The 51,821-nt window shown below is 69.2% G+C and carries 43 protein-coding genes, 2 pseudogenes and 1 riboswitch; of the genes and pseudogenes, 26 read left to right on the forward strand and 19 right to left on the reverse strand.

Features of this window, described 5'->3' with window-relative positions; genetic code table 11:
- Positions 1-239: pseudogene (locus tag Q0C41_RS07400) on the reverse strand (hypothetical protein); the annotation flags it as partial.
- Between the two features lie 32 nt (positions 240-271).
- Positions 272-1,216, reverse strand: a complete 945-nt coding sequence (locus Q0C41_RS07405) for a VWA domain-containing protein (protein ID WP_291982383.1) — start codon at positions 1,214-1,216, stop codon at positions 272-274.
- 292 nt (positions 1,217-1,508) lie between these two features.
- Between Q0C41_RS07405 and Q0C41_RS07410 the strand changes: the two genes are divergently transcribed.
- The 6 genes from Q0C41_RS07410 (at position 1,509) to Q0C41_RS07435 (ending at position 8,592) form a co-directional block, all read left to right on the forward strand.
- Positions 1,509-2,726, forward strand: coding sequence for an aminotransferase class I/II-fold pyridoxal phosphate-dependent enzyme (locus Q0C41_RS07410; RefSeq protein WP_291982385.1), 1,218 nt, complete (start codon positions 1,509-1,511; stop codon positions 2,724-2,726).
- 86 nt (positions 2,727-2,812) lie between these two features.
- Positions 2,813-4,786 (forward strand): hypothetical protein, encoded by a 1,974-nt coding sequence (locus tag Q0C41_RS07415; protein ID WP_291982387.1) that lies wholly within the window; start codon positions 2,813-2,815, stop codon positions 4,784-4,786.
- A gap of 31 nt (positions 4,787-4,817) precedes the next feature.
- The gene (locus tag Q0C41_RS07420; RefSeq protein WP_291982389.1) at positions 4,818-5,945 is read left to right on the forward strand and encodes a PAS domain-containing sensor histidine kinase; all 1,128 of its coding nucleotides are present in this window, start codon (positions 4,818-4,820) and stop codon (positions 5,943-5,945) included.
- The gene (locus Q0C41_RS07425) at positions 5,942-6,568 is read left to right on the forward strand and encodes a response regulator transcription factor (protein WP_291982391.1); all 627 of its coding nucleotides are present in this window, start codon (positions 5,942-5,944) and stop codon (positions 6,566-6,568) included. The genes Q0C41_RS07420 and Q0C41_RS07425 overlap by 4 nt, the downstream gene beginning before the upstream one ends.
- Positions 6,569-7,020: 452 nt before the next feature.
- Positions 7,021-7,356 carry a DUF5658 family protein gene (locus Q0C41_RS07430; RefSeq protein WP_291982393.1) on the forward strand — a complete coding sequence of 112 codons (336 nt, stop codon included), beginning with the start codon at positions 7,021-7,023 and terminating at the stop codon, positions 7,354-7,356.
- Between the two features lie 54 nt (positions 7,357-7,410).
- A complete protein-coding gene (locus tag Q0C41_RS07435; RefSeq protein WP_291982395.1) occupies positions 7,411-8,592 on the forward strand; it encodes a glycine C-acetyltransferase in 1,182 nt (393 codons plus the stop codon).
- Here Q0C41_RS07435 and Q0C41_RS07440 read toward each other — a convergent pair.
- Entirely contained in the window at positions 8,589-8,948 is a 360-nt protein-coding gene (locus tag Q0C41_RS07440) for a hypothetical protein (protein WP_291982397.1), read from the reverse strand. The genes Q0C41_RS07435 and Q0C41_RS07440 overlap by 4 nt on opposite strands.
- 78 nt (positions 8,949-9,026) lie before the next feature.
- Here Q0C41_RS07440 and Q0C41_RS07445 point away from each other — a divergent pair, with 78 nt between their 5' ends.
- The 4 genes from Q0C41_RS07445 to Q0C41_RS07460 all read left to right on the forward strand — a co-directional run bounded on the left by Q0C41_RS07445 (position 9,027) and on the right by Q0C41_RS07460 (position 15,937).
- Complete coding sequence (locus Q0C41_RS07445) at positions 9,027-10,190, forward strand: PP2C family protein-serine/threonine phosphatase (RefSeq protein ID WP_291982399.1); 1,164 nt, start codon at positions 9,027-9,029, stop codon at positions 10,188-10,190.
- A 173-nt stretch (positions 10,191-10,363) separates the two neighbouring features.
- On the forward strand, positions 10,364-13,090 hold the full coding sequence (locus tag Q0C41_RS07450; protein ID WP_291982401.1) for a M1 family aminopeptidase: 2,727 nt from the start codon (positions 10,364-10,366) through the stop codon (positions 13,088-13,090).
- A 70-nt stretch (positions 13,091-13,160) separates the two neighbouring features.
- A complete protein-coding gene (locus Q0C41_RS07455) occupies positions 13,161-14,942 on the forward strand; it encodes a molybdopterin-dependent oxidoreductase (RefSeq protein ID WP_291982403.1) in 1,782 nt (593 codons plus the stop codon).
- Between the two features lie 80 nt (positions 14,943-15,022).
- On the forward strand, positions 15,023-15,937 hold the full coding sequence (locus Q0C41_RS07460; protein ID WP_291982406.1) for a hypothetical protein: 915 nt from the start codon (positions 15,023-15,025) through the stop codon (positions 15,935-15,937).
- On the opposite strand, the gene Q0C41_RS07465 is transcribed toward Q0C41_RS07460, so the two are convergent.
- On the reverse strand, positions 15,934-16,824 hold the full coding sequence (locus Q0C41_RS07465; protein ID WP_291982408.1) for a diacylglycerol kinase family protein: 891 nt from the start codon (positions 16,822-16,824) through the stop codon (positions 15,934-15,936). The genes Q0C41_RS07460 and Q0C41_RS07465 overlap by 4 nt on opposite strands.
- Positions 16,825-16,920: 96 nt before the next feature.
- Here Q0C41_RS07465 and Q0C41_RS07470 point away from each other — a divergent pair, with 96 nt between their 5' ends.
- Positions 16,921-18,159: a GAF domain-containing protein gene (locus Q0C41_RS07470; RefSeq protein WP_291982410.1), complete on the forward strand. Its 1,239-nt coding sequence runs from the start codon at positions 16,921-16,923 to the stop codon at positions 18,157-18,159.
- Here Q0C41_RS07470 and Q0C41_RS07475 read toward each other — a convergent pair.
- Positions 18,137-18,451: a hypothetical protein gene (locus Q0C41_RS07475; protein WP_291982411.1), complete on the reverse strand. Its 315-nt coding sequence runs from the start codon at positions 18,449-18,451 to the stop codon at positions 18,137-18,139. The genes Q0C41_RS07470 and Q0C41_RS07475 overlap by 23 nt on opposite strands.
- 82 nt (positions 18,452-18,533) lie before the next feature.
- Entirely contained in the window at positions 18,534-19,520 is a 987-nt protein-coding gene (locus tag Q0C41_RS07480) for a PDZ domain-containing protein (protein ID WP_291982412.1), read from the reverse strand.
- A gap of 203 nt (positions 19,521-19,723) precedes the next feature.
- Between Q0C41_RS07480 and glnA the strand changes: the two genes are divergently transcribed.
- Both glnA and Q0C41_RS07490 read left to right on the forward strand, forming a co-directional pair.
- Positions 19,724-21,031: a type I glutamate--ammonia ligase gene (gene glnA, locus Q0C41_RS07485; protein WP_367079175.1), complete on the forward strand. Its 1,308-nt coding sequence runs from the start codon at positions 19,724-19,726 to the stop codon at positions 21,029-21,031.
- A 261-nt stretch (positions 21,032-21,292) separates the two neighbouring features.
- Positions 21,293-21,667, forward strand: a complete 375-nt coding sequence (locus tag Q0C41_RS07490) for a response regulator (RefSeq protein ID WP_291982416.1) — start codon at positions 21,293-21,295, stop codon at positions 21,665-21,667.
- 72 nt (positions 21,668-21,739) lie between these two features.
- Here Q0C41_RS07490 and Q0C41_RS07495 read toward each other — a convergent pair whose 3' ends face one another.
- On the reverse strand, positions 21,740-22,798 hold the full coding sequence (locus Q0C41_RS07495; protein ID WP_291982418.1) for an LD-carboxypeptidase: 1,059 nt from the start codon (positions 22,796-22,798) through the stop codon (positions 21,740-21,742).
- 23 nt (positions 22,799-22,821) lie between these two features.
- Between Q0C41_RS07495 and Q0C41_RS07500 the strand changes: the two genes are divergently transcribed.
- Complete coding sequence (locus tag Q0C41_RS07500) at positions 22,822-24,489, forward strand: hypothetical protein (protein WP_291982420.1); 1,668 nt, start codon at positions 22,822-22,824, stop codon at positions 24,487-24,489.
- Between the two features lie 27 nt (positions 24,490-24,516).
- A complete protein-coding gene (locus tag Q0C41_RS07505; RefSeq protein ID WP_291982422.1) occupies positions 24,517-26,127 on the forward strand; it encodes a hypothetical protein in 1,611 nt (536 codons plus the stop codon).
- 148 nt (positions 26,128-26,275) lie between these two features.
- On the opposite strand, the gene Q0C41_RS07510 is transcribed toward Q0C41_RS07505, so the two are convergent.
- From Q0C41_RS07510 to Q0C41_RS07525, 4 genes are all read right to left on the reverse strand, one after another.
- Entirely contained in the window at positions 26,276-26,938 is a 663-nt protein-coding gene (locus Q0C41_RS07510) for a hypothetical protein (protein ID WP_291982425.1), read from the reverse strand.
- A 107-nt stretch (positions 26,939-27,045) separates the two neighbouring features.
- The gene (locus Q0C41_RS07515) at positions 27,046-29,934 is read right to left on the reverse strand and encodes a UPF0182 family protein (protein ID WP_291982427.1); all 2,889 of its coding nucleotides are present in this window, start codon (positions 29,932-29,934) and stop codon (positions 27,046-27,048) included.
- A gap of 9 nt (positions 29,935-29,943) precedes the next feature.
- On the reverse strand, positions 29,944-30,534 hold the full coding sequence (locus Q0C41_RS07520) for a GNAT family N-acetyltransferase (protein WP_291982429.1): 591 nt from the start codon (positions 30,532-30,534) through the stop codon (positions 29,944-29,946).
- Positions 30,535-30,588: 54 nt separating this feature from the next.
- Positions 30,589-31,509, reverse strand: coding sequence for a sugar phosphate isomerase/epimerase (locus tag Q0C41_RS07525; RefSeq protein ID WP_291982430.1), 921 nt, complete (start codon positions 31,507-31,509; stop codon positions 30,589-30,591).
- A gap of 192 nt (positions 31,510-31,701) precedes the next feature.
- Between Q0C41_RS07525 and Q0C41_RS07530 the strand changes: the two genes are divergently transcribed.
- The 4 genes from Q0C41_RS07530 (at position 31,702) to Q0C41_RS07545 (ending at position 35,493) form a co-directional block, all read left to right on the forward strand.
- Entirely contained in the window at positions 31,702-32,868 is a 1,167-nt protein-coding gene (locus tag Q0C41_RS07530; protein ID WP_291982432.1) for a porin, read from the forward strand.
- 184 nt (positions 32,869-33,052) lie between these two features.
- Positions 33,053-33,553, forward strand: coding sequence for a hypothetical protein (locus tag Q0C41_RS07535; protein ID WP_291982434.1), 501 nt, complete (start codon positions 33,053-33,055; stop codon positions 33,551-33,553).
- An 84-nt stretch (positions 33,554-33,637) separates the two neighbouring features.
- Positions 33,638-33,759: riboswitch (SAM-I-IV-variant riboswitch) on the forward strand.
- Between the two features lie 52 nt (positions 33,760-33,811).
- A complete protein-coding gene (locus Q0C41_RS07540) occupies positions 33,812-34,021 on the forward strand; it encodes a hypothetical protein (protein WP_291982435.1) in 210 nt (69 codons plus the stop codon).
- Positions 34,022-34,071: 50 nt separating this feature from the next.
- The gene (locus Q0C41_RS07545; protein WP_291982437.1) at positions 34,072-35,493 is read left to right on the forward strand and encodes a hypothetical protein; all 1,422 of its coding nucleotides are present in this window, start codon (positions 34,072-34,074) and stop codon (positions 35,491-35,493) included.
- Here the strand turns inward: Q0C41_RS07545 and Q0C41_RS07550 are convergent.
- Together Q0C41_RS07550 and Q0C41_RS07555 are read right to left on the reverse strand one after the other, a co-directional pair.
- Positions 35,456-35,974 carry a hypothetical protein gene (locus Q0C41_RS07550; RefSeq protein WP_291982439.1) on the reverse strand — a complete coding sequence of 173 codons (519 nt, stop codon included), beginning with the start codon at positions 35,972-35,974 and terminating at the stop codon, positions 35,456-35,458. The two genes, Q0C41_RS07545 and Q0C41_RS07550, sit on opposite strands and share 38 nt — an antisense overlap.
- Before the next feature lie 35 nt (positions 35,975-36,009).
- A complete protein-coding gene (locus Q0C41_RS07555; RefSeq protein ID WP_291982441.1) occupies positions 36,010-37,146 on the reverse strand; it encodes an AI-2E family transporter in 1,137 nt (378 codons plus the stop codon).
- 4 nt (positions 37,147-37,150) lie between these two features.
- Between Q0C41_RS07555 and Q0C41_RS07560 the strand changes: the two genes are divergently transcribed.
- The 4 genes from Q0C41_RS07560 to Q0C41_RS07575 all read left to right on the forward strand — a co-directional run bounded on the left by Q0C41_RS07560 (position 37,151) and on the right by Q0C41_RS07575 (position 42,545).
- Entirely contained in the window at positions 37,151-39,814 is a 2,664-nt protein-coding gene (locus tag Q0C41_RS07560; RefSeq protein ID WP_291982442.1) for a hypothetical protein, read from the forward strand.
- Positions 39,815-39,954: 140 nt separating this feature from the next.
- A complete protein-coding gene (locus Q0C41_RS07565) occupies positions 39,955-41,733 on the forward strand; it encodes a DEAD/DEAH box helicase (protein ID WP_291982444.1) in 1,779 nt (592 codons plus the stop codon).
- Positions 41,734-41,997: 264 nt separating this feature from the next.
- Entirely contained in the window at positions 41,998-42,198 is a 201-nt protein-coding gene (locus Q0C41_RS07570) for a type II toxin-antitoxin system VapB family antitoxin (RefSeq protein WP_367079172.1), read from the forward strand.
- Entirely contained in the window at positions 42,195-42,545 is a 351-nt protein-coding gene (locus Q0C41_RS07575) for a PIN domain-containing protein (RefSeq protein ID WP_291982448.1), read from the forward strand. The genes Q0C41_RS07570 and Q0C41_RS07575 overlap by 4 nt, the downstream gene beginning before the upstream one ends.
- A gap of 48 nt (positions 42,546-42,593) precedes the next feature.
- On the opposite strand, the gene Q0C41_RS07580 is transcribed toward Q0C41_RS07575, so the two are convergent.
- Positions 42,594-43,979, reverse strand: a complete 1,386-nt coding sequence (locus Q0C41_RS07580; protein ID WP_291982450.1) for a sodium:solute symporter family protein — start codon at positions 43,977-43,979, stop codon at positions 42,594-42,596.
- Between the two features lie 49 nt (positions 43,980-44,028).
- Positions 44,029-44,493 carry a DNA mismatch endonuclease Vsr gene (vsr, locus tag Q0C41_RS31370; RefSeq protein ID WP_367079174.1) on the reverse strand — a complete coding sequence of 155 codons (465 nt, stop codon included), beginning with the start codon at positions 44,491-44,493 and terminating at the stop codon, positions 44,029-44,031.
- 130 nt (positions 44,494-44,623) lie between these two features.
- Here vsr and dcm point away from each other — a divergent pair, with 130 nt between their 5' ends.
- Positions 44,624-45,634 carry a DNA (cytosine-5-)-methyltransferase gene (gene dcm / locus Q0C41_RS07585; RefSeq protein WP_367079177.1) on the forward strand — a complete coding sequence of 337 codons (1,011 nt, stop codon included), beginning with the start codon at positions 44,624-44,626 and terminating at the stop codon, positions 45,632-45,634.
- 4 nt (positions 45,635-45,638) lie between these two features.
- Positions 45,639-46,865: a type II restriction endonuclease gene (locus Q0C41_RS07590; protein WP_291982454.1), complete on the forward strand. Its 1,227-nt coding sequence runs from the start codon at positions 45,639-45,641 to the stop codon at positions 46,863-46,865.
- Positions 46,866-47,077: 212 nt separating this feature from the next.
- Here Q0C41_RS07590 and Q0C41_RS07595 read toward each other — a convergent pair whose 3' ends face one another.
- From Q0C41_RS07595 to Q0C41_RS07605, 3 genes are read right to left on the reverse strand one after another with little or no spacing between them, the layout of a single operon-like run.
- The gene (locus Q0C41_RS07595; protein ID WP_291982456.1) at positions 47,078-47,827 is read right to left on the reverse strand and encodes a DUF6339 family protein; all 750 of its coding nucleotides are present in this window, start codon (positions 47,825-47,827) and stop codon (positions 47,078-47,080) included.
- 2 nt (positions 47,828-47,829) lie between these two features.
- Positions 47,830-48,669: a hypothetical protein gene (locus Q0C41_RS07600; protein WP_291982458.1), complete on the reverse strand. Its 840-nt coding sequence runs from the start codon at positions 48,667-48,669 to the stop codon at positions 47,830-47,832.
- Complete coding sequence (locus tag Q0C41_RS07605; protein WP_291982459.1) at positions 48,669-50,411, reverse strand: hypothetical protein; 1,743 nt, start codon at positions 50,409-50,411, stop codon at positions 48,669-48,671. The genes Q0C41_RS07600 and Q0C41_RS07605 overlap by 1 nt, the downstream gene beginning before the upstream one ends.
- Positions 50,412-51,158: 747 nt before the next feature.
- Between Q0C41_RS07605 and Q0C41_RS07610 the strand changes: the two genes are divergently transcribed.
- Positions 51,159-51,428 carry a hypothetical protein gene (locus tag Q0C41_RS07610; protein ID WP_291982461.1) on the forward strand — a complete coding sequence of 90 codons (270 nt, stop codon included), beginning with the start codon at positions 51,159-51,161 and terminating at the stop codon, positions 51,426-51,428.
- A gap of 168 nt (positions 51,429-51,596) precedes the next feature.
- Here the strand turns inward: Q0C41_RS07610 and Q0C41_RS07615 are convergent.
- Positions 51,597-51,821, reverse strand: a pseudogene (locus Q0C41_RS07615) (hypothetical protein); the annotation flags it as partial.

Below are 51,821 nucleotides of genomic sequence, written 5' to 3' on the forward strand. Positions count from 1 at the left end.
GCTTCCCCGGCCGCGGCGGCGCGGGCATCAGCGGCCCTGGCGGCGTCACCGGCGGCGCCGGCCTTCTGGTCGACCTCGTTGATGCGCTGCTGGTTCTTCTCGAGGTCGCCCGAGAGGGTCGTGACCTTGCCGTCGACTTCGCCGACGCGCGTGTTGACGAACTTCTTGGTGGCGCACGCGCTCGTGCCGGTCACGGCCAGGGTGCTCACGGTCAGGGCAATCAATGCTCGCTTCAACATGACGTTCCTCCTCGATATGTAGACACAGACGATCAATTGCCGTTGGTCGACGGCTGGGCAAAATACCCGGAGCGCGCCCGGACCTGCAGGTCCGGATTGCGCGTGCGCACGGCCACCTGATGCCAGCCCGCGCGTGTGGACGACTCGAACGCCAGCTGGTACTGATGGCGCAGGTCGATGACGAGACCGCGCGCGATCACGCTGGTCTCAGCGGGAGTCGACGCGATCAACATGTCCCCGCCGGTCCAGTAGGCGAGGTTGGCGAGCCGGGTCGTGATCGGCTCCCCGTTCGTGCGCAGCAGCGACCCGCCGTGCTGCGGATTGTTCGACGGCGACATCACCACCACGACGTAGACGGGGACGTCGATCGCGCTGGCCATGCCGGACACGTCCTCGACCGTCTTGCTGCTCGCGGTGTCGAGGCCATCGGTGACCACGATGACGGCGCGTCGGGGCGTCGGCCGGGTCTCGAGCCGCGCCGCCGTCTCGGCAATCGCGTCGTAGAGCGCCGTGGTGCCGTACGCCGACAGCCGGGGCAGGGCATCGGCCACCTGCCTCGCGTCGGTCGTGAAGGGCTGGACCTCCCGCAGCTGCTTGTCGAAGGCAAACAGCGCCACTTCGTCCTTGCCGGCATCGAACCAGGCCAGCAGGTGACGAATGACCTCGCGGGCGGCGTCGAGGTTGTTGGACAGCGTCATGCTGCCGCTCTGGTCCACGAGCACGCCGAAGGACACCGGGCCCTGGTCCGAGACGTCGAAGTCGACGATCGGACGATGCGCGCCGTTCTCGAGAATCTGGAAGTCGTTGCGCGTCAGGTTCCGCACCGGCTTGCCGCGCCGGTCCTTCACCACGGCATTCACGGAAACGAGGCTGACGCTGCTGCGGAACGTGGGGACGGGCTCCTGGCCGCGCACCGAGGCCGCCACGAGTGTGGAGGCGAGGACGCTCACGAGGCCGGTCACCAGCAGATTCCGCATGACGGTTCCCTTCACATCAAGATGTTTGCCAGCGTCGATCGCCGCCAAATGGCCCTTGATCGGGACAGATTTGCCCCAAGCCACGGCGAGATCGTGTAAGAACGTCACCTGGCCATGTAATTGTTACGCTTCGTGGACGGTTGCCTGCCCGATACGTGACGACTCGCGCGGAGAGCGCCCGTTCCAGCTCGACTGGCCCACACACCTCGACCGCTCTGCCGGCCGCAACGCGGACCGGTCCGCCACGTTTGTCGTCGTCACGCGCCGGAACCTGTAGGGCTACAATCCGGCCATGGCGCTCACGAGTACGCCGCTGCCCGTTGCCGACCGTGTGAACGGCTTCAGCTATGCGATCCGCAACATCGTCGTGGAGGCCCGGAAGGTCGAAGCGGCCGGCCGCAAGGTGGCCTACCTGAACATCGGCGACCCGATCCCGTTCGGGTTCGTCACGCCGCCGCACCTCGTCGAGGCGATCGCGCAGGCGATGCGGGAGGGCCACAACGGCTATACCCCGTCCCCCGGCATCCTGGAGGCGCGGACGGCGGTGGCCGAGGACTTCGCCAGCCGGGGCCTCGACGTCGATCCCGACCGCGTGTTCCTCACCTCGGGCACGTCGGAGGGCATCGAGCTGACCCTGACGGCCCTGCTCAACGCCGGCGACGAGGTCCTCGTGCCGACGCCGACCTATCCCCTGTACACGGCGGTCATCGCCAAGCTGGGGGCGGTCGAGTGCTACTACCGGACGGATCCGTCCCGCGGCTGGTTGCCCGATCTCGACCACCTGGCCACCCTGGTCACGCCACGGACCCGCGCCCTCGTGGTGATCGATCCGAACAACCCGACCGGCGCGGTCTATCCGGCCGACGTCCGACGGGCGCTGGTCGAGTTCTCGGAGCGCCACGGGCTGCTCCTGATCGCCGACGAGGTCTACGCCGACCTGGCCTACGACGGCCCGGTCGAGCCGCTCGGCCTGATCAATCCCGACGCCGCGATCATTTCGTACTCGTCGCTGTCGAAGGCCTACCTCGCGCCGGGCTGGCGCGCAGGCTGGATGGCGGTGGGCCGCACTCCGCGCCTCGATGGCCTCCTCGGTGGCCTGCGCAAGCTCGCCGATGGCCGGCTGTGCAGCCCCGGGCCGATGCAGTACGCCATCACGGCGGCCCTCCGGGGCGACCGGTCGTTCCAGACTGCCCTGCGCGATCAGCTCCGCGAGCGGGCCGAGATCACCGCGACGCGCCTGAACGCCATCCCCGGCATGCGCTGCGTGCCGGCCCAGGGCGCGTTCTACGCCATGCCGCAGGTCGACCTGCCGTCCGGCAAGACGGACGTCGACTACGTCCTCGGGTTGTTGCGCGCCACCGGCGTGCTGACCGTCTTCGGATCCGGCTTCGGCACCGATCCGGCCATGGGCGCCTTCCGCGTGGTCTTCCTGGCGCCGCCGGCCGAACTGCACCGCATCTACGACCTCGTCGCCGAGTACACGGGCGAGTTCCTCGCCGGCAGGGGGTAGGGTCCCCCGTGAGGAGGACGGAGGACAGAGGAGGGAGGACGGAGGTAGGGCAGAGGGAGGAAAGATCGAAGGGCAAAGGGTTCCGCGTGTCGGGCCCCGCCGCCGCCGCGGTCTACACCCTGCTCGCGATCGCCTGGACCTGGCCGCTCTCCGCCGGTCTCACCACCGACCTGCCCTGGGATCTCGGCGACTCGCTCCTCAACTGCTGGATCCTTGCCTGGCACTTCCATCAGGCCGGTCGGGTCCTGCATGGCGACCTCGGGGCCTTCGCCGACTGGTGGCATCCCAACATCTTCCATCCGGCGCCGTACGGTCTCGGGCAGTCGGAACTCCTCGTCGCCCAGGCCCTGCAGGGGGCCCCCGTCTACGCCGCGACGGGCAACATCCTGCTGACCTACAACCTGCTGTTCCTGTCCTCCTTCGTGGTGTCGGCGCTGGGCGCCTTCCTGCTGGTGCGCAGCCTCACCCGCAACGGGACGGCCGGGTTCGTGGCCGGACTCCTCTACGGCTTCGCCCTGTATCGCGTCAATCAGGGGCCGCACCTGCAGGTGCTGTCCTCGCAGTGGTTCCCGTTCGTCCTCTGGGGCCTGCATGCCTGGTGGCAGGACGGACGGCTGCGCCACGCCTGGCTCGCCGGGGGCGCCCTTGCCCTGCAGAACCTCTCGAACGGCTACTTCCTCATCTACGCCGCCCTCTGGCTGCCGCCCTACGTCCTCGCCCAGATCGCCCTGCGCGGCCGGCTGCGTGACCGTCGCGCCTGGCTCGGGCCGGTCATCGCCGCCGCCATCGGCATCGTCATCACGGCGCCCTTCCTCGTGCCGTATCTGCAGCTGCGCCGCCTGGGCCAGCCGGCGCGGCCCATGGCGGCCGTGGTGCAGTACAGCGCCGACACCTGGGCCTGGCTGACCGCCAACGACCAGCTGCGGCTGTGGGGCAGTCATCTGCAGACCTTCGTGCGTCCCGAGGGGGACCTGTTCCCGGGCCTGATCCCGCTGCTGCTCGCGCTGGTCGCCGTGGGGTTCGCCTGGGCGGAGCGCTGGCCTGGCGGTCAGCCGACGCGACCCGGGGTCCGGTCCTGGCTCGCGACGATCCTGGCGCTTGCCGCCATCGGCCACGTCGTGGCCATCGGGCTCGCGCTGTTCGCGGGCCTCCAGCGCCTGCACCTCGGGCCCCTGACCCTCAGCATCACCGATGGGAGGCGCCTGCTGACCGGGCTCGCGATCGCCCTGGTGGGCCTGCTGGCCACCTCGCCGCGCGCACGCCGCCTGCTGCGCGACGACCCCCAGCGGCCCGTCGTGCTGTGGGTGGGGCTCGCCGCGGTCACGGTGTGGCTCTCGTTCGGCCCCGTGGTGCACATCGGCGGGCGCACCGCCCGTACCTGGCCGTCGCTGTACGCGGTGATCTACGACCTCGTGCCCGGCGGCGACGCCCTGCGTGTGCCACCCCGCATCGCCATGGTCACGGCGCTCGCCCTGAGTGTGCTCGGCGGGTTGGCCGCCGCGTCGCTGCTGCGCCGACGCCAGGGCACGCTCGTCACCGGCGTGCTCGCCGTGGCATTCGTCGCAGAGAGCTGGCCGGCGCCGGTCCCGGTCAACCTGCGCATCGACCCGGCGCCCCTCCGCCCACTCACCGAGCCGCTGCCTCCCCGACCCGCCGATCATCCGCTGGCCAGGGCCCTGGCCGCCTTGCCACCCGAGGCCGTCATCCTCGACCTGCCGCTCGGCGCGCTGCCCTACGAGGTGTGGTGGCAGTACCTGTCGATCGGGCATTGGCGCGCGCGCCTCAACGGCTTCAGCGGCGATGCGCCGCCGGCGTTCCTCGCCCTCGTCCAGCGTCTCGCGCCCTTTCCGGACGCCCTCGCGGCCGGCACCCTCGATGAGGCCGAACAGGCAGCGGTGCTGGCGACAATCCGTGCGCACGGCGCGACGCACGTCCTCGTGCATGCGGGCGCGTGGCCCTCGCCCGCACCCGCGGCGGCACTGCGCACGTGGCTCCAGCGAGCCGGGGCCTCGCCCCTCTCGACGGTCGGCGCCACCGAGATCTGGCGTCTTCCGCCTTGAGTGAACGGCAGCAGACGTTTATGCTCCCGCCATGCTGCCGCCAGGGCACGGCCCGGATGTCAGGCCGGATGCCACGCACATCGCCGCGATCGTCGAGTCCGCCATGGACGCGATCATCACCATCGATCACGATCAACGCGTCGTGCTGTTCAATCCCGCGGCCGAACGCATGTTCGGGGTCCCGGCGGCCGATGCCCTCGGACACACGCTGGACCGCTTCCTGCCCGATCGCTTCCGGGCGTCGCACCATCAGCACGTCACGGCCTTTGCCGAGACCAACGTCACGCGCCGGACCATGGGGGCCCTGCGGACGCTGATGGCCCTGCGCGCCGATGGCACCGAGTTTCCGATCGAAGCCTCCATCTCGCAGGTGCGGGCGCCGGAGGGACGTACGCTGACGGTCATCCTCCGTGACGTCTCCGAGCGCGTCCGGGCCGACGTGCTGGTCGCGGAGTACACCAGAGAACTCGAACACTCGCGCAGCGAGCTCCGAGCGCTCTCGGCCAAGCTGCAGGAAACCCGCGAGACCGAGCGCGCCAGCATCGCCCGCGAAGTCCACGACCGGCTCGGGCAGTCCCTGACCGCGCTGAGCCTCGGCCTCGACCGGCTCTACCAGGACCTCGACCGGCCGGGGCCGGCCACCCTCGCGGTCGCCCGCAAGGAGTGCCAGTCGCTGGCGGCCCTGGTGCAGGACGCCATCAAGGGGTCGCGCCGCCTGGCGTCTGAACTGCACCCCGCCGTGCTGGATCACCTCGGCCTCGCCGCCGCCGTCGAGTGGCAGGTGCAGGAGTTCGGCGCCCGTTCCGGTCTGGTCTGCCACGTCGATGTCGACAGCGGGCTGGCGATCCCCCGCGAAGTCGAACTTCCGTTGTTCCGCGTCCTTCAGGAGGCACTGACCAACATCGCGCGTCACGCCGAGGCCCGCACCGCCATCGTCTCGCTGCAGTTGGACGACGACACCCTCGCGCTGGTGGTGGAAGACGATGGCCGGGGGGTGGTGGAGACGAGTGCTCGACCGGTCGGCCTGGGGCTGCTCGGCATGCGGGAGCGCCTCGTCGACTTCGGAGGCCGGGTCACGCTCTCGGACCGCCCCGCCGTCAAGGGCGCGCGCCTCGACGTGCGCGTGCCCTGGCCCGTCACCCGCCGGGAGGCGCGATGATCCGCCTGCTGATTGCCGACGACCATCCGATCGTGCGGCACGGTCTGGTGCAGATCGTCTCTCGTGAGGTCGACATGCAGGTCGTGGCCGAGGCCGGGGATTCAGCCCAGGCCCTCGACGCCGGGCAGCGCACCGAGGTCGACGTCGCCGTGCTCGACCTCGCGATGCCCGGCCGGGGCGGCCTCGACGTGCTGCGTGAACTCAAGCGCGTGCGGCCGGCCCTGCCCGTGCTGATCCTCAGCATGTACGGCGAGGACGTCTTCGCCATGCGAGCGCTGAAGGCCGGCGCCCACGGCTATCTCACCAAGGAGAGCGCGGCCGGCGAACTGGTCCAGGCCGTGCGCACCGTGATGGCGGGCCGCCGCTACGTCACCACCGCGCTGGCCGAGCGCCTGGCCGCGCTGGTCGGCGGCGCGATGACGCCCAATCCGCACGAGCAACTCTCCGACCGCGAGATGGCCGTCTTCCGTCTGCTCGCCGGCGGCCACACCGTGACCCAGGCGGCCGACGACCTCGCCCTCAGCGTCAAGACCGTCAGCACCTACCGGGCCCGACTGCTCCGCAAGCTGAATCTCCGCACGACCGCCGACCTGGTGCGCTACGCCGTCGATCACGGCATCTGAGCAATTCAGAATTCAGAATTCAGAATGAAGCGCGGGGCCGACACGGTCGGCTCTGCCGAACCATACGGCTCTCAGGTCGTTCTGCGAGTGCGTTGCCGCACCACGACTGGTGTCTGTGCCCCCGCGGAGCCTGGCGATGTCAGCTGCGCGCGACATCTTGAATCTTGAAGTCTGAATTGTGTCTATCCGACAGCTGAGCCGGGCCGCCCGTCAGACCACCGTGGCCGCAGCCGACATGCAGACCGCCGCGGCGCCCTTTCTCGTTTCCCCCCCGCGCGTTCCACTCCCTCCTGGCGCGTCCTGTGCGGTCATGGCACACTGAGCGCCAGTGTGCGGGTGCGGTCACCGCACACCGCGACTCCCTCGAGGCGTGATTGCCCCGGTTTCCGGCCTCGTGGTGACGGCACCAGACTTGTACTGACCAAGGTGGGTCCCGCAGGGCCCAGAACGCCATGGCCATACTGCTGCGCAGGTTCTGGACGCGTGATCTGACGAAGGGCGAGCTCGCCATCCTCGCCTTCTTCGTCGTGCAGGCCCTGGACGCCGCCTTCACCTACTGGGGCGTCGCCGCGCACGGCCGCGGCATCGAGGCCAACCCCCTCATCGCCTCGCTGATGTGGTCGATGGGCGAGGGGCCGGCGCTTGCCTCGGCCAAGCTGGCGGCCGCCGGCTGCGGCATGTTCCTCCACCTGACGCAGGTCCACCGCATCGTGGCGATCCTCACGGCCTTCTACGTCTGCGCCGCCCTGCTTCCCTGGGTCTGGGTGCTCACGGCCCTCCGCCCGTAGCCCGCCTGAGCCCTGAGCCCTCGCCCTGAGCCTGTTGGTACACTGGCCAGCGGCATGCGTACCGATCCGCTCGCGTATCTCGGCGACCAACTCGACGACCTGAAGGCGCAGGGACTCTATCGCTCCCTCCGCGTGCTCGAAGGGGAGGCCAGGGCGACCTCGGTCTACGACGGCACCTCCGTCGTCAACCTCTCCTCGAACAACTACCTCGGGCTCACCACCCATCCGAAACTCAAGCAGAAGGCCATCGAGGCCATCGAGCAGTTCGGCGTCGGGTCCGGGGCCGTCCGCAGCATCTCGGGGACGATGGCGATGCACCTCGAGCTCGAGCGTCGCCTGGCGGAGTTCAAGCACACCGAGGCCGTGGTCGTCTTCCAGAGCGGCTTCACGTCCAACGCCGGCACCGTCTCGTCGATCCTCACCCGCGAGGATGCGATCGTCTCCGACGAGCTGAACCACGCCAGCATCATCGACGGCGCCCGTCTCAGTCGCGCCACCATCAAGGTCTTCCCGCACGGGGATGCCGACGCCGCGCGCCGCATCCTCAGCGAACTGCCGTCCTCGCAGCGAAAGCTCCTGATTACCGATGGCGTCTTCAGCATGGACGGCGACCTCGGTCCCCTGCCGGCCCTGTGCGACGCCGCCGAGGCCTACGGCGCCATCATGATGGTGGACGATGCGCATGCCAGCGGCGTGTTCGGCCGCAACGGGCGTGGCACGGTCGACCACTTCGGAATGCACGGGCGCGTCGACGTGCAGGTCGGCACGCTGTCGAAGGCGTTCGGGTCGCTGGGCGGCTACGTCGCCGGCAACCGCAACCTGATCGAGTTCCTGTACCACCGCGCCCGGCCGTTCCTGTTCTCGACCTCGCACCCGCCCTCGGTCACCGCCAGCTGCCTGGCGGCGCTCGATCTGCTGCTCGAGGAACCCCAGTTGATCGAGCAACTGTGGGACAACACCCGCTTCTTCAAGGCCGGCCTGCAGGGCCTCGGCTTCGACACCGGGATCAGCGAGAGCCCGATCACGCCGGTGATGGTGGGCGAAGGGGCCAGGGCGATGGCGTTCTCCGACCGCCTCTTCAAGGAGGGCGTGTTCGCGATGGGCATCGCCTTCCCCACCGTGGCCCGCGACAAGGCGCGCGTGCGCACCATCGTCTCGGCGGCGCACACCCGAGAGGAACTCCAGTTCGCCCTCGACGTATTTGGAAAAGTCGGGCGGGAGATGGGGATCGTCTAGCGTCGGCCGGGGCGGCCTGACAGGGCCACCTTCGCGGGGTCGGCGGGGTCGATGGCGACGGCCAGGGTCGCCCCCGGTTGCACCTGGGGAATGTCGAGCCGCGAGATCAGGGCGCGGGCCGTGGCCGTGTAGGTGGTGCCATCGCCGCGACGCACCTCGAGGTGGAGGACGACCACCGGGTCGTCGTTGAGGGTCACGCCGGTGTCCGAGATGTCCAGCACCACCGCTTCGCCGCGCTGTCCGACCCGCCGGATGCGATCGGCGTCCCCTTCGCCCGTGATCCGGTCGATCGTGGCCCCGCAGCCTGCCAGCAGGGCCGCCAGGGCCAGGGCCGCCATCCGGAGTGTCGTGCGCATGGGCGTCGCGTCGTCCTCTCCTCACCCCAACGTCGGCACGCACGCGACCGCACGGGGCGCCGGCGGGAGCGTCGACCGATGAGCAGGCGCACGCGCCCGATCGCCGACCGTGCCCGCGCCTTCATCGACGACTACACCCGCGACCTGACCGCGCGCGACCTGCAGCGCGTCTTCACGCGCGAGACCCGCGACATGGTCTCGTTCTTCACCCAGGGCACCAGCCAGGCCGAGGCCACCCAGAAGGAACTGCTGCGCCATCCGTTCCGCAACGCCCGGCAGTTCTTCCTGGCCTTCGCGATGCGGCTCACCGCGGCGCGGCGCATGCTCTACGCCGGTGCGATCGTGCTCTTCGTGTTCGGTCTCGTCGACGGACTCTCGCCCGATCCCGGCGAGCCGCTCTGGGACAACGGCCTCGTCAAGCTCCTGCTCGCCTTCGGCCTGATCCACCTCATCCTGCTGCTCGAGGTGGCCGACCGCCTCACGCTGAAGCACGAGCTGAACGTGGCCCGCGACATCCAGCGCGCGATGCTCCCGGCCGGCACGCTGATGGTCGGCACGGTCGAAGCCCATGGCGAGACGCAGCCGGCCAACACCGTCGGCGGCGACTTCTACGACATCCTGCCGCGCGCCGACGGTCACGTCCTGGTCATCCTGGGCGACGTCGCCGGCAAGGGCACCCCGGCGGCCCTGCTGATGGCCCTGTTCCTGGCCATGACCCGCACCCTGCTCGACGAAGCGCTGCCGCCGGCTGGTCTGGCCCTGCGCCTCAACGAGCAGCTGATGCGCCACTCGCCCCGATCGCGGTTCATCACCGCCTTCATCGGCCTGTTCGACCCGCGCACGGGCGAGGTCCGCTATGTCAACGCCGGCCAGAACCCGCCGATGGTGCGGCGCGCCTCGGGGCGGCTCGAATGGCTGGCGCCCACCGGCATGGCGCTGGGGCTGTCGCGCAAGGCGTCCTACGACGAAGCCACGGTCACGCTGTCGGCCGGCGACGTCCTCCTGGCGTACAGCGACGGCATCACCGAGGCCGAGTCCCCCAACGGCGCGTCCTTCGAGGAGGATGGCCTCCGGGTGCTCGCCGACCAGATGGACGGCATGCGCGCCGGCGACATCGCCCGTGTCGTCATCGACGCGGTCAAGACCCACACCGACGACACGACCCTGTTCGACGACCTCACGGTGCTGGTCTGCCGCCGCGTGCCCGACGTCCCGCCGCCCCCGCCGCTCCCGATCGGGTAAGTCGGCACGCGGGACGGGCGGCGCCGGGTGCCCGGCTGTCGGTTCCCGGTTCCCGGTTCCCGGTTCCCGACTCTCGACTCCCGACTCCCGACTCCCGACTCCCGGTTCTTTTCAGGTCTATGATCGACCCACGGTCACTCACGCCGCGTCCCCCCGGGGCCGGCCCCGTCGCCATGCGAGCTTGCGCGGGGGTTCTCATCGTCGTCGCGCTGTGGTGGGCGGACCCCGCTGCGGCGCAATCGGTCGGCCCCGTCGACGCGCTGCTCGTGCGCATGGAGCAGGTGTTGTCTGCCGGCGGCGATGCGTCGGCGCTCGCCCCCCTGTTTGCCGAGGGGGCCGACCGCGCGCAGCTCGACGCCGTGGCCGGGGAGTCGGCGAGTGAGCGCACCACGCGCGCCGTGGTCCGCGAACGCGATCGCCAGGACCTGCCCGATGGCGCCACGCGCGTCATCGCGGACGTCCTCGTCGAGACCGCCGCGATGGCGCACCTCTCGACCTGGCGCTTCGACCTCGAGCCTGGCGCGACCCCTGAGGCGCCGGCGCTGATCCGCGCCGCGGCCCGGCTCAGCATCGTCGACGGCCTGGTGCGCCTCAGCCTGGCCGAACGCCAGTACGCCGTCCGCGATCTGCGGATCACCGCCGAGGACCTGCAGATCACCATCCCCTCGGGTGTGGCCTACGCCGCCGAGATCCGGGGCCTGCTCACCGCGCTCGTGGTGATTGGCGACGGCGATGTGGTGTTCTCACCGCAACCCGAGATGGAGAAGGGGCAACTGCGTCTGGTGACGGGAGACGACGTGCTGCGGACGAAGGTGTCGCGGCTGTTTCTCCGGGTCAATCCCGCCGACGCCGCGCAACGCCTCGCGTTGCAGGCCCTGAGCCCGGCCCCCACCGATCGCGGGATGTTCGACCGCGCCCGCAAGCTGTTCGCCGAGCAGGTCACGCAGTCCTACAGCCTCGACCTCAGCGATCTCAGCCGCGACAACTGGAACCTGGTGCCTCCGATCGGCGACCTGCTGGTCGACATGGATCTGGCCCGCTACGGGCAGCTCTCGTATGCGCGCAGCGGCGCGGAGTCGGAGGACATCTCGCTGTTCGACCGCAAGCGGCGCAAGAACCTGTCGGTCTACACGTCGGCCCGGAACCTCGAGTTGCGCGGCACGCGCCGGTACAACGAGGAGGAGCGCCTCGAGTACCACATCGATCACTACAGCGTGGACGTGGCCTTCGATCCGAACCGCGTGTGGCTGGAGGGCCGCGCCGATCTCGACCTCCGCATCACGGGGGCGGCCGTGCAGACCCTCACGCTGCGGCTGGCCGAGCCGCTGACGCTGCGTGCGGTCACCTCCGACGAGTTCGGCCGCCTGCTCGCACTGCGCGTCCGCGGCCAGAACAGCATCGTGGTGAACCTGCCCGATACGTTGCGGCGGGGTCAGACGCTGCGGCTCCGCGTGGCGTACGGCGGACGCCTGCCGCCGATCCCACCCGAGCGCGAGGCCGTCGCCCTCGGGCAGAACCTGGTGTCGGAACTGGCGCTCGAGCCCGAGCCGCGCTTCGTCTACAGCTTCCGGTCCTACTGGTACCCGCAGAGCAGCGTGCCGGCGTTCGCCACGGCGCGCATCCGGGTGACCGTGCCGCCGGACTTCGCGGTGCTCGGCAGCGGCATCCCGGACCCCCCGACTCCGGTGACGGGACCGCCGCCCGACGCCCGGACGCGCCGCGCCTTCGTCTTTCGCGCCCTGCAGCCGGTGCGCTACCTGTCGATCGCCGTCAGCCGGTTCGTGCAGGTGGTGACGGCGACGGTGTCGCGCGAGGTGGCCCCGGCGGCGAGCGGGGGGACCGCCGAGGCGGAACCGCGACTGTCGCGTGCGGGGCCTGGCGTCTTCTACGACTCCGCCACGGTGGAGATGTGGAGCCAGCCCAGGCAGACCGGCCGCGCCAGGGACCTGCTCGACACCACCACCGACATGCTCCGGTTCTACGGGGACCTCGTGGACGACCTGCCGTTCCCGTCGTTCAGGCTCGCGCTGGCCGAGGACGTGGTGCCCGGCGGACACAGCCCCGGCTACTTCGCGATCCTCCACCAACCCCTGCCCGGCACGCCCTTCACGTGGACGCGCGACCCGGTCGCGTTCGAGGGCTTCCCGCAGTTCTTCCTGGCCCACGAACTCGCGCACCAGTTCTGGGGACAGGCTGTTGCCGGCGAGAACTACCACGAGCAGTGGATCAGCGAGGGCTTCGCACAATATTTTGCGTTGCTGTACGCGCAGGAGACGCGGCCACCGGATGCCGTCGACGGCGTCTTCCGCCAGATGTACCGCTCGGCCGTGGACGTGAGCGACCAGGGCCCCATCTGGCTCGGCTATCGCCTGGGACACATGAAGGGGGACAGCCGCGTCTTCCGATCCACGGTCTACAACAAGAGCGCCCTGGTGCTGCACATGCTGCGGCGCCTCATCGGCCCCGTGGCCTTCTCGCGCGGCCTGCAGCGGTTCTACGGGCAGAGCCGCTTCCGCCGGGTGGGGACCGACGATGTCAGGGCGGCGATGGAAACTGAGTCCGGGACGTCCCTCGAGCGTTTCTTCGAGCGATGGGTGTATGGCTCGGACATCCCCGTCGTCCGGCCCCACTGGGTGCAGGAGGACGCCGCGACGGCCGGCGCCGATGGCCAGGCACCCGGTGGGGGGCTCCTGCGTCTCATCCTGGAGCAGGGTGTGCGCGTCCACGACATCCCGCTGACGGCCACGGTCGTCTACGTGGACGGCCGCACGGAGCAGGTGCTCGTCGTGGCCAGGGATGCCGTCACCGAGGTGCAGGTGCCGGTGACCGGGCGGGTCCGGGACGTCCGCTTCAACGAGGATTTCGGGGCCCTCGTGAAAATCGACCGCTCGCGCCGCTAGGGTCGCCGCGCCGCTCTGCTATGATCCGCGGTTGCGGGTCACCTCATTTTCTCGCGAGATTCCTGAGCATATGGATACAGTCACCCTCACCATCGACGGCCGCCAAATCAGTGTTGCCAAGGGCACCACCGTGCTGCAGGCCGCGATCGAGAGCGGGATCAACGTGCCGTACTACTGCTATCACCCCGGACTCGGGGTCGATGGCAACTGTCGCGTATGTCTCGTCAAGATCGAGAAGATGCCGAAGCTGCAGGTGTCGTGCTCGATTACCGCGAGCGACGGCATGGTGGTGCACACGGGCACGCCCGACGTCGTCAAGGCGCGCGCCGGCGTGTTCGAGTTCCTGCTGCTGAACCATCCACTGGACTGCCCGGTGTGCGACAAGGGCGGCGAGTGCCCGCTGCAGGACTTCTCGTACAGCTTCGGTCCCGACGCCAGCCGCAACGAGTTCCCGCGCCGCGTGTTCGACGGCGAGGGCGTCAAGGCCGACGTCGACTTCGGGCCCACGCTCATGCTCAACCGGAACCGCTGCATCATGTGCACGCGCTGCATCCGGTTCATGCGCGAGATCGATGGCGATGCCCAGATCGGCGTGCTCACCCGCGGCAACTCGAGCGAGATCGCGACCTTCGAGGAGAAGGGCATCCACTCGATCCTCTCGGGCAACCTGATGGACGTGTGCCCGGTGGGCGCCATCACGACCCGCGACTACCGCTTCAAGTCGCGACCCTGGGACAACCCGAGCGCGGTCGACACCATCTGCACGCAGTGCGAGAAGGGCTGCAACACGACGGCGTGGCTGCGCGCCAAGCCCGAGTGGGCCAAGGGGGCGCAACTGGTGCGCTTCACGCCCCGCCTCAACGCCGACGTCAACCAGTTCTGGATGTGCGACATCGGCCGCTTCACTTACCACTGGATCGAGAGCGATCAGCGGCTGACGCGCCCGATCGTGTCCGACGGGCAGGGGCAGCAGGCCGCCAGCTGGAACCAGGCCCTCGACCGCCTGCGCGACGTGCTCAACGGCGCCGGCGATCAGGTGCGCTTCCTGCTCTCCGCCCACGCGAGTCACGAGGAGCTCTTCGTCTTCGCCAAGCTCGGCCAGGCCCTGCTCGGCGACAAGGCGCAGCACGCGTTCGACGTCGCCTGGACCGTCTCGGCCAAGGCCCAGCCGGCCAACACGAAGTTCGTGGTGCCGCCGGTGGATGCCCCCAACGTCGCGGGCGCGAAGATGCTCGGGCTAGTGGGTGAAGTCGAGGGCGCGCCGACGCTGGCCGGGCTGCAGCAGGCCGTGAGCGCCAGCGTCAAGGTCCTGTACGTGTTCGACCCGGGGCCCGCGGGTTCGCTCGGCGACACGAGCTGGATCATCGCGGCCAGGAAGGCCGGACAGATCGGCACGCTCATCGTTCAGGGCGTGCTGATGACCGACCTCGCGGCTGCCGCCGACATCGTGCTTCCGGGCGCGGCCTTCATCGAGAAGGACGCCTCGTACACCAACCACCAGGGCCGCCTGCAGTTCGCCTCGCGTGCCTTCCCGGCCCCCGGGGAAGCGCTCGACGACACGGCCATCGTCCTGAAGGTGGCCAAGGCCACCGGACGCGACCTCGGCTATGCCTCCGGTGCCGCGGTGCGGGCCGCCATTGCCGAGACGCTGCCCGGCGAGGCCGGTGTCGCCGGCATCGCCGACGCCACGTTCGGGGACGCGCGCCACGCGTCGCACTGGCTGCAGTCGAGCAACGCGTCCGAGCGGGTCAAGTGGGACACGCTGTTCCAGGACCTGCCGCCGGTGAAGTTCGCCGACATGCTGAAGCCGAAGCCTGCCGGCGACGTGATCCCGCTCCGCAAGGTCGACTGACGGGGGAGGGGCCGGGGTCGGCCCCTCTTGGCCCCGTGCTTGCAGTTCCTTCTCGCATGAACGACCGCAGAGGAGGACACGTGAGCACCTACTTCCGTCTCGACCACCTGGCCACGGCCGCGCTGGCATTCGCGACACTCGGGCTGGGCGCCAGCCCAGCCCTCGCCCAGGGATCCGACGATGTCACGGTGATGCTGCGATCCGGGGAACGGGTCAGCGGTCGCCTCGAAGATCTCGAGAGCGGCACGCTCTTCGTCCGCGTCAGCCAGAACGACCAGCGCAAACTTCCGGTCGGCCAGGTCGCGCTCATCGACTACGTCGGTGGCGCGCAGGGCCTGCCTGACACCGAGACCGGCCCCGCGCGAGGCGCCGACCACGTGCTGGTCATGCGGAACAGCCAGCTGATCCAGGGGCGACTGGTCGACATCGAAGGCGGCGTCGGCTCGAACCGGCCGGACGACCGTCGGGTGTACGTCTTCAGGACAAGCGCCGGGGAAGAGCGTCGGGTCGCGGCCGAGCAGATCGGACGCGTCTACCTCGGTCAGTACCCGGGCGGGTCGACCCCGGCCGCCGGTGCGGCCGCCGGTGCGGCCACCACCGGCCTGACCATGCCCGCCTCCGCTTCGGGCGTCCGCGTGGCGGCTAATCAGCCGTGGACGTCGACGGGCATCCGCGTGACCGAGGGCCAGACAGTCATCTTCTCGGTGCAGGGTGAGGTGCAGCTGAGCACGGCTGGTGACGACCGCGCCTCGGCCGCGGGCGCGGCCAACAACCGTCGGGCCGCCGATCGCGCGCCCTTGCCGAGTGCCCTCGCCGGCGCGTTGATCGGCCGCATCGGCAACGGCGCGCCGTTCGGGATCGGCAACCAGGTCGTCGTCCCGATGCCGGCCACCGGCGAACTCTTCCTCGGGGTCAATGACGACGAGGTGGGGGACAACAGTGGCGGCTTCGTGGTCGACCTGAAGCCGCAGGCCGTGCCGCGGCGCCGTCGCTAGGGACAGGACACGCGGAGGCTGCGCGGACGCACGTCGAACGTCCGCGTCGTCTCCGCGCCGATCACCTCGCCATCCAGATGAATCGGGAGGGCCGTCGCCTGCGAGATCGCGACGCGACGGGCCCGACCAGTGAACACGCCGGGCACCGACGGCAGCGTGCCGTTGAAGAGCCGCCACCCATGGCGCACCATCCGTCCCAGCGTCACGTGGGGCACGGCGACGACGTCGAGCAGGCCATCGTCGAAGGCGGCGGCGGGTGCGACACGCGCGCCATGTCCGTACTGCTGGCCGTTGCAGACGACGACGAGATGCGCCTCCATCTCGAGGGGCAGCGCGTCGTCCAGGCGAAGGCTGAACCTGTGGGGCTCGGCGGTGCGCCATTCCATGAGAATCGACGTGATGTAGGGCACCAGGCCGCGACGGAGGTTGCGCGTGTTGAAGCGCGCCGCCACCGAAGCATCGAGGCCGACGCCGGCGACGTTGAGGAAGGCGTGCCCATCGACGCGTCCGGTGTCGACGTCGCGCGGTTTGCCGCGCATCGCGACCTCCACGGCGGTCTGGACGTCCAGGGGGAGGCCCAGGCCCCGCGCGAAGCCGTTGCCTGACCCTCCCGGGATGATGCCGAGGGCGACACCGGTGTCGAGCAGGCCCGCGGCGACCTCGTTCAGCGTACCGTCGCCTCCCCAGACCACCAGACGGTCGGTGCCGGCCTCCAGGGCGGCGCGAACGGCGCGGGTGCCGTCGCCCTGGCCGCGCGTCTCCGTCGCCCGGATGGTCGTGGCGCCGTGCGTCCGCAACAGATGGCTTACGAAGCGGACGCGATCGGCGCGCGGCACGCGCCTGACGGCAGGTCCAGACGCGGGGTTGACAATGAGGTCGACGGTCAAGGTGGTGAGAGTACCAGCCCCGGTAACTTGTTATAGTACCGACCGAATGCATCCGAATGCGTGGTCTGGCCGGAGCGACACGGGAGTCCTGCACACATGACACGCCCGGCGGTCCGGATTGCGCTGGTGTTGCTGCTGGTGGTCGGCGTGGCTGCGGCGGCCTGGCAGCTGCAGGCGCTCGAGAATCGTCGCCTCGACGGAGTGCGCCAGCAGGACACGCTGGATGCGGTCCGGGATCAGATCGGCCACGCCATCGACGACTCCCGCACCGCGCAGCAGGCCTATCTTGCGCAGGGCCAGGGCCTCGATTTCTGGGAAGCGAAGTTCGCGGAGGCGATGGCCAGTCTCACGCAGGGTCTCGCCGCCTTGCGCGCGCAGGCCAACGAGCAGCCCGCCGCCATCGAGGCGCTCGACGCCGCCGATCGTGCGCTCAAGGTCTACGAGGGTGTGGACCGTCGGATCCGCAGCTTCGTGGTCAACGGCACCGACCTGATGGCGGCCGATGCCGTCTATGAGGACGGCCTGAAGACGGCCGGGGTCATCCGCACGAGCGTCGAGCAGGCACACGCCGCGCTGGTCGGGCCCGCCCGCACCGGCTACGACGAGCGGCGACTGCAGTACATCATCGCGGGCGCCGCGGCCGGTGCCGGCATTCTCGTGTCGTTGCTGCTCCTGCCGACCGGCCGCAAGGACGACCCCGAGGTCGAACTGCACGCCCCCGAGGGGTCGCTGCACCTGAACGAGCGCCCGGGCCGCCTGGACCCCGTGGCGGTGGCCGCGCCCGCGGTCGACCTGGTCACCCCGGCTCCCATCGCCGCGGTCCCCGCCGTGGTGGAAGCGTCACGCCGCGCGACCCCCGTGGCCGTGGCGGCCTCGGCGGGGCTCTCCGACGAGACGCTCGACGCCGCGGCCCGGGTCTGCACAGACCTGGCGCGCGTCAAGGACGCCGACGAACTCCGCGATGCGCTGGGCCGGGCGGCGCGCCTGCTCGACGCCTCCGGGGTGATCGTGTGGGTGACCGATGCGGCCGGCAAGTCACTGAAGCCGTTGCTGACGTACGGCTATCCCGAAGAAGCGCTGCGCAGGATTCCCACCCTCACGCGGGAGACCGACAACCCGACGACGGCGGCATGGCGCGGGGCGGTCACCGAGTTCGTCGACGCGACGGACACGGCGCCGGGCGCCATTGCGGTGCCCCTGCTGGTGCCGCAGGGCTGTGTCGGCGTGCTCGCGGCCGAGATTCGTCACGGCCGGGAAGCGGCCGTCGCCACCCGCGCGCTCGCGCAGATCGTGGCGGCGCAGCTCGCCGTGCTCATCCCCACCGAGTCGGCCTAGCCGACGCGACGGGCGCGTCAGGCCCCGAGGTGGCCTGACGGCGATCCGTCGCCCGACGCGGCTCGTCCGGGTCGCACCCGCGCACCGGCTGCGGCTTGATGATCAGCCGCATCTGCGTGACGTCCGGCCGCGCCACCTGCGGCGGTGGCGGCGGCACGGGGAGGTCGATTGCAGCGGTCCCGAGCGGGCCGATGTCCCCGAAGGGCAAGGTCATCGGTGTCGCGGCGTGCGTGCTGGTGGACACCGCCAGCAGACAGGCGCCGATTCCCACGCGCAAGACGGAACACGTCACGGCCACTCTCCTCGAACAAGACACTTCACCGATGTCGAAGGTAGACGGACGGACGGGGACGGAAGTTCGCCCGTCGTGAGTCCTATGCCGTGAACCGCAGCACGCGCGCCGCCGGACGGCTGCCGGACGTGGCCGCCGGTGGCGTCAATGTGACCGACATCGTGCGCGCCCGCTTGTCGCGCACCACCGTCACCGGCACGACCGCGCCATCGTCGAGGCCCTGGAGATGCTGGAGGATGTCGCTGGTGTCGCCCACGGGCTTGCCGTTGACCTCGGTGATCACGTCTCCGGCCGTGATGCCGGCCGTGGCCGCCGCGGAGGCCGGCGTCACCTGCGTCACCAGCACGCCGGTCTTCGCTCCGAAGAACGAGGCGAGCTGATCGGTCAGCGGCTGCACCATGATGCCGAGCCGACCGCGCCCGCCGCGCCACCGGACGTCGGGCCCGGACCGGAAGGAGAACGCCCGGGGCTCGGGGCGGGGCAGCGCACGTGCCGTCCGCAGCTCGGGCGTCACGGTGACGGTCTGCGTCGAGGTGCCGCGGACGTAGCCGAGCGTCAGCGGGCGTCCCTCGGGGGACTCGGCGACCACCCGCGCGAGCTGTCGCGCGCTGCGGATCGTCTCGCCGTCCACGGTCACGATGATGTCCCCGGACTGCAGCCCGGCCTTGCCCGCGGCCGACGCGGCCGGGGCCTCGAGGACGCGCGCGCCGGTGATGCCGGTCAGCCCCGCGGCCTTGGCCTCGTCGGCGGTCACGTCCCGCGTCTGCACCCCGAGGCGGGGCTGGCCACCGAGCAGCGCCAGGTCGGGCACGCCCTGCATCGCGTCGGCGACGAGCACCTCGACGTCGATGTCCTTGACCGCGTCCTGCGCCGTCTGCACGGCCTCGCGGATCTCTCTGGCGAGCGCCTCGTGGTCGAGCAGGGCGTCGGACTCGGGCGGTGGGCCGGAGCGCTGGGGGGCCGTGGCCTGCGGGGCCTGGCCGTGGAGGGAGATGGTGCCCGCGACGAGGGCGCCAGTCGCCGCGAGGGCGACGGTGGCGGCGCTGGCCAGCCAGAATCGGGTCTGCATGTCGAACTCTCCTTGGGAGGGACCGCTCGCCGAGTGGTCCGTCTGTGCGACGTGAGACGGGAGCGGGTTCCGGAAGGTTGACGCGCTGCGGATTACACTTGTGACAGACTCCGGACAGGTCCGGAGTACGCAGGCGACACGTCAGGGAGAACACTTTGAGTCAACAAGTGCAGGACCCGGCCCAGGCGTCCAGGAAGCAGCAAATCCTGGCCGAGGCCGAGGCGGCCGGCGTCAAGTTCCTGAGACTGCAGTTCACCGACATCCTCGGGGTGATCAAGAACGTCGAGGTCCCCGACCGGCAGTTCGCGGCCGCCCTCGACGGCAAGGTGATGTTCGACGGCTCGTCCATCGAGGGCTTCGTGCGCATCGAGGAGTCGGACATGTTCCTCACGCCCGATCTCTCCACGTTCCGCATCTTCCCGTGGACCGACCCGTCGGGCGAGAAGGTGGCCCGGCTCATCTGCGACATCACCAACCCCGACGGGACCGGCTTTGCCGGGTGTCCGCGGCAGACCCTCAAGCGCGCCATCGAGCAGGCTCGTGCCCGTGGATTCACGATGAGCGCGGGGCCCGAGGCCGAGTTCTTCCTCTTCCAGACGCGCGACGACGAGCCCACCACCGAGACGCACGATGCGGCCGGGTACTTCGACCTCACGCCCGTCGACCAGGGCGAGGACGTCCGTCGCCAGATCGTGCTGATGCTCGAACAGATGGGATTCGAGGTCGAGGCCTCGCACCATGAGGCCGCCTGGGGCCAGCACGAGATCGACTTCCGGCACGACGATGTGCTGACCGCGGCCGACAACGTCAGCACCTTCCGGTTCGTGGTCAAGAACGTGGCGCGCCGCAACGGCGTGCACGCGACGTTCATGCCCAAGCCCGTCTTCGGCGTCAACGGGTCGGGCATGCACACGCATCAGTCGCTGGCGCGCGACGGCGTCAATGCCTTTCACGATCCCGATGGCCCGTTCGAGCTCAGCCGCACGTGCATGAACTACATCGGCGGCCTGTTGCAGCATGCCGAGGCGTTCTGCGCGATCACCAATCCCCTGGTCAACTCGTACAAGCGGCTCGTGCCGGGCTACGAAGCGCCCACCCACATCGCCTGGTCGGAGCGCAACCGCAGTCCGCTCATCCGCATCCCGGCGCCGCGCGGCGCGGCGACGCGGATCGAGCTCCGCATGCCGGACCCCTCCTGCAATCCCTATCTCGCCTTTGCCGCGATGCTGCGGGCTGGCCTCGATGGCATCGACAACGATCTGGATCCGGGCGCGCCCGTCAGCAAGAACATCTTCAAGATGTCGCAGCGCGAGCGCCGGTCGCTGCGCATCGACGAGCTGCCGCACAACCTCGACGCCGCCCTCGATCAGCTCGAGCGCAGCGCGCTGATGCGCGACACCATGGGCGACCACATCTTCGAGCACTTCATCGAAGCCAAGCGCCGCGAGTGGTTCGAGTACCTGCAGCAGGTCAGCGCCTGGGAGATTCAGCGGTATTTGAAGGTCTACTGAGCAATTCGAAATTCAAGATTCAAAATGACGCGCGGGGCCAACTCCGCCATCTCCGGGTAGAGCGCTCGCGGGGCCAGCGTCAGTGGGTAGGGCCCGTTCTCCGAACGGGCCGTCGTGATCGTGTCCCTCGTGGTCGCAAGGTGCGTGACGGTAGCGGTGGTCTGACGATGACGGCCGGCTCGGAGAGCCGGCCCTACCCAGCGCCTCGCCCCGCGCTGCATTTTGCATTGTGAATGTCAGTGAAATGAGCCTCAATTGCTCATGCACCTGCTCCTGGCCGACGACGACGAGTCGATCCTGATGGTGGCGCGGCTCGGGCTGCGCCGCGCCGGGTTCGAGGTGGCGGTGGTCGAGGACGGCGTCGCTGCGTTGGCGGCGGCCCGCGAGACGGCCTTCGACGCGCTCATCCTCGACTGGAACATGCCGGGCCTCGAGGGCATCGACGTCTGTCGTCAGTTGCTGGCCGACCCGGCCTGGACCAGGGTGCCCATCCTCTTCCTCACGGCCGCCTCCCACGAGGGGGCCGAAGAGGAAGCCCTCGCGGCCGGCGCGCACGGCGTCATCGCCAAGCCGTTCGATCCGATGCATCTCGGCGAGCAGGTCCGGGCGCTTCTCACGAAGCACGCCGAAGGCTGATGCGCCGACCTGAAGGTCGACGCCTACGAACCCTGGGGCTGAAGGTCGACGCCTGCGGCACCCTGCGACTCGCTACGCGACCGCCGGCTCGAGCAGCCGGATCGTGCCCGTCGTGGCGTCGATCTCGGCCGGCACGCCAATCGGCATGATGAACTGCCGGTCGATGTGGCCGATCTGCGCGCCTTCCCAGGCCGGCACTTTCAGGGGCTTCAGGTAGTCGTCGAGCACGTCCCCGATGGTGAGCGACCCGTAGCTGCCCTCGCCCGGCGTGCACTTGGTGCAGCGGCCGAAGATGACGCCCTTCACCTGATCGAGGATGCCGGCCAGCTTCAGCTGCATGAACATCCGGTCGATCCGGTACGGCGCCTCCTGCACGTCTTCCACGAACAGAATCGCATCGGTGAAGTCCGGCAGCAGTCCCGATCCGACGATCGTCGTCAGCACCGTCAGGTTGCCGCCGAGCAGACGACCGCGCGCGCGGCCCGGCGTGATCGTCCGGATCCGGTTCTCGGTCGGCACCAACTGATCGCCGGCCTGCAGCGGGTTGGTCATCGTCACGGCCTCGCCCTGCATGAGGACGCGGCGGAACCAGTCCACGTTGAACCGGTTCCACTCCGAGGCCCCGTTCATGCCGTGGAACGTCACGAACCCGCCGCGCGCGAACACCGGCAGGAGCAGGGCCGTGATGTCGCTGTACCCGAGCAGGATCTTCGGATGACGGGCGATGGCCTCGAAGTCGAGCAGCGGGAGCAGCCGTGCGCAGCCCCAGCCGCCGCGCAGCGCGTGCACGGCGTCGACCTCGGGGTCGGTGAACATCGCCATGACGTCGGCGGCCCGGTCCTCGTCACGGCCGGCCAGATAGCCTCGCCGATCGAGCAGATGCGCACCGAGCTTCGCCTTCAGCCCCAGCGCCGCCAGCGACTCCACGACGATGTCCACGTCCACCGGGTCCCACGTCGCCGAGGCCGGATCGACGACGCCGACGACGCTGCCGGGGGTGAGTCGACGTGGCTTGCGAATGGCCCCGCCGGTGGGGGCGCGCGGCAGGCCGACCGGCTGCGTGACCATGCCCGCCGTGACCGCGGGGGCCACGAGCGACTGCTGCAGGAACTCCCGGCGCGTGCTCGACATGGGCGAGATAGTACCCTGCTCGCGTGAGTGCGCCGCGCAAGGGCCTGGAGGGATCCCCACGACTCGAATGGCTGGCGGCCGGGCTGATCTTCGCGGCCCTCACGGTCGTGGTGTTCTGGCCCCAGCCCGTCCAGTGGTTGACGCATGCGCACGGGCATCACGACACGCTCTTCAACATGTGGCGCCTGTCGTGGATCACCGAGGCGCTGACCACCGATCCGGCCAGGCTGTTCGACCCGCCGATCTTCCATCCCGCACAGCGCGTCCTGGCGTACTCCGATGCCGTGCTGCTGCAGGGGCTCGTCGCGCTCCCGGCGCTGGCTGCGGGCGCGCCCATCCTGCCCGTGTCCAACGTCGTCCTCCTGCTGGGGCCGTGGCTGTCGGCGCTGGGCATGTATCTGCTGGTACGCGACCTCCTCGCTGGGAGGGACGCCTCGCCGTTCTGGCCGGCGGTGATCGCCGGGGCGATCTTCGGGCTGTTGCCGTATCGGGTCGAGCACGTGATGCACCTCGAGCTCCAGTGGTCGCAGTGGATGCCGCTGGCCTGCTGGGCGCTGCATCGCACGGTGGAGGGCGGCCGTGTGCGGGACGGCGTGTGGCTCGGCGTGTTCGTCCTCGCGCAGTTCCTGAGCTGCATCTACTACGGGGTCTTCCTCGTAGTGACGCTGGCGTGCGTCACGCCGCTGCTGCTGCTGGCGCGCGGGCGAGCGCCGCTGACGCGCATCGCGGCCGCCCTCGTCGTCGGCATGGTCGTCACGGCTCCGGTGCTGGGGGTGTACAGCGCGCCGTATCGGGCCAATCAGGCGACGTTCGGCGGTCGGGGGGCGGACGAGATCGACACCTGGAGTGCGACGGCGGGCAGCTTCATCTCGGCACCCGAGGGCAACCAGATCTACGGGCGGACCGCGGCGTTCGGCGGTCCCGAAGGTCGCCTCTGGCCGGGCGCGATCGCCCTGCTGCTCGGCATGGTGGGGGTCTGGTCGGCCCGCCGGCAGGTCGTGCTGTGGATGTACGCCGCGATGCTCGTGCTATCGGCGGTGCTGGCCATGGGCACGCACACGCCGATCTATCGCGTCATGCTGACTCTGGTGCCACCGCTGGGCGGACTGCGCGCGCCGTCGCGGTTCGGCATGGTCGTCGCCCTGGCGATCGCCGTCCTCGCGGGCCTCGGCGCGGCCCATCTGCTGGCCCGCCTGCGCGCGGGATGGCTCCGTCACGTCGCCGGGGTCTTGCTGGTGCTCGGCCTCGGGGTGGAGTACGCCTCGCGGATCGGGCCGCTGCACCCGTGGGTGCAGCGCGCGCCGATGTATGCCCGCTGGCTGCGCGACCAGCCGGCCGGGGTCGTGGTCGATCTGCCTATGGCCCGCGCCAACGCGCTGCCGCACCACGAGGCCGAGTGGAGCTTCTACGGCCGCACGCACGGCCACCCGATGGCCAACGGCTACAGCGGCTACTACCCGACACCCTATCTCGATCTGCTGGGGGCGATGGTGGCGTTCCCGCGCGGCCAGAGTCTCACGGCGCTGCGCAGCCGCGACGTCCGTTACATCGTCGTGCACGAGGATCGCTACGAACCGGCCGACTATCTCGAGCTCGACGCCCGCCTCCGCGGCACGCCTGGCCTGCGGTTTCTAGGACGCTTCCCAGACCCGGACTACCCCGTGGGCATCTACCTGATCGAGCCCCGCTGAGCCTCTCTGCATTACTCTGATCCGGCCATGCATCGTCGGGACTGGCTTCGCAGACTCGTGGCCGCTGGCGCCGCCGGTGTGATGCCGGGCGTCGGGGCGTCGGCCGCGCACGGCCTGGCGATGGGGGAGCGCGCCTCGTGGCTGGACGAGGCCCTGCCGATCCTGCCGGCTGAGCCGCGTCGGCTGAAGGCGTACGACCTGCGGGTCAAGGCGGCGTATGCGGCGGCTGGCGCCCGGACCCCGCCGCAGGACGGACGCGTCGACGAGGCGCGTGTGCCCGCCTTCCTGGCGATGTTCAGCAAGGGCCTGCCGCATGACGCGTACGGGATCGTCGATCCCGAGGCCTATCGTGCCCTCGCGCGCGCGGCGGCAGGCACGGGCCAGGCGCGGTTCGAGGACGTGCCGCTCGGGGGAGTGCGCCGGCTCGTGTCGCCCCAGGCGGCCTTCGCGTTCGCCCTCGACGGTCTGGATGCCGCCATGCTCGGCGTTCCGGATCCGCCGATGTGGGACACGCCGACATTCGCGACCGAGGCGGTCGAGGCCTACTGGCTCGCGTTGCTGCGGGACGTGCCGTTTGCGCGCTATGCGGAGGACCCGCTCGTCGCGCGCGCGGCGGCCGACCTGACCCGCGCCGGTGCTGAGACCACAGCCGGCACGCTCCTGGCGCGGGTCCATGGGGCACGCGCGGTTCCCGGCCCGATCGTCTCGCAATTCCTGCTGCGGCCGGTGCCCATGGGCGCTCAGGTCCTGTCGCCTCGCGTCGCGGCGCAGACCTCGGGCGAGACCTTCCTCGCGACGTGGGATGAGTGGCTGGCCTCGCAGAACGGGCACCTGCCCGTCCGCGACGTGACGTACACCGGCCGACGCCACATCTGCTGCGGTCGCGACCTCGCGACCTGGACCCGCACCGACTACCCCGGGCAGGCCGGTGTGCAGGCGGCGTTGCTGCTCGAGTCGCTGCGGGCGCCGGTCACCGAGGGTCACCCCTACGTCCGGTCGCGCAACCAGGCGGGATACGTCACCTTCGGCCTGCCCTTCATCGTCGATCTCGCGTCGCGGGTGGCCATGCACGCCCTGCGCGCCGCCTGGTTCCAGAAGTGGGTGGTGCATCGACGGCTGCGGCCCGAGGAACTGGGCGGGCGGCTCGAGGCGGCGGTGGCGGGCGCCCCCGTCGCAGCGTGGCCCGATGCGCGCTTCGTGCAGTCGGACGGCTTCGAGGAGATGCGCCGGCGCACGGGTGCGTGCCTGCTGCCGACGGCCTGGCCTGAAGGCGCCCCGCTGCACCCGGCGTACCCGGCGGCGCATGCGGCGACGGCCGGGGCCATGGTGACGGTGCTCAAGGCCTACTACGCGGAGGAGTGGGTGCTGCCGGATGCGGTCGCGCCGTCGGCAGACGGCCGTGAACTGCAGCCCGTCGACGAGCCGCTCACGGTCGGGGGTGAGCTCGACAAGCTCGCGTGGAACCTGGCGCTCGGGCGTGCCTTCGCCGGGGTGCAGTGGCGCAGTGACGCCGAGGCCGGGCTGCGACTGGGCGAGACGGTCGCGGTGGCGCTGTTGCGTGAACTGCGCGACCTGTTGCCGGAAGCCGATGTGCGCTTCGCGCTCCGGTCCTTCGATGGCCTGACGATCGACGTGTAGCCGGGCAGGGCCGCGGGCCCGCGTTGGGTAGGGCCCGCCGCTGGGTAGGGCCGGTTCTCCGAACCGGCCGTCACGACCGCATTTCCCATCACCAATGCCGACGACGCTGACGCTGACGGCCCGCTCGGAGAGCGGGCCCTACCCGTCGTCAGTCGAAGAAGTAGTGCAGCAGCGCCGAGACGCGGGCGCCGCCGATCGACGGGCCGTTGCCGAAGTTGAAGTCGTCCAGATCGTTCTCGCCCGACACGCTCAACTCGCCGCTGACCTTCAGGCGCGGCGCGCCACGGAAGCCGACCTCGACCCCACCCACGCCCGCCGGCTTCACCGACGTGTCGTCGAAGCTGCCGATGTCGGTGCGGAAGACCCGGATGCCGCCGCCCGCGTAGGGACGCACGTTCACGGCGTCGCTCCCGAAGTCGCCGATGGCCACGATGAAGGTCGGTTCGAAGCGCAGGTACTGGACGTCGTCACCCAGGAAGTCGCTGTCGCCGCCGAAGCCGAGATGGGCCTGGACGCCGAAGCGTTCGTTGGCCCAGTACCGGAAGCTCGGCCCGATCTCGAACTCGGTCAGGCCGCCGACCGCGCCGAGCCCGACGGCGCCGATGTTGGGACCGGCGCTGCGGCCGCGCCGACCCTGGACCACTGCGGCGGAGAAGGCGGTGCCCGTCTCGAACGGGCTGTTGACGGCCGGCGCCGCGACTGGCGATGCGGAAGATGTACGCACCCCGACGGCCGGCTCCTGGGCGAGGAGCGCCGTGGGCGCAAGGACGCAGACCGTCATGAGGGCGGACGCGCGAATGATACGGAGCATGTAAGAACCTCCCTGACCTCCTGCCCATGGACGAGCAGGAAACCGCGCCGGAACTGCGCGGCGGTCAGGAAGATTGCAAAGGCTGCGCCGATCGGGCGCGGCCGACGTCAGGGCCTGGTCTGGCGCCGACGCTCGGCGTCGCGCAGCTCGGTGAGCGTCCGGCCAAGCAGCTTGATCTGCTCGCCGTAGGCGGCCCAGTCACCTGCACGCTGGGCATCCATCGCGCGCCGGTAGGCGGCCTCGGCCTGCTGGACGAGCGCGTCGGTCGTCTGCGGTCCTGCCGTGGGCTGCGGACTCGCCGGCAGCGCGGGTGTCCCGGAGGCGCCGGGGACCGGGGTGGCACCCGTGGCGCTGGCCGGCGTCTCGCCCGGCGCGGCGGCGGTGCCGGCGGTCTGGGCGTTGGCCAGCAGCAGGTCGGCGGCCCTGACGGCCGCGGCATCGACCGAGGTGGTCGGCGGCGTCGATCCATCGGCCGGGAAGATGCGGTCGAGGGCCTCGGCCAGCGTCTCGGCCATGACGATGCGGTCCTGGTGGGCGACGATCACGCGATTGAGTTCGGGGATCTGGCCGCCCGACGCGCGCAGGTACAGCGGCCGGATGTAGATCAGCGACTCCTCGATCGGGATCACCAGCAGCGTGCCCTGAATCACCTGCGAGCCCTGCTGGTTCCACAGCGTGATCTGCGGGGCGATGGCCTGGTCCTGGTTGATGCGCGCGACGACCTGGCGCGGACCGAACACGACCTTCTGCTTCGGGAACTGGAAGACGGCCAGCTTGCCGTAGTGCTCGCGATCGCTGCGCGCGATCATCCAGGCGGCCAGGTTGTCCTTCTGCCGCGGCGTGAACGGCAGCATCTGGATGAACTCGGCGCCCTGCTCGCCCGGCAGCTTCATGATCGTGTAGTACGGCTCCATCCGCACGGGCTGGTCGCCGATGTCGATCGAGGGCACCTCCCACTGGTCTTCCTTGTTGTAGAAGACCGCCGCGCCCTGCATGTGGTAGGTCGCGAACATGTGGGCCTGCAGCGCGAAGATGTCCTGCGGGTAGCGCAGGCGCGCGCGCAGCGACGCCGGCATGGCGTCCAGCGGCAGCAGCAGGCCGGGGAAGATGCGGGCGTAGGTCTGGGCGATCGGGTCGGACGGATCGACGAGGTAGAACCGCGTCGTGCCGTGGTAGGCGTCGATGACCACCTTGATCGAGTTCCGGATGTAGTTGGTGCCGCCGCCGGTGATCGACGCGTTGGTCGCGCTGGTCACCGCGCGCGAGTACGGGTAGCGGTTGCTCGTCGTGTAGGCGTCCTGGATCCAGTACAGGCGGCCATCGGCGATGGCCATGTACGGGTCCTGGTCGTAGGTCAGGAACGGCGCGATCTTGCGCACGCGCTCGCTGATGCGGCGGTAGTAGAGCACCCGGCTGTCCGGGCGCAGGTCGTCCGACAGCAGGGCCTTGCCCGAGCCGAAGCGGATGGCGAACAGCAGCTTGCGCCAGAACGACCCCACCGAGACGCCGCCATCGCCCTTGTACTCGGCAAACACGTTGTCCTCGCCCGACGGGTAGTGGAACTCCTTCGTGTTGGTCCGGACGAAGACGTGATCGTTCGAGAGCTCGCCGAAGTAGATCGACGGCTCGTCGACCTTGAGGTCCACCGAGGACTCCGGCGGCAGGTTCTTGATGAACAGGATGGGCAGCCCCTCGGGGGTCACCTCGTTGACCGGGCCGAGGGTCAGGCCGTAGCCGTGGGTGAAGGTCAGCTGCTCGTTGATCCACGTCCGGTTCGGCAGGCTCTCCGAGTTGAGCTCGCGGGCCGAGAGCATGATCTGCCGATAGCGGCCATCGATCATGTAGCGGTCGTTGTCCACCGAGACGAAGTCGTAGTAGGTGCGAATCTCCTGGATCTGGGAGAAGGTGTCGAGCAGCGGCTGGTGGTCCCACAGCGGCACGTTGTCGATGGTGTCGGCGTTGCGGTCGAGGTCGGCGCGCGTCAGCGTCACGTCCCCCGAGAGCTGCCGCTCTTCGACCGTGTCCAGCCCGAAGGCCGCGCGCGTCGCCGCGATGTTGTGCTGGATGTACGGCGTCTCGCGCACCTGCTCGTTCGGCGCGACGTAGACCCGCTGGATGAAGGTGGCATACACGCTGCCGCCGAGCGAGATCGCGACGTAGCCGCCGACGGCCATCGCAATCGGCCACAACCGCACGCTGAACGCCTGGACCACCGCCAGCACGGCGCCGAGCACGCCGACCGCGGCCAGCAGCCGCAGGGCCGGAATCCGCGCGTGCACGTCGGTGTACGACGGGCCGGTGATGATGCCCGACGGCTCGAACAGCTGCTGCGGGATTTCGAGCCAGTCGCCGAAGGCCAGCGCCAGCAGCAGCAGGCCCAGCAGGAGCGACAGGTGGCGCCGCGTGCTCTCCGTGATGAACACACCCCGCCCGATGCGCAGCCCGAGGTTGCCGGCCAGGGCATAGGCCGCCGCCGTCGCGATCACCGCCAGCAGCGACATCGAGAAGAACAGCCCTTGCAGCAACGACAGGAACGGCCAGCGGAACAGGTAGTACGACACGTCGTAGCCGAGCACCGGATCGACCTGTCCGAACGGCACCGCCTGCGTGTACGCCAGGTAGCTGCTCCAGCCCGACGAGGCGTAGCCGGCCAGCAGCAGCGCCAGCAGACCCGAGGCCAGCCACACCACCGGGCGCAGCCGCCGGGGCTGCAGGGAGATCGTCCGCGGTCCTTCGGGCGTGACGACCACGATGTTGCGCAGGGGCACGGCGCTGAGCGCGACGAAGAGATTGAAGGCGAGGAAGAGCCCGGCCACCACGAACACGGTGCTGCCCATCGCCGAGCGGGCCGTCAGCGACTTGAGGAACACGGGCCGGTAGCCGACCTCGGCAAACCACAGCCAATCCGTGTAGAACTCCGCAAACGACGGGATCGCCATCAACAGGAAGACGCCGAGGGCGAACAGCGGTGCGCGGGGAATGTCTCGGATGGCCATGGGGAGCCCTTATTGTAGGGTGTCTCCCGCGATGGGCTCGGCGCTGATGTGCCACACGTCGTGGACCAGGGCCGCGTGCAGGACCGCCCCTCGGGGCCGCATCCCGATGCGCCTGGCCACCGCCTGCGAGGCGCCGTTCTCCGGCCGGATGAGCGCGACCACCTCGGCCATCGCCCCATGACGCAGCCCGAGCGTCACGCAGGCGCGCGCGGCCTCGGTCGCATACCCGTGGCCCCAGGCCTGGCGCGTGAAGTGATAGCCGAGCTCCAGGTGCGTCTCGCCGCCGAAGACGCGCACCTGCAGTCCGCAGTCGCCCAGGAACTCCGGGCGGCCACCGCGGTCATCCGCGCGCAGCACCGCGAGCAGGCCCGTGCCGTGCTGCTGATAGCGATCGATGGTGCGGCGCAGCCACTGCTCGGATTCGACCCGGGTCATCACGCGCGGGAAGTGCCGCATGACGACGGGGTCGGCCAGCATCGCCGCCAGCGCATCGAGGTGCGAGAGGTCGAGGGGCACGAGCACCAGCCGCGCGGTGCGCAGCGGCAGGTGCTCGTGCAGGCGAAGCGGAAACGGCATGTGGCTGGCAGGGAGGGCCCGCACGGCGACCTGTCCGCCAGAGCCGCAGGCGACGGCGGAGGCGTCCCTCCCATCTGGCTAGCGCCCGGGACCAGCCGCCAGCGACTTGAGGTAGGCGAGGCCGGCCGGGACGTTCTTGTCCGGCTCCGGCGACTCTTCCTCGATGATGTGCCACTGCACCGCGGTGCCACGGGCCGCTTCCACGACGCCCTTGACGTTCACTTCCCCCGACCCGAGCGCGACGCTCGTGTCGTCGGGGGCGTGGCCGGTCCAGTCCTTCTTCGTGCCCGGCTTCATGTCCTTCATGTGCGTCAGCACGAAGCGATCGGGATGGGCCTTCAACAGGGCCACGGGATCGGCGCTGCCGTGGTGGGCCCAGAAGATGTCGAGCTCGAACTTCACGGCCTTCGGATCGGTCTGGGCCAGGACCATGTCGAACAGCGTCCGCGTGGCGGTGCCGGGGGCGAACTCGAAGCCGTGCGGGTGGTAGAAGAACTGCAGGCCGGCCGCCGCGGCGTGCGTGCCGGCGGCGTTGAAGGCGGCGATGGCGGCCTTCGCGTCGGCCTCGTCGAACGTGCCCTCGTGCGGGAACCACGCGTTGCCGATGTACTGCACCCCGTAGAACTTCGCATCGTCGAGCAGCTTCGCCGAGTCGGTCGGGCTGGCGAGCAGCTTGATGTCCGTGTGCATCGACACGGGCGTCAGGCCGGCCTTGCCGAGCTCCGCCTTGAACTGCTCGCGGGTGAGCCCGTAGGTGCCGGCCAGCTCCACGTGCGTGAAGCCCATGCCCTTGATCTTGGCCAGCGTGGCCGGCACGCCGTTGGCCTTGAAGCTGTCCCGGAAGCTGTAGAGCTGCAGGGCGATCGGGTTCTTGTACAGCGGGCCTTGTTGCACCAGGCCGGCGCCAGCCGCGGCCACCGACGTCTCCGGGGTCATGGTGCCGACGCCCACGAGTGCGGACGCCACCGCCACGACCAGCAGGGATTGAACGAGTCTCATCGACGCTCCTTGGAAGAGATCGTCCGGAGTATAGCCCCGCGGCTTCGACGCCCGGCCCTACCCTTCGCCCTTTCCCGTTCCGGTGCCCGGTGCCCGACTCCCGACTCCCGACTCCCGACTCCCGACTCCCGACTCCCGACTCCCGACTCCCGACTCCCGATCGGTATGACGTTCGTGTAAACGTAGAAAGGCGTGCGTGGACGACTGCTGCTGCTGGCGGGCCTGATGGCGACACTCCTCGGGCCGAGTCAGGCCGCGGGCCAGGTGACCTATGGCGCCGAGGGCCTCCGCGTCGCGACGCCCGATGGTGATTTCACGGCCGTGGTCGGCGTCCGCAATCAGATCCGGTTCACCACGCCGTTCGCGGTGGTGCCCGCCGACGCCGACGAGGTCGGGGTGAAGGTCGGCGACGACTATCGCGTGTTCCGATCGCGCCTGCGGGTCAACGGGCACGTCTTCTCGCCGCGCCTGCGCTACCAGTTCCAGGCCGACTTCGTCGAGGAGCGGATTCGCGACCTCAGCGTCACGTGGGAGGCGCGCCCGTGGCTGCGTCTGCGAGCGGGCCGCTGGAAGGCCGCGCTCAACCGTGAGCGCATCGAGTCCTCCGGCGCCCAGCTGCTCGTCGATCGATCCATCCTCGACCGCTGGTTCACCCTCGGACGACAGCAGGGCGTGGAGGTGTCGGGTGGCCTCGGTGGCACGCGTCCCCGTGGCGGCACCTACTTCCTCGGGGCCTTTCGCAGCGTGGACGCGAAGGGCGGCCCGGCGCTCCCGGTGTGGCTCGGCCGCTACGAGTGGACGTGGGCGGGTCGCGAACTGCCGTCCTGGCAGGGCGATCCCGACGCCTCGCGTGAGCTCCTGCTGGCCATCGGGTCGACCGTCGCCCGCACGGAAGGCGCCTCCGCGTTCTACCAGGGGTCGGGCGTCGGCGCGACGCTGCCGCTGTTTCCCGCGGGGTCGCCCGATCGCTTCCGCACCCGGCACTACGCCGGCGATGTCGCGCTGAAGTGGCGCGGCGTCTCGGCACAGGCCGAGGTGCATCGCAAGGAGGTGCGACGCATCGCCGCCGGTGATCGCCGCACCCTCCGTGGCGCCTACCTGCAGGGCGGCGTGCTCGCCTCCACGGTGTGGGCGCGTTTGCCGACGCGACTCGAGCTGGCCGCGCGCGCGGCCTGGATCGACCCGCACGATGCCCTCGCCGACAACCACCACGACGAGCGGGTCGTGGGCGTCAACTGGTACGTGCTCGGGCATCGCCACAAGATCGCGGCCGACATCTCCCGCCTGCGTTTCACCACACCGACGGGCGTGCGTGCCACCGACAGACGCACGCGCCTGCAGTGGGAAGTCACCTTCTGATCACCCGCGGATCACGCGGCGACAACGGCCATGTCGCCACGCACGATCGACGAGATTGTGATGCTCGACGAAAAGTTTGCGGGTATGCTCGTGCCACAATCCTGCAGATTTCCTTACGCAGTACCGATACTGCGGAGAAGGAACGACGAGCCCGCGCGTGCGGGCGCATTGCATTGGAGGCACGATGAACGACGTGAACGAGACGATCGACGCTGGCGCCACGCCGGCCCCCGAAGTGGCCCCGGTGGCCGACGCCACCCCCGCGCCCGCGCCGAAGGCGGCCCGCAAGCCCGCCCGCCGCAAGGCCGTGAAGAAGGCCGCGAAGAAGGCTGCCGCCGCCCCGAAGGCCGCGGCGAAGAAGCCTGCGGCGAAGAAGGCCACGAAGAAGGCCGCGAAGAAGGTCGGCCCGAAGAAGGCCGCCCGCAAGGCCGCCACCAAGGTCGATCGCAAGGCCGGCAAGGCCGCCGCGAAGAAGGCCGCGACCAAGGCGCCCGGTCGCAAGGCCGCCAAGGCGTCGCGCAAGGCCGTGAAGGCCCGCTCGACGAAGAAGGCCGCCCCGAAGAAGGTCGCGAAGAAGGCCGCCACCAGAAAGGCGCCGGCTCGCGTCGCGCGCAAGGCCGCCGCGAAGAAGGTCACCGTGGCCCGCAAGGCCGCGCGCAAGACCAGGGGCACCAAGCGCCGCTGAGTGGCGCTCGCCCCCGCTGTGTCATAGCTCGACACATGACAGGCGCAGCCCTTGGCTGCGCCTGTTCTGCATGGCAGGATCCCTCTCGTACATCCGGAGTGGCGCGGCAACGCGCCCGGCAACCCCGGCGAACACGCCAGGGTGCCCCGATGCCAGACGGCATCGATGTGGCGACAGCAGGTGCTGTCGCAAGCGCGTGTTCCATGCCCTCACGGCATGGCGGCTGCTCCGGACCCCGTGCTGTACCGAGGAGCCGTCATGTGTCTTGATCCCCGCCCCGATCGCCTCGTTCGACCGACCCGCTCGAGCCGCCGTCTGTCGAGCCGCCCGCCCGTCCTGGCGCACGCCCTGCACGTGCCCGGTCCGGCCCCGATCGTCCGCGCCCCCGCCCTCTGGGCCCTCGACACGCTGGCCGGTGACGACGAACTGGTGGCGCGTGGCTGGGTCGTGCTCAGCCGCGACAACTGACGCGTAAGGCTCAGCTTGCCTGAAGGACTGGCCTGGGTCACGCTCCACGGGTGCGTGCCCTCTCGCGTCCCTGGCTCACGGTGGCCGCCATCGGCCTGAGCCTCACGCTCCAGCTCTCGGACGGCTTCTACCACCATCCGGCGCTGCCGTGGCTCGGCCTGTCGCTCGTCGCCGCCGTCCTCGGGCTCGTCGGTGCACGCTGGCCCTGGGGGCTCGACACGCCGCGCGACCACGAGACGACCCGAGGGCTGCTCACCGCCGGCGTCCTCGTCAGTGCCGTCGCGCTGCTCAGCCGACCGCTGGCCCGCTACATGGCCGACCCGCGGCCCTGGGCGCACCCCGACCTCCTGGTAGTCGTCGGCGTGGCCTGTGCCACGGCCATCACCGTGCGCCCGCCGCACGGCCGTGCCGCCTGGCGCCGCGCCGCCGTGGTCCTGGTCGTCGTCGGCCTGTGGATCGGGGCGTGGACCGTGCGCGAGTCACCCGTGCCGCACATCGACGTGATGCCCGTGCACGAGAAGGCGTTTGCCGCGCTCGCCACCGGCGACAGCCCGTACGCGATCACGTTCGAGAACATCTATCGCGACAACGAGGCGTTCTACGCGGCGGGCATGCGCGAGGGCCAGCGCGTGCTGTTCGGCTTTCCATACCCGCCCCTCAGCCTGCTGCTCGCGTGGCCCGGCCACGCGCTGCTGGGGGACCTCCGCTACAGCGAGGTGGCCGCGCTGGCGCTCGCCGCCGCGCTGCTGGTGTGGATGCAGGGCTCGCTCGCTCTGTTGTGTGCCGCCGCCCTGATCCTCGCCCCCCGCGTCATCTTCCACCTGGAACAGGGCTGGACGGAGCCGTTTCCGATCGCCCTGCTGGCCCTGACGGTGGCGACGGCCCTGCGGCGACCGTCGCTGGCGTGGCTGCCACTCGGATTGCTGGTGGCGTCCAAGCAGCACATGGCCGTCGCGCTGGCCTTCGCGCCCATGCTGATCGGCACGCCGATCGGCGGCGACGGCTGGCAGGCGCGTGCCGCGTGGCGACCCCTGCTCGCCTTCCTGCTGAAGGCGCTGGCAGTGGCGGCGGTCGTCACCTTGCCGCTCGCGCTGCTCGACGTGGACGCCTTCATGCGGTCGGCGGTGCTGCTGCAGGTGCGCGAGCCGTTCCGGCTGGACTCGCTCAGCTTCACACGCGCGCTGCTGGAACTGGGGGTGCCGCTCGACCGGCACGGCGCGCTCGCCGTGTCGTTGTCGGCCGGGGCGCTCGGGCTGGGGCTGGCGTGGTGGCGCGCCCCGCGCACCCCGGCGGGCTTCGCGGCATCGCTGGGGGTGACCTGCTTCCTGCTCGCGGCCTTCGGCAAGAAGGCGTTCCTCAACTACTACTTCCTCGTGATCGCCTTCCTGCTCGTGGCCATCGCGGCGGCCGGTCGTCAGGCCGAGGAGGCCACGCCTACGCCGTCGTCAGTGCCGCCAGCGCCTCGGGGCTGAGGCGTCCCCAGTAGTTCGCGTACAGATCCTCGGCCTGCTCGCGCTCGATGTGCGGCAGCCCTTCGAGGATGGTCGTGCGGTGCGGCTCGGGCACCTCGGGGCCGCCCACGACGATGACGCCGAAGAGCGGGTCGGTGGTCAGCCCCTGGGCCTCGGCGCGGGCCTTCGCCAGCACGCGCAGGGCTTCGATGGCGCGCGAGACGTGGTGGCGCTTCGGGTCGGCGGCGGTGCCGGTCGGGAGCGACGAGGTCCTGGCGTCTTCGAGGGCGATGAGCAGCGTGTCGGTCTCGACGACGCAGGGCAGCACCATCAGGCCGTCGACGAGCGGGACCTCGCGTGCGGTCGCCCCGCCGATGACGGTGCCCGGCGTGCGCAGCGCACCCCAGTGCACCTCCTCGAGCTGCTCGAAGGTCCGGCGCAGCCAGCCGCCCTGCGGGTCGGCCGCGATGAGTGCCTGCACGATGTCGGTCAGCGGAAGCATGGTGGCCGGAGCGTGACAGCAGCCCGCGCCGGCCGTCAACCCGACGCGCCGTCGGCGTCGGTGATGAGGCGATCGCCGAGCACGTCCTCGATGTAGAAGCGCTGCACCAGCACCGTCACGACCACGAGGAGCGGGGTGGCGAAGATGAGCCCGAGCGTCCCGAGCGTGACGCCGAGGAACAGCTGCCAGGCGATCACCAGGGCGGGCGCCAGGTCGTCGGCCTTGCGCATCACGTACGGTTCGAGCGTGTAGCTCTCCACCGTCTGCAGCCCGAGGTACAGGATCCCGACGTACAGCACCTGGGTCGGCCCCTCGAGCAGGGCCAGCAGCATCGCCGGCACCGCAGCGATCACCGGACCGAAGTTCGGGATGAACGTCAGCAGCCCGGCGAGCACCGCCAGGGCCAGGGCGAGCGGGATGCCCAGCACGAGCAGCCCGATCCAGGTCGCGATCGCGATGCCGAGCATCAGCATCCCCCGGCCCAGCAGCCAGGATTGCAGCCGGTCGCCGACCTCGAGCAGCACCTCGTCGATCCTGGCGCGCGTGCGAACGGGGAACAGTCGGACGAGTCCCCGTCGATACAGGCCCGGTTCGGCCGCCAGGAACAGCCCGACGAAGGCCAGCAGCACCAGGTACCCCACCAGCGAGACGCCGCCAGACACCACGGTCACCGCCCGCTGGGCCGCCGATCCCGCCATCGCCGTCGTCGGGGCCGTGTCGGAGATCTGGGCGAGGAAGCGTTGACCGAGCGGCCAGCGCTCCACCTGTTCGCGGAGGCGTTCCACGCCTTGCGGGAGCGCGTCCCACAGCTCGGCGCCCTGCGTCTGCAGCGGCGTGGCCAGCAGCGCGCCACCCCCGATCACCAGCGCCAGGAGCGCGGTGCAGACGACAGCGAGGGCGGCGTAGTCGCCCAGCGGGCGCCACCGCTGCACCAGTTGCGCCAGGCTGCGCAGCAGCACCGCCAGCAGGACGCCGGCGAAGGTGACCAGCAGCGCGGTCAGGCCCTGCACGGCGGCCAGGACGAGGATGATCGTGCCGGTCGCCAGCCCGAGTACGATGAGCACGCGACGCACGAACGGCGAATCCACGACCTGATCCATGTCGCACCGCCATTGCACCTGCCGCGCCAGCTCGAGAGACGGGCAGAGGCCCGGCAAAACCGAACGATTCATGTCCTTGTCCCGTCTTCGATTCCTCCTGCTCGTCCTGATTTGCGTCGCTGCCACCCCTCGCGCGGCGGCGGCGGCCGACCGCATCGCCCTGAAGGTCGAACGCCACGCCACGGGCGCCCCGGTCACGCTGGGCGTGCCGTTCCCCCGCGGGGTGCTGGCCTCGCCCGACCACGTGCGCGTGCTCGCGTCGGACGGTCGCGAAGTGCCGTCGCAGGTGACCGAGGTCACCACCTGGCAGCCGGTGGACCCGAGCGTGAAGTGGGTCTGGGTGTTCTTCTTCGCGGCGGACGGCGCGGACTACCAGCTCGAGTACGGCGCCGACGTTCGTCGCGCCCGGGTACCCGCCGGGCTCGATGGACAGCTCCTCGTGCTCAACAGCCAGCGTCCCGGCGGCCAGGCCGACATCGTCGCCGGCCCGCTGCAGCTGACGGTGCGTCAGGGCAGCACCGGCTTCGTGCACGAAGCGAGTCTCGACCTCGAGGGGGACGGGTTCGAGGCCGACGATGTGATTGCCGTGGGGCCTGAGGCGCGGGGATCGTTCGTGGACCTGCTCGACGAGGCGGGCGTGGACGCCTCGCGCGCGACCATCACGCAGACCTTCCTCGAACGCGGGTCGGGTCCGCTGCACGCGATCCTGCGCATCGAGGGCACCTACCGCTACGGCCGCAGCGACAACCACGCGGCGCCCTTCGTCACCCGCCTGCACGCCTACGCCGGGCAGACCTGGATTCGCGTGCAGCACACGATCGTGTACACGGGGGTGCCGGACCGCCATCGGCCGACGGCGGGGGAGTATCCGCACGTGGCGACGCAGGCCCAGGCGCTGACGAAGGGGGATCCGTCGGATCCGGGCTGGACCCAGCCGGAGGACCGCATCCAGGCGATGGGGATGTCACTGGCCCTGAAGCTGAAGCCGGGCGCGGTGGCGCGGACGGCCCTGCTCGACGGGCCGTGGTGGCAGCGCGCCGCCGCGCCGCGCGTCGTGCGACAGACCGGCGCACTGGCCGTGACGCAGCTCGGGCCACAGGCCGTCAACGGTGTGGTGGCGGAGTCGTCGCCGACCGCGCGGCAGGAGACCTTCGCGGCGCACGTCCGCGCGGGCGGGCAGGTCCGCGATCGCGCCCCGCGCGCGCTCGGCTGGGTCGACGTCAGCGACGACACGCGCGGCGTGGCCATCGGCGTGCGTCACTTCCTCGAGGAGTATCCCAAGAGCATCGCCTTCGATGCGGCGACGAGTCGGCTCGACGCCTTCTTCTGGGCGGCGGACGGCGGGCCGGCCAGTTTCGCGCGCGAGCACACGCGGCCCGGCGCCGAGGGATCGGTCGAGAACTGGGCGCAGGGCCTCGCCAAGACCAGCGAGGCCATCGTCTACTTCCATCCCTCCCGCACCACCGACGCCGAGATCGGGCGCGTGATGGGCTACGTGCTCCAGCCGGCGGTGGCCCACGTGGATCCGGTGTGGTACGCGCGCAGCGGGGTGTACGGCGAGTTCGCCCCGGCCGGGCGCGGTCCGGCGGAGCTCGATCGCGCCCTCGACCACAAGGTGCGCTGGATGCTGTTCAACCAGCGGTGGGCGCCCTGGTTTGGCGTGTTCGACTACGGCGACGTCAAGGTGCGCTACGACAACGGCGCCTGGGACATGTGGGGGCACAACGAACCGGCGCAGGACTTCGAGCTCTGGGTGCACTTCATGCGCACCGGCGATCCGGCGGTGTTCGACGCGGCCCTCGCGCTCAGTCGCCACACGATGGACGTGGACAACACGCACTGGCCGACGGGGCCGGTCTATCGGGGCGACAGCAACCAGTCGGGCGACTTCTTCCTGACGCAGACGCCCGACGCGATCGCCGCGGCGGGCGGCGCTGCCACCAGGTGGCTCGGCATCGGGCGGCGCCACTCGACCCAGCACTGGATGCACGCGCTGTCGGCGCACGTCTGGGTGCAGGGCTGGATGGCGGCGTACTACCTCGCTGGCGAGACACGTGCGCTCGACGTGGCGCGCGTCACGGCCGACATGCATCGCCGGCGCATGTGGGGTGAGCACGAGCTCACCGGACGGCGACTGTACCTGTCGGTGTGGAACCTTGCGGAGGTGTGGGACGCCACCAAGGACCCGGTGTACGCCGATGAACTGAAGGACCGGGTGGCCCGGATGCTGCGCCTCGCGCAGGCCGACGGCGACGGTCTGGCGCTCGAGCGCTACGGCTACGCGCAGGTGTACGCCACGCACGGGCTGGCACGCTACTACTCGATCACCGGCAACGAGGCGGTCAGGGAGGCGCTGGTGCGTCATGCGCGGCACGAACGTGACGTGCCGGCCCTGAATCACTGGATGGAGTCGTATCTGGCGTCGATCCATGCCCTGTCGATCGGCTACCAGCTGTCGAAGGAGCCGAGCCTCAAGGAGGAGCTGGCGCGCCGCGTGGCCCTGCTGCGCACGGACCCGCTGCCCGCGCCGGTCACCGCGGAGGCCTGGACGCAAGCGTCGCTGGCCGAGGCCCTCACCAGGACCGACCACATCCCCGACGCGCCGTCCTGGTACCGGCGCGAGTTCTCCGCAACCGCCCGCGCCCGCACGCCCAACTGGCATCCCCTCCACGGGCTGCGCTTCTTCGGCTGGACCACCGGGCACGGCCTGCCGTGGGCGCTGGCGGCGTTGGGGGACTAGAAAAACCTGCGGGTAGGGCCGGTTCTCCGAACCGGCCGTCATGACGGCCCGCTCGGAGAGCGGGCCCTACCCAACCCGGCGCCCGGTGCCCGGTTCCCGGTTCCCGGTTCCCGGTTTGATTGACCTGTTACGATCCCAAGGTGAGTAACGACCCCACCCCCATCGACGAAGTCCCCGTTGGCTTCGCCTCCCTCGGACTGTCCGACGCCCTCGTCGCCGCCGTCGCCGCACTCGGCTACGAAGAGCCCACCCCCATCCAGCGCGAGGCCATTCCGCTGCTGCTCGACGGCAAGGACGTGCTCGGCATGGCCGGCACCGGCACCGGCAAGACCGCGGCCTTCGCCCTGCCGATGATCGAGTTGCTGTCGCGCAAGGGCGCCAAGAGCCTGGCCCCGCGCGGCCTCGTGCTCGTGCCCACCCGCGAGCTGGCCATGCAGGTGGCCGAGGCGCTGCACAAGTACGCCCGCGGCACCGATCTGGCGGTGGCGCCGCTGTACGGCGGCGCGCCCATGGACGTCCAGATCCGCGCCCTCCGTCGCGGCGTCTCCATCGTCGTCGCCACGCCGGGACGCGCGCTCGATCACCTGCGTCGGCACACGCTCGACCTCCGGGCCGTGCGCGTCGTGGTGCTCGACGAGGCCGACGAGATGATCGACATGGGCTTTGCCGAGGACATCGAGAGCATCCTCGCCAATGCCCCCGAAGAGCGGCAGACGGCGCTCTTTGCCGCCACCATGGCGCCGCGCCTGGAGAGCATCGCCAACACCCACCTGACCGATCCGGTGCGCGTGGCGATTGCCAAGGAGAAGCGGGCGGCCGGCAAGCTGCCGCGCATCCGTCAGGTGGCCTACCTCGTGCCGCGCAACCAGAAGACGGCGGCGCTCGGTCGCATCCTCGACGTCGAGACGCCGACGTCGGCCATCGTCTTCTGCCGCACCCGCACGGAGGTCGACGAGCTCACCGACACGCTCGCGGCCCATGGCTACGGCGCCAAGGCCCTGCACGGCGGCATGGAGCAGAAGGCGCGCGACCGTGTGATGCAGATGTTCCGCAGTGGCCAGGCCGACGTCCTGGTGGCCACCGACGTGGCCGCGCGCGGGCTCGACATCGACCACGTCTCGCACGTCGTCAACTACGACCTGCCGATGTCGCCCGAGGTGTACGTGCACCGCATCGGCCGCACGGGCCGGGCCGGGCGCGAGGGCATGGCCATCTCGCTGGTCGACCCGCGGCAGCATCGCGCGCTCCGCCAGATCGAGGGCACGACGCGGGCCAAGGTCGAGATCCTCCCGATTCCGACCGAAGCGGACCTGCAGGCACGCCGGCTCGACACCACCCTCGCCGCCGTGCGGGCGCAGATCGTCGAAGGCGGCCTCGAACAGGCTCGTGCCGTGGTCGATCGGCTCGCGCAGGAGTTCGACGTGCTGGACGTCGCGGCCGCCGCCATCCGCCTGCTGCACGACGATGCGCCGGGCACCGCCCCGGCCAAGGGCGCCAAGCGCAGCAAGAAGGCCGAGGGGGCCGGTCCGTCGCTCGACGAGGCCATGGCCGAGGCGGCCCGGAGCGAGGACCGTCGCCCGGCGCGTCGCGGCGACGACGACCGTCCACGGCGTCCGCGCGAGGACGGCGATCGGCCGTCGCGCCCCTCGTCACGCGGCCCGCGCGGCGCGGCGGGTCCGCGCGCGCTGCTGCACCTGAACATCGGCAAGGAGGCTGGACTGCGCCCGGCCGATCTCGTCGGCGCCATCGCCGGCGAAGCGAACGTGGACAGCGGCGTCATCGGCGCCATCCGCATCGGTGACGATGCGTCCACGGTGGATGTGCCCGAGGCGCTCGCCACGCGCATCATGATCTCGCTGCGCAACGCCAAGGTGCGCGGCCGCCGGGTCATGGTGCGCCGCGACCGCGAGCAGGAATAGCCGCAGCACGCGTCACCGCCGGACACTCTGACGTCGCCGCGGGACTCTCTCACGTAGCCGCCGGACTTTGTCCGGCGGTCCCCCCCGATCGCAGTTTCTCAACCGCCCTCCCGTGCAGTTCCTGCGATCGGCAGGCGCTCCTCTCGCGAATCTCGCGTCGTTGCCGCATCGCCGTCGTTGGCGCGCGTCGTGCTGCGGTGTCCCGCGGATGCACGCCGGTGTCCCGACTGGACGTGAGGCACGAAATGGAGCATATTCATATGCATGAGGACGACCATGATTCTGGACGAGACCTTGTTGGAGGAGGCCCGCCGGTTGACGGGGGTCACGGAGAAGACGGCGCTGGTGCACGAGGGCTTGCGGGCCCTCATCGCCCGCGAGCACTCGGCCCGGTTGCGTCGTCTCGCCGGCTCGGACCCGTCGGCGAGCGTGGCCGACCGGTCGCGCCGCCGTCCGAGGCCATGACGCTCGTCGACACGTCGGTCTGGATCGAGCACCTGCGCCGTGGCGACGCCGAACTGGCGGCGTTGCTCGACGAGGGGATGGTCCTGGTGCACCCGTTCGTCGTCGGCGAGATCGCGTGCGGCACGCTGCGGCAGCGCCACGTGGTGCTGGGGCACCTCCGGCACCTGCCGGAGGCGCCACTCGCCACCGAGGACGAAGTGCATCACCTGCTCGAGGGCCATCGTCTCGAGGGGCGGGGGTTGGGATGGATCGACCTGCACCTGCTCGCGTCGGCGCGCCTCGCGGCGGTCCCGCTCATCACGCGCGACCGCGCGCTGCAGGACGCCGCCCAGTCCGTCCTGCCGTAGCCATCGCCCTTCGCGCTGAGATGTAGCCGTCGACCTTCAGGTCGACGGTCAGTGATCTCCCCGTGAGATCGCCCCCGCTCCTCCCCACGGCGCGGCCGCGAGGTAGGCCACCACGGCGGCGGCGAGCGCGGTCAGGTACGGCGCCGGCCATGCGAGCACGAAGGCCCCGGCGGCCCACACGACCATGCCCGTGGCCAGCGAGGCCAGGGCGCTCACCGTGCCGCCGACGCTGGTGAACAGGCCGAACGTCGCCACCACGAAGATCCCGGCGCTGCCGAAGGCCGAGGCGTACTCGACCAGCGACGCGATGCTCTCGGAGGCCAGCGCCAGCGTCCACGCGCACAGACCGAGCGCGAGCACGCCGGCGCGTGACCACCGCAGCTTGGCGCCATCGGAGAGATCCGGGCGGAGCGTCAGCAGCACGTTGTGGGTGATCAGCGCCGAACCGGCCAGCAGGATCGAGTCGACCGTCGACAGGATGGCCGAGATGAGCGCGCCCGTGAACAGCACGTAGGCCGCGGTGCCGAGGTACTGCCGGGCCAGTTCGGGCACGAGCTGTTCCGGGTCGGCGAGGCCGGGCGCGAGCACCGGTCCACACAGGCCGAGCACGGCGGGGATGAGGCCGACCGACAGGTAGAGGCTGCCACCGGCCAGGCAGGCGCGCCGCGCGGTGTCGGCCGACGTGCAGCCCAGGATGCGCGAGATCAGCTCGACGGCGAGCATCGACCCGACCACGGGCACGGCCCAGGCCTCGGCCGTCACGTACCACGGAGTGCCTGGCGTGCCGAGCAGGGCCAGGCGGTCGGCTGGGACCTGCGCCCAGGCCTGCTGCAGCGTACCGCTGCTCACCAGCAGCGCGGCCAGCACCACCAGGCCGATGATGACGGCCAGGCCCTGCACCACGTCCGTCCACGCGTCGGCCAGCAGGCCGCCGACGGTGCTGTACCCGACGACGAACAGGGCCGCGCCGGTGATCGCCACTTCGATGGGCAGCGCCGAGGCGTGCGACACCACGTTGCCGAAGGCGCGAATCTGCGCGGCGCCCCACAGCACGGACGTCGGCACCATCAGCAGGATGGCGACGCGTTCGACGATCACGCCGTAGCGGAGGCGGAACAGGTCGCCGAAGGTGGTGAAGCCGCGGTTCCACAGCGGGCGGGCGAAGACGAGGCCGACGAGCAGGATGCAGGCGACGTAGCCGAACGGGTCGGCCGACCCGCCTGACAGGCCTTCGGCGTAGATGGTGCCGGCCGCGCCCTGGATCGACTCGGCGCCGAACCACGTCGCGAAGATCGAGAACGACCCGAGACCGAGGCCGAGCGACCGCCCGGCGAGGATGTAGTCGGTCTCGGTGCTGATGCGCCGCGAGACGACGATGCCGATGGCCAGCTGGATGGCCAGATACCCGACGATGCCCACCAGCAGCCAGTTCATGTGGCTGCTGATGGTAATCGAAGGTGTGCAGGGCGAAATCCGTCGCCGATCAACACTCCGCCGGGGCGGGCCGAGGCAACTCCAGCCTCCGGCGAGCAGACACCAGCCAACGCCCAACGCGCTCTGCGGCGCTCTCCACGTCCGCAACGGTGCGCAAGTGGCACTCCCAGACAGTGGCGACTCGCCAACCGGCTGCTGTCAGATCGGCAACGTTCCGCGCGTCCCTCGCAACGTTCTGTGCGAACTTGGTCTGCCAGAACTCAGGATTGGTGCCTGGGGTGGTCGTGTAGCGGCAACCGTTGTGACGATGCCAGAAGCACCCGTGTACGAGGACGACCGCCCGATGCCTGGGCAGCACGATATCGGGCGAGCCCGGCAGTCGGCGGCCGTGAAGACTGAACCTGAAGCCGAGTCGATGCAATGCCCGTCGCAAGACGCGTTCGGGCTTCGTGTTCTTCGGACCGATCCCTGACATCATTCGAGAGCGGGTCTTCTGGTCAACGATGTCTGCCATCCACGGCAATTCTAGGCTTCATGTTCTGGCCACGAGCAATCTCCGCACGCTGAGCGCCATTGGTGCAGCCCAGTCGCCGAACGCCTTTACAGTGGCCGTCACAGTCGGTACGCTGCCCGGTGGTGATGCAATGATCGAGGGCTCCGAACGTTTCCGCTTCGTCGATCTTTTTTGTGGAATCGGCGGAATGCGCCTCGGATTCGAGGCCGCCGGCGGCAAGTGTGTCTTCTCGTCGGACTGGGACCGTCACGCGAGAGCAACGTACCAGGCAAACTTCAAAGAAGAGCCTGTGGGAGACCTCCGTGACGTGGTCTCCGCAGACCTGCCTCCCTACGACATTCTCGTAGGCGGCTTCCCCTGCCAGCCGTTCTCCATCTCGGGTGTTTCAAAGAAGCAGAGCCTGGGACGGCCCCACGGCTTCAAGGACAAGACGCAGGGCACCCTCTTTTTCGAGGTGGCTCGGCTGCTCCAGGAGACAAGACCGCGCGCGTTCCTGCTCGAGAACGTCAAGAATCTCGTTGGCCATGACCGCGGCCAGACATTCAGGACGATCTGCGAGACCTTGGAGGACGAACTCGGGTACGACGTCCACTTCAAGGTCGTGAATGCCAGGCCCTACGTGCCTCAGAACCGCGAGCGAATCTTCATCGTGGGCTTCGACAGACCCAGAGCATTCGAGTTTCCGGTCGCCCCGCCCACGGATCGACTGCCCACTCTCGGCGATATCCTCGACAAACGAGTACCGGAGAAGTACGTGCTGACTCCCCACTTGTGGGAGTACCTGCAGAGATATGCAGAGAAGCACCGTGCGGCCGGCAACGGCTTTGGCTTCGGTCTCGTGGGGCGCGATGACTACGCCAGAACACTTAGCGCGCGCTACTACAAGGACGGATCGGAGATTCTGATATCGCGCGGGAAAGGCCGCATTCCTCGCCGCCTGACGCCGCGAGAGTGCGCTCGGCTCATGGGGTTCCCGGAGTCGTTCCAGATCCCTGTCTCGGACACGCAGGCCTACCGGCAGTTCGGCAACTCCGTCGTCGTCCCTGTCATCCGGGCGATTGCCGCGGAGATCGCCGAAGCTCTTTCGCGCGACGTTGCGCCTCCTGCAAGAATGCGCCAGATGCGGCTCGCAGTCGGCTGACGCGATGGATGGGCGTCTATCCGGCCTCGTGGACGGCGCTGCTGCCAAAGTTCTCTCGGCAGTTGAGGCACTCCCGTCCAGATCCAACCAGCACGAGTTCAACGGCGTGCAGTCGTTGAAGGTCCTCTTCGGAGAGGCGCGAAGGACCTTCGAGGCCCGGTTCCTCTACGTCCCCGACGACGAGGAGAAGTTTGTTCAGGCAACCGGTTTCCTGACCTGGTACGACGCGCGAGAGGCCCACGCGACGCGCTCCGAGCACAGGCTCTATTTTCCTGAGAACGATGCGACACTCCTGATTCGGCCCGGCGATCTCGCGGTCATCTTGCGCCTGGCGAACGGTGAGGCGATGGTCGTCTTTGCACCACACGCCAGCACTGTCGAGCGACAGCTCCTGTGGCTGTTCGGCGTCGAGTCTCAGGATCCCCGCTTTCAGGTCAGGATCACGGCGGACTGGAACCCCGAGCTTGGATTCGCGGCTCGTCAGGTCTTGCGCCAGCTTGGACTCGAACCCGAAGTCGCTCCGGTTGAAGAAGAGTCGGACCTTGATCTCCTTGTTGGCCGCTATGGGGCCGGATTTCCCTCCACTCGTGAGTTCTCTGCCTTTGCGCGATCTAGAACTCCGGACGTCGACCCGAAAGAAGATCCCGATGGGACATTGATGGCCTGGCTCGAGCGTGAAGAAGCGCTCTTCAGACAACTGGAGCGCCACCTCCTGCTCGATCGTCTCAGAGAAGGCTTCGACGACGACGTGGACGCCTTCATTTCGTTTTCATTGAGTGTTCAGAATCGAAGGAAATCACGAGTCGGGCACGCTCTCGAGCTCCACGCCGCCGCCATTCTCGACGCTCATCAGGTCAGCTACTCGCACGGCGCAGTGACCGAAGGCAGCTCTCGCCCCGACTTTCTGTTTCCTTCAATCGAAGCGTACCGGGACACGTCTCGCTCTGCTGCCTCTCTCGCCATGCTGGGGGTCAAGACAACCTGCAAGGACAGATGGCGGCAAGTGCTCGCCGAAGCAGACAGGATTGAGCGAAAGCACCTGCTGACCCTCGAGCCAGGCATCAGCCCCACACAGTTGAGTGAAATGCACGCGAGGGAAGTGCAACTTGTCGTCCCCCGCAGCCTTCAGGCGAGTTACCAGGTACCAGGCCACGTCTCCATCCTGACTCTTGGAGAGTTCTTGATGCTCCCGGCGGTATCGCCACTGCAGTGGCGTGGGGTGTCGGAGTGAGCCCAACGGCGTGAAGTCGGGACGTAAGCTCCCCCGTCAAGCAGACGCTACTAACGGAGACTCAGGGAGACGTCAATCTGCCACTGGCGGTGAGGCGAGCCCGCAGTCTCACGCTTCGACGTTGCTCCGCTGCCAACTAACGGATGGCTGGCACCGTACATGAGCTGACAGTTGGTCAGTGTCACTTGGCGAACGAACCAGCGAATGCCAGACTAGCCTTGGGCGCCAAGCTCCATCGAACGCGATACGGCATCGACGATGAACTTGCCTCTCAGCCATCCGAGGTCCCGATAGCGAAGTATCAGATTCAGTTCCTTCCCGATTTGCTTCGAGGCTTTCCCGCGCTCCTCTTCGTTTCTCTGCCGCAGGTACTCGAGGGCAGCGAAAAGTAGCCGACGGTCACTGCCGAACGACCTCTCGATGAGCGCCTGATAGACGTCCTGCCTCTCAAGAAGCAATGCGGTGTACTCGAACGGGTCGCTAGGTTGATAGACAGACCCCCACTCCGGCAACTGACCAACCGGGTTCTGCGTCAAATGGACTGCCCACCAAAGGCGGGAGAGCGCGTTCCGGCGCAGAGCGCCCAGTCCCCTACCCTTAAAGAACCAATGGCTTCGTAGCGACTCTGGGCTCCCCTCAGGCCACCTAGCCCGGACATACTCCTGAAACACGTGGTGACAGAGCCAGACCCAAAGTCGCACATCTGAGGCCTGCACCGGTGACAGATCAGGGAGCCAGCGGTACACGGCGATGGCGTTCGCCAGATCGCCTCCCGCTCTCGACCGCTGCGAGCTGTCATCTACCATCAAGAGCGGCGCCGAACCTGCAGGACTGAGATTCGTAGGCAACGTGGGCAAGGCTGGGAGCTCTTCGTCGATGCCTTGGTACCATCCCCAGTCAGTGTCATGGGCCCAGTCCTGAAGGCCTTCGACAGAAGATGACGTGTAAATCCTGATGTTCACTCTCAGTTCTCCCCGTCATCCTGAAGCAACTGGGATGCAGCACGCGCAAAGGGGCCCTTCAACAGCAGTTGCGCGATCTCCGCCGCGGGCTTGCCTGTACTTACCTCAGGTCGCCCTTCCATCATTGAGGCAAGACGGCGAAACCAGAGCTCTCCTTCGTGCTCTTGGCCCTGTGACTTGACCAGAAAGACAGCTTCGGTAAGCACGGGCAGCACAACGGCTGCGTGCAGGACGGCCGCGGCAACGCCATTCTTCAGTCTCTGATACTTGCGCCACTCGGCGTCGCTGAACTCGACGACGATCCGATTGCTGTCATAGTTAATCCTGTATCCCTCAAATCGATCTTCTACCTTGCGAACCCGCATGATGGAGCTGACGGGGGCCCTCAATGGATCGAATGAAGGATCTACAAGGAACTTGAACTCTGGTCCTTCGGCCAGGATATCGCCTGGCTCGACCGCAAAAGTGAACCCTGCGTAGTCTCCATGGAGGCCTTCGGGGCAATAGTCTCTCAGTGCACACGTCGAGATGATCCGAAGGTTAGCGATGACCTCATCGGTGAGAGATAATCCGGCCAAGCGAATTTCCCCATCTGGCACCGCCACGGGCTCCGTGCTCCGCAGATACGTCGCCTCACACGTCACCTTCACAACTGCGGTGGCGAGGCCCTGCTGCACCAGCTCGGACACCGTCCGGTTCGAGGTTCGGAGACCTTCGAAGCGGATAACCACGTCGCCATCTACTGCGGTCATGGTGGCGGCGTCGGCGGTGAACTCCCCGCTCGCTGCATCGCCTACGCCGACCATGGGGAACGGTGGACACCAGGAGTTCAGCGGCTTCATCACACGAGCTCGATTCTCAGGGCTACCCGCCTGGCCGGAACCACCTTGAGCCGAAGTGATCTGCTGGAGCCGGCTTCAAGAGCCACGTCCCGCAGCTCGATTCCACTGAAGTCGACCGAGGGCACCACACTGCTGATGCGGAAAGCGGCCTCACGGACGGGGTCTTCGCCGACGGGCAGAAGCCGAACGGATGCCGTACCCGACTCTTGGGCCGTCAACACCACGACGACTTCCTGCGTAGCGCCATCCCAGAAGGTCCTTCCCCTTACTGACCGCGCGTCCAAGCGGGGTGCTCCGTCGAGATCGCCACCATGGGGGCCTTCGCCATCCCCGGGTCGGTCCCCTCTGTGTGCCCTTCCGGAAGCCTCTCCGCCTTGCGTCCCAGCGCCCTGAAGCCCTTCGGCACCCGTGCCTGCACCGGTGTCGCCGCTTGGTTCCAGCACCTGAGGTCTCACTTGCCGACGGGAGCGCACACCTCTGATCTCGCCTTGCGGTGGAGCGATGGTCGAAGACTCTACGGAACTAGGCGGAGCATTGGCGCCACTGCCGCTGCTGGTGCCGGGGTCATCCTCATCGGGGAGGTAGTCGCCCAGGTCGGGGATGTCCTCGGGCTCATCGCCCCCCGAGCTTGCCAGTTCTTCGAGAACCCGGCGGACGAAGTCGGTCACCTCACCAAGAATCTCTTGCCCACCCTGCCGCTCCCGCATCCACTTCGTATGCGTGGGATCCTCGAGCCTTGCGAGCAACTTGTTTCCCTTGGGGTTGTCGCAGAGCAGGACCGCGGCATAGCCTGCGATCACGTTGCGGCCCTTCTCGAAGACGACCGTGCGGGGGCGCCGCATATGCACAGTGCGGTTTGGCGCAGACGGATCCCTTCGCACGTAGAGCTTTAGCTCGCCAAGCTGCGGTGACTGGTAAGTAAAGACACGACGTTTATCGGAATCATCCACAAGTGCCAGAGCGTAGTGGTAGGCGTTCTCAAGCCGCTTGCGGTCCGCAGCTCTGTTTGCTGGGAACTGTTCGACACGAGCCTTGAGCACCGTCAGAATGTTGCTCTTGGTGATCAACACTCCCTTTCCTGGCCACTTCAAGCTGACCTCGAGCACTCCGGCCAGGACCGAAGCAAAGCAGTTCACCAGGGCTTCATCGAGTACGGGCCAAGGAACTGACGCTTCGTCACAGCCCGTCACGTAGAGGTCTAGTCCCTGCTCGGAACGTCGAAAAGCAGGAGGGATCTCTGCGTCCTTCAGAGCTCGAACATGCCGATCGCCATTCGTTGGAACTCCCCAGTAGCCTACAGGCTGCCTGATCTGCCCCTGCCAGTCGAAGGAAGCCAGAATCGACTTGCCGATGAATGCCTCTCCGGTTCGTGATTTGCTCGAGTAAAACACTGTACGAAGGCCGGAGGCTGCAAAGGGCGCGCGCTGGCCAATGCCAAACGTGCCGCCCCCTGCGCCGTGCATCTGCGCCGCACCTTGTTTCCTGATTAGGCGATACCACGGGCTGGAAGTATCAGAATCATCCCCGAATAGGCCAGAGGTGCCGGTATCGCGAATGCGGAGTACCGGCAGATCCCGCCGCAGGAGTAGTGCAGCGGCGGTCGAGAAGAAATCAGGACCATTGTTGATCTGGTGGTCGCTACGCGGATCCTGATTGTGACGCTCGCACGCTTCAATTAGAGTCTTGAGCTCCATAAGCCAAGGGAGACTCTGCCTTGGCATCTGAAGCAGTTCGAACTCCACGCGTACAGGTGTACCTTCTTGGGCAGCCGCATCGATACTGTTTTGAAGCGTCTCGCGGGCCAAGGATGCGCCAGAGCGAAATGTTTCGATCCCAGCATCATTGAGTCCGCGTTCCTCACCGCCAGCACTTGGGGGGAAGTACCATTCAGCCATTAACCACGCGCTCCGTCCCGCCAGCCCGACGGCAGCCGGGTGGCGACCTTTTTATATCTCAACAACCTAGCATTCTGTGCATTCCCACGGCGTTGACGTCGGCACCGGAGGTCGGTCTGACAGCACCTGTCGGCCCACCTTGCCCGCCTGGCAGCGAAGATGGTAGACGACGTCGTCAGGGCCACCACCCGCCACGTACGCGGGCTCGCCGGCGGCGGCAGGGGGCGCGGCGCTCGACTTGTTCATTCGCGAACGTCCCGCAGATGGAGAACTTCTTCTGCGACACCGGCGCCCGTTGCCTGAGTCGTACAAGTACCGCCTGAAGCTGGAGGCCTTCCTCGGCAAGCTCATCACAACGCTCAGCTCCGGGCGGCCGGCCGTCCAAACACTGGATGGAGGTCTCCCGCGGCACGCTGCCGTCGCCTCAGATGCGCTGGTGCAACCGTTAGATGAAGCCGAAGCCGCTCGAGGACTGGCTCGGCGACGATCCCGCCATGAGCTACGTCGGCCTCCGCGCTGACGAGCAGCGCGAGGGCTACGTCTCCACCCGGCAGAACATAACCAGAGTGTTCTGGTTCCGCGCACGGCATCGAAATGGAGGGCGTGCTTAGTCTGCTCGAAGGCGCTGGCCTCGGTCTGCGGTCGTACTACGAGTGGCGCACGCGCTCCGGTTGCTACTTCTCCTTGTTCCAGCGCAAGGCCGGGTGGGCACGCCTCTCCGAGCGGCATCCGGATGCGTTCGCGAAGGCCCTGGCGCTCAAGCAGAAGGTCGAACACGAGGCGACGCAAAGTCAGGGACGTTTCTACACGTCGTCGCAGGGTGAGTCGCTGTCGCAACTGGTCGCGAGAAGGACGCCATCCTAGCGAGCGACGCGGCCGCCACTGCCGGACCGCGCGCGTCAGACCGCCTGCTCGATGTCATCGGCGGCGATAACGACACCGCCTGTCTCGCGTGCGAGTTCTGATGTGTCGCCCGCAGACGCCTCGGCGACCATTCGGCGCAGACTTGGCAAAGGGTGAGGCGCCCTCCCATCAGAAGCCGAGGTCGTGCCAGCCCAGGATCGACCCCGCGAGCATGGCAGCAACGCCGAGCGCGACGAGCGACAGCACACCGTACGAGGTCGCGCCACTCAGGAGCTGCGCACGCACGGTGGCGATGTCGCCCTTCAGCACCCGCAGCGGACGGCCCGCGCCTTCGTCGTGCACCAGGCCGCCGCGCGCCGCCGAGTAGCGGCCCATCAACACCACCGGCTCGCC

Source organism: Luteitalea sp., from assembly GCF_022842525.1.
Classification (GTDB): domain Bacteria; phylum Acidobacteriota; class Vicinamibacteria; order Vicinamibacterales; family Vicinamibacteraceae; genus Luteitalea.

Coding starts and splice junctions, on each gene's coding strand:
- Q0C41_RS07405 (WP_291982383.1), bottom strand. CDS start 1,216: ATGCGGAATCTGCTGGTGACCGGCCTCGTGAGCGTCCTCGCCTCCACA.
- Q0C41_RS07410 (WP_291982385.1), top strand. CDS start 1,509: ATGGCGCTCACGAGTACGCCGCTGCCCGTTGCCGACCGTGTGAACGGC.
- Q0C41_RS07420 (WP_291982389.1), top strand. CDS start 4,818: ATGCTGCCGCCAGGGCACGGCCCGGATGTCAGGCCGGATGCCACGCAC.
- Q0C41_RS07425 (WP_291982391.1), top strand. CDS start 5,942: ATGATCCGCCTGCTGATTGCCGACGACCATCCGATCGTGCGGCACGGT.
- Q0C41_RS07430 (WP_291982393.1), top strand. CDS start 7,021: ATGGCCATACTGCTGCGCAGGTTCTGGACGCGTGATCTGACGAAGGGC.
- Q0C41_RS07435 (WP_291982395.1), top strand. CDS start 7,411: ATGCGTACCGATCCGCTCGCGTATCTCGGCGACCAACTCGACGACCTG.
- Q0C41_RS07440 (WP_291982397.1), bottom strand. CDS start 8,948: ATGCGCACGACACTCCGGATGGCGGCCCTGGCCCTGGCGGCCCTGCTG.
- Q0C41_RS07445 (WP_291982399.1), top strand. CDS start 9,027: ATGAGCAGGCGCACGCGCCCGATCGCCGACCGTGCCCGCGCCTTCATC.
- Q0C41_RS07450 (WP_291982401.1), top strand. CDS start 10,364: ATGCGAGCTTGCGCGGGGGTTCTCATCGTCGTCGCGCTGTGGTGGGCG.
- Q0C41_RS07455 (WP_291982403.1), top strand. CDS start 13,161: ATGGATACAGTCACCCTCACCATCGACGGCCGCCAAATCAGTGTTGCC.
- Q0C41_RS07470 (WP_291982410.1), top strand. CDS start 16,921: ATGACACGCCCGGCGGTCCGGATTGCGCTGGTGTTGCTGCTGGTGGTC.
- Q0C41_RS07480 (WP_291982412.1), bottom strand. CDS start 19,520: ATGCAGACCCGATTCTGGCTGGCCAGCGCCGCCACCGTCGCCCTCGCG.
- Q0C41_RS07490 (WP_291982416.1), top strand. CDS start 21,293: ATGCACCTGCTCCTGGCCGACGACGACGAGTCGATCCTGATGGTGGCG.
- Q0C41_RS07495 (WP_291982418.1), bottom strand. CDS start 22,798: ATGTCGAGCACGCGCCGGGAGTTCCTGCAGCAGTCGCTCGTGGCCCCC.
- Q0C41_RS07505 (WP_291982422.1), top strand. CDS start 24,517: ATGCATCGTCGGGACTGGCTTCGCAGACTCGTGGCCGCTGGCGCCGCC.
- Q0C41_RS07510 (WP_291982425.1), bottom strand. CDS start 26,938: ATGCTCCGTATCATTCGCGCGTCCGCCCTCATGACGGTCTGCGTCCTT.
- Q0C41_RS07515 (WP_291982427.1), bottom strand. CDS start 29,934: ATGGCCATCCGAGACATTCCCCGCGCACCGCTGTTCGCCCTCGGCGTC.
- Q0C41_RS07525 (WP_291982430.1), bottom strand. CDS start 31,509: ATGAGACTCGTTCAATCCCTGCTGGTCGTGGCGGTGGCGTCCGCACTC.
- Q0C41_RS07535 (WP_291982434.1), top strand. CDS start 33,053: ATGAACGACGTGAACGAGACGATCGACGCTGGCGCCACGCCGGCCCCC.
- Q0C41_RS07540 (WP_291982435.1), top strand. CDS start 33,812: ATGTGTCTTGATCCCCGCCCCGATCGCCTCGTTCGACCGACCCGCTCG.
- Q0C41_RS07550 (WP_291982439.1), bottom strand. CDS start 35,974: ATGCTTCCGCTGACCGACATCGTGCAGGCACTCATCGCGGCCGACCCG.
- Q0C41_RS07555 (WP_291982441.1), bottom strand. CDS start 37,146: ATGAATCGTTCGGTTTTGCCGGGCCTCTGCCCGTCTCTCGAGCTGGCG.
- Q0C41_RS07570 (WP_367079172.1), top strand. CDS start 41,998: ATGAGGACGACCATGATTCTGGACGAGACCTTGTTGGAGGAGGCCCGC.
- Q0C41_RS07575 (WP_291982448.1), top strand. CDS start 42,195: ATGACGCTCGTCGACACGTCGGTCTGGATCGAGCACCTGCGCCGTGGC.
- Q0C41_RS07580 (WP_291982450.1), bottom strand. CDS start 43,979: ATGAACTGGCTGCTGGTGGGCATCGTCGGGTATCTGGCCATCCAGCTG.
- vsr (WP_367079174.1), bottom strand. CDS start 44,493: ATGGCAGACATCGTTGACCAGAAGACCCGCTCTCGAATGATGTCAGGG.
- dcm (WP_367079177.1), top strand. CDS start 44,624: ATGATCGAGGGCTCCGAACGTTTCCGCTTCGTCGATCTTTTTTGTGGA.
- Q0C41_RS07590 (WP_291982454.1), top strand. CDS start 45,639: ATGGATGGGCGTCTATCCGGCCTCGTGGACGGCGCTGCTGCCAAAGTT.
- Q0C41_RS07600 (WP_291982458.1), bottom strand. CDS start 48,669: ATGAAGCCGCTGAACTCCTGGTGTCCACCGTTCCCCATGGTCGGCGTA.
- Q0C41_RS07610 (WP_291982461.1), top strand. CDS start 51,159: ATGGAGGGCGTGCTTAGTCTGCTCGAAGGCGCTGGCCTCGGTCTGCGG.